The sequence below is a fragment of the Pukyongiella litopenaei genome, assembly GCF_003008555.2.
In the GTDB taxonomy this organism is placed as follows: domain Bacteria; phylum Pseudomonadota; class Alphaproteobacteria; order Rhodobacterales; family Rhodobacteraceae; genus Pukyongiella; species Pukyongiella litopenaei.
This window is the reverse complement of the sequence record NZ_CP027665.1, coordinates 3,706,182-3,762,502: the sequence shown is the minus strand read 5'-3', so window position 1 is coordinate 3,762,502 and position 56,321 is coordinate 3,706,182. Positions and strand designations below refer to the sequence as shown.

Genomic DNA, 56,321 nt, shown 5'->3' with positions numbered 1-56,321 from the left:
GGATCGACATCCAGCAGCTGCCTCGCGGTCGCCAGCCTGACCGAGCGCATCGGATCGCGGAGCAGCGGCATCAGCCGCGCGATCCGCTCGGACGGGTCCGCCGCCCGCTGCAGGGCCGTGGCAGAGGCCCGCACCAGCGGATCGGCGTCGGTCAACAGCGGCGCGGTCGCCGCGGCCTCGGCCGGTCCGGCGGACTGCTGCATCAGGAACAGCGCCGTGGCCCGCACGATCCCGGGCTGGTCCGGGTCCGTCGCAAGCGCCGCGAGATCCCCCGCCGCGGCCCCCGGATCGTCCCGTCCCAGCGCCAGCACCTCGCCGTAATGCGCCCCGCGATGGGCGCTGTCGGGGAACCGCGCCGCGATCTCGGCCGCGGCCCAGCCGGGTGTGCGGTCGGAATGGCAATCGGTGCAGGTATCCGGCGCGCCGGTGATGGCGGCCAGGTCCGGGCGCGGCACCCGGAACGAATGGTCGCTGCGCGCGTCGATCCCCATATAGACCCGTTCGGGCATGTGGCAGTTCCGGCATTGCGCCCCGTCGCTGCCGGGGTCGTGGAAATGATGTGACGGGTCGTCATAGGACGCCCGGCGCAGGCTCGGAAAATCGCTGTTGCCCGCAGGGGAATGGCATTGCGTGCACACCGCGTTGCCCTCGGCCTTCAGCGTCGCCGCATGGGCGTCGTGGCAGTTCGAACAGGACACGCCGCTTGCATACATTCTGGATTGCAGGAACGAGCCATATACATAGACCTCGTCCAGGATCTGCCCGTCGGCCTCATACAGCCCCGGCGTCAGCAACGAGAGTCGGTAGGCATCGTGGTATGGCGTGCCGGGCAGCGGGTTGCCGTCCTGCAACGGTTCGCGCCGGGAATGACAGCCCGCGCATTGCTGGATGGTCGCTTCCGCAGCTCCGAAATTTGCGGTGAACCCGTAGAGCGGCGGTGCCGGTTCGGTCGCGCCCGCCTCGGCCCAGGCCAGGTGGGCCGACCCCGGCCCGTGGCAGGCTTCGCAGCCGACACCGATCTCGGCCTGCTGCGGGGCGTAGCGGCGGGTGCGCAGGCCGAAATTCCGTTCATAGCCGGTGGCGTGACATTCGGCGCAGCGGGCGTTCCAGTTCTTGTAGGGACCGGTCCAGTGCAGCCCGTCATCGGGCGGCAGCGACTGGTCGGGATAGAGGTGATACCAGCGCCGCCTCTCCGCGTCCCAGGCCACGTCAAAGCTCTGCAGGCGTCCCGGTTCGATCTGCAAGAGCAGCTGCTGCAACGGCGCGATCCCGGCCAGCGAATGCACCTCATACCCGGTGGTGGTGCCGTCGGATTCGGTCACTTCGACATGATAGCGGCCGTCCTCCTCGCTGAAACGCGCGGTCATGCCGTCATGGGAAAACTCCGCGTCGCCGAAATCGCCCAACACCGTGTCCGGCCCCGGACGGGTCCAGGCCAGCGCGTGATGCGACCCGGCCCAGGCCTCGGCCTCGGATGCGTGACAGCCGGTGCAGCTCTCTGACCCGACATAGGCGGGCCGATCCTGCGCGGCGGCGTTTTCGGCGCAGATCAGCAGCGCGAACGCAACGCCCAATCGATGAAAACCCTTCATTTCCCGCCCCTTGCGCCACGTCGTTTGATCAGCGCGCCGTTGAATTCGGACCCGAATATCAGGATCGCCGCCATCAGGTAGAGAAAGATCAGCGCCGCGATCATCCCGGCGAGCCCGGCATAGGTGGCCGCGTAATTGGCAAACCGCGTCATGTAGATGGCCAGCGCCTGCGCCGCCAGCGCCCAGAGCAGAACGGTCAGCAGAACGCCCGGCCAGATCTGCGACAGCCGGTGAACGGTGCCCGGCAGCACCACATGGCATGCCCCGACCCCGATCAGCGCGATCAGCAGGGTCAGCACCCGGTTCAGGCGCGCATCGGTGAACCATCCCGCGATCCCGTCGGGCACCGCGTCCAGCACGAAATGGACATAGAGCGGCAGCGCCAGCCCCACCGTCAGCAGCGCGACCAGCAGCGCCCCGCCCGCGATGACAAAGCCCAGGCACAGCAGGCGCGTCTTCCAGAACGGGCGCGGATCGGTGTCGCGATAGGCATGGCTCATCGCCACCCGGACCGCATCCACCCCGTTGGACGCGAAATAGAGCGTCAGCAGCCCGCCCACGGTGATCAGCCCCGATTTCGGCGATGCCAGCACCCGGTTCAGTTCATTTTCGATCGGGCCGGCGATCTCGGCGGGCCAGGCGCCGAAGATCAGTTCGGTCATCTCGTTCAGGTCCAGGTCCTGCGACAGGAACCCGGCCAGCGCGACGACAAAGAGGATGAACGGGAACAGCGCCAGCATGATCGACATCGCCACATGGCTGGACATGATCCAGCCGCCCTTGTCGTTGAACCGCCGCACCGCGTCCCAGAGCGCGGCGGCAAACAGATTCAATGCACTGGTTCCCTGCCCTGTCATGGCGGCACCCTAGCCCGCGCCGAATGCCGAAACCAGCCCCGCCGGATGGCTTGCGCGTGGCTGCGGATGCGGGCTAGACCGGAACCGTCATGCCGCTTTCCGACCCGATTTCCGACCCGAATTCCGACCGGCCTTCCGACCCGCAGCCCGAACGCGCCGGCCTGACCCAGACGCTGGCACGGTGGCGCGATGTGCTGCTGGTGGTCACGCTGAGCATCTACGGCCTCTATGCCGGGGCGCGGTTTCTGGTCCCGCTGGCGGTGGCCTTCCTGGTATTCGTGCTGATCACCGCGATCAGCGACCGCCTGGTGCGGATCGACCTCGGGGGCTGGCACCCGCCGACCTGGCTGGGCAACCTGCTGGGCGTCACCGCGGTGCTGACCGGGTTGTTCGCGGTGATGTTCATCTTTGGCACGCAGGCGACCAGCTTCGCCCGCGCGATTCCCAGCTACGAAGCCCAGCTCGACCAGTTGATCAGCCGTCTCGCCAACATGATCGGCAATGACGCCGCCCGCGAGATCAACAGCAGTTTCGTCAATATCGACATGGGACAGGTCGCGCGCAGCGCCGTCGGCGGGGCGCAGTCCTTTCTCACCACCTTCCTGCTGATCTGCCTCTATGTCGGGTTCATGCTGGCCGAACGCAGGGTGCTGACCCGCAAGCTGGAACGGGCGCTCGACACCGAGGGGCTGGGCGGCGAACTGGGGCCGATGATGGCGACCATTTCCAGCGGCCTGCAGGGATATATCGGGGTCAAGAGCTTCATCAGCGCGATCACCGCACTGCTGTCCTACGCCGTGTTTCGCTGGCTGGGGCTGGAGTTCGCCGAAACCTGGGCCGTGCTGACCTTTGCGCTGAATTTCATCCCCTCGATCGGGTCCGTGTTCGCGGTGCTGTTCGCCACGCTGGCGGCGTTGATCCAGTTCGACACGCTGACGCCGGTGCTGATCATCCTGCTGGGATGCGGAACGCTGCAATTCCTGATCGGGAACATGCTCGACCCGGCGCTGACCGGGCGGCGGGTCAACCTGTCGACCTTCATGGTGATCATCGCGCTGACCTTCTGGACCACGATCTGGGGCATTCTGGGCGCGTTTCTCAGCGTGCCGCTGACGGTCTGCCTGCTGATCGTGTTCAGCCACATCCCCGCAACCCGGCCGCTGGCGGTGATGATGTCGAAGGACGGGCGGCTGTCGACCGATCCCGCCGGCGCCTGAGCCGGGCGCAAACACGGTTCCGTTCGCCATCATCGCCCCCTAGGATGCCTGTCGTGGGTCAAGGACCGTGGCCAGGCAGCGGAGCAGGCGGATATGTGGATCATTCTCAGTTCGGTGCTGGTCGCGGCCCTGCTCGCCGCCGCGGTCGCGTTTTCGCTGCGCGCCGCGCGCACCGCGCGCACGCCGCAGGGCGCGGTCGGCTGGGTGGTGTTCCTGTTGTCCGCCCCGCACCTGGCAGTGCCGCTCTACCTGTTTCTCGGCAACCACCGGTTTCGCGGATATGTCACCGCGCGGCGCCAGTCCGAACAGGTCATCGCTGGCATTCGCAACCAGGCGCTGGCCTACAGCCCGCCGCCCGGCGCCACGCCGATCGATCTGGGCCCGTTCGAATACTGCGCCGGACTGCCCGCATTGCGGGGAAACTCGGGCCGGCTGCTGGTGGACGGCGCAGCCGCGTTCGACGCCATGTTCGAGGCCATCGACGCCGCCAGGCATTATCTGCTGGTGCAGTTCTATATCTTTCGCGACGATGAACTGGGCCGGGCGCTGGCGGACCGGCTGATCGCCGCGGCCGGGCGCGGCGTCACCGTGCGGATGATCATGGACCCGGTGGGCAGTTTCCGCCTGCCGCGCGCCTATGTGCAGCGGCTCTATGACGCCGGAATCGAACTGGTCGAAGGCGATACATCGCCGCTGCCGACGATCCGGTTCCGCCTCAATTTCCGCAACCATCGCAAGACCGTGATCGCCGATGGCGAAACCGGGTTCACCGGCGGGCTGAATGTCGGCGACGAATACATGGGCCGCGATCCGCATTTCGGCGACTGGCGCGACACGATGATCGAACTGCGCGGGCCGATGGTCGCGCAGTTGCAGCTCATCTTTGCCGAGGACTGGCACTACGGCACCGGCGAGAACCTGCTGGAAAGCCTGAACTGGCATCCCACCCATGCCGAGGCGGATGCCACCGGGCTGATCGTCGCCACCGGCCCGGCCGACCAGAACGAGACCGGCAACCTGATGTTCTTTTCGGCGATCAACGCGGCCCGGGACCGTTGCTGGATCGCGTCCCCCTATTTCGTTCCCGATACCGACATTCTCAGCGCGCTGCGCAATGCCGCGCTGCGCGGGGTCGATGTGCGCCTGCTGGTGCCCGACGTGATCGACCACCGGATGCCCTGGCTCGCCGCCTTTTCCTATTTCGACGAGATCCGCGAGGCCGGCGCGCGGGTGTTTCGCTATACCAGCGGCTTCATGCACCAGAAGGTCATCCTGATCGACGACACGATCGGCGCGGTGGGCACCGCCAATCTCGACAACCGGTCCTTCCGGCTGAATTTCGAGGCCATGGCGATGTTCTTCAACGCCAGCGTCGCACGGGACGTGGCCACCATGCTCGACGCCGATTTCGACCGCGCCTACGAACTCGACCGCATGCTGGCGCAGCAACCCGCGCATATCCGCTGGGCCGCACCGCTGGCGCGGCTGTTTTCACCCCTGCTGTGAGCGAATTCAGCGGTTGCGCCCCAGCAGCCGGTTCAGCACCGCCATCAGGTAGGCGGTCGAGATGCCAAAGCCCAGCAGCCCGGTCACCGCGGCAAAGACGCCGAACACCCGCGACCCCGGCTCGAGCACCACATCGCCATATCCCAGCGAGGTATAGGTCACGAGCGAGAAATAGGTCGCCGTGTTCCAGTCGTCGAACACGCCAAAGGAGATCCAGGCGCTGGCCCAGATCCAGATCTGGATGGTGAGCGCGACAACGATGATGGTGACGGAGGCAATCAGGATCCCCGACAGCCTGATGATCAGACGACGATGCGCCAGCCACTGCGCCAGCCGCTCCAGCGGGCCGGCCCCGACCGCGAGGCAGATCACATGCACCAGCAGGCACAGCGCCAGAAATCCGCTGCCCCAGAGGATCTGGTCGGGCAAGGTCATGGGAACCCCCGTTGCTTTTCACCCTTGTCGCGGCACCGCACCGGACGATCAACCCCACAATTTTGCCGCATGCGGCCAACATTCGGGCCAGGGTGCCGCGCCGGGCCAGATGCGGCACCGGTGGACAGGGCCGCGGAATGCCGCTTTGCTGGGCGCGGATTGTCCGGGATGCCCAGATGCTGCTGACCATCGATACCGTCACCAAGACCTATCCCGGCCCGGGTCAGCGCCGGCCCGTGCTGCGCGGCGTGTCACTGGCGCTCGACGCGGGCGAAACCCTCGCGCTCACCGGCGAGAGCGGCAGCGGCAAGAGCACGCTGCTGCACCTGGCCGGCGCCCTCGACCGGTTCGATACAGGCGAGATTACGCTCGATGGGGTGCCGCTGTCGGGGCTGGGTGATGCGGGCCGGGCGCGGCTGCGGCGGGAAACCGTCGCGCTGGTATTCCAGCAGTACAACCTCGTGCCGTCGCTCACGGTCGCGCAGAACCTCGCCTTTCACGCCCGGCTGGCCGGGCGCGACGATCCGGCGCGGCAGGCCGATCTCGCCCGACGCCTGGGGCTGGACGGGTTGGGCGCGCGCTATCCCGAAGAGCTGTCCGGAGGCCAGCAGCAGCGCGTCGCGATCGGGCGGGCCCTGGCGCTGGGGCCAAAACTGCTGCTGGCGGACGAACCGACCGGCAATCTCGATGAAACCGCCAGTGCAGCGGTGCTGGATCTGATGCTGGATCTGGTCGCCGAGAGCGGCACCGCGCTGCTGCTGGTCACCCATTCGCGCGAGATCGCCGCCCGGCTCGGCCGCCATGCGCACCTGACCGGCGGGGTGATCGCATGATGCGTGCAGCGGCCATCGCGTTGCTGTCCCACTGGCGGCGGCGGCCCGGTCAGGGGCTTACCCTGGTTCTGGGGCTGGCGTTGGCAACCGCGCTGTGGGTCGCGGTGCAGGCGATCAACGCCGAAGCCCGCGCCGCCTATGCCCGTGCGGCCGACCAGATCGGCACCGGCCGCTATGAAAGCCTGACTGCCGAAACCGGCCGGATCCCGGTCGCCACCTATGTGCGCCTGCGCCGCGCGGGCTGGCCGGTGACGCCGCTGCTCGAAGGCCGGTTCCGGGTCGCCGATGGCACGGTTTCGCTGATCGGCGCCGACCTGCTGAGCTACCCGGCCCGCCCCGAACCGCAGCCCGGTATAGACGGGCCTGAACCGGCACAGCTATTCGGACGGCCCGGGATCGTGTTCGGGCGTCCCGACACGCTGGCGCGGCTTGGCGCGGCGGAGGGTCTGCCCGCGCCGCTGCCGACCGATGAGTTGCCCCCCGACCTGCTGCTCACGGATATCTCGACCGCGGCGCGGCTGCTCGACCGGCCGGATACCGTCACCCGGCTGCTGCTGATCGCGCCGCCGGGCGCCGATCTGCCGCCGCTCGCTGACATCGCCCCCGGCCTGCAGCGCCACCCGCCCCGGACAGGGCTGGACGCGGCGCAACTGACCGACAGTTTCCACCTCAACCTGACGGCCTTTGGCCTGCTCTGTTTCGCGGTCGGGCTGTTCATCGTCCACGGCGCGGCGGGGCTGGCGTTCGAACAGCGCCGGGCCATGTTCCGGACCCTGCGCGCGCTGGGCCTGCCGCTGCGGCGGCTGGCGTTGCTGCTGCTGGCGGAACTGGTGGCGCTGGGCCTACTGGCCGGTATCCTGGGGGTGATCCTGGGTTGGGTCGTCGCCGCGCTGTTGCTGCCCGACGTGGCCGCCACGCTGCGCGGCCTCTATGGCGCCCCCGCCGAGGGGGGGCTACACCTGCGCCCGGGCTGGATCATCTCGGGCCTTGCCATGGCTCTGGCCGGTGTCCTGCTGGCCGGGGCACAGGGATTGCTGAGGCTGCGCGCCCTGCCCCTGCTCGCCGCCGGCAGCCAATCCGCCTGGACCCTGGCCGAAACCCGCCGGCACCGCTGGATGGCGATCGCGGGCGGTGCGTTGATCCTCGCGGGCCTCGCCGCCGCCATGGTCGACGGTCTGTTGGCCGGGTTTGCCCTGCTGGCGGGGCTGATGCTGGGATCGGCGCTGCTGCTGCCGCCGCTGCTGGCGGCCGCGCTGCGCCGGATCGCGGCTCGAACCCGCGATCCGGTGATGCAATGGGTCTGGGCCGACCTGCGTGCGCAATTGCCCGGCCTGTCGCTGGCACTGATGGCATTGCTGCTGGCGATGGCCACCAATATCGGCGTCGGCACGATGGTGTCGGGCTTCCGCCTGACCTTCACCGGCTGGCTCGATCAACGGTTGCCGGCCGAGCTCTACCTCACCGCCCCGAGCGAAACCGAGGCAGCGGCGATTACCGAATGGCTGGCAACGCGCGCCGATGCGGTGCTGCCCACCGCGTCCGTCCGGACCGGCGCGGGCACCCAGGAGATCTGGGTGCATGGCATCACCCCTCATGCCACCTATCGCGACAACTGGCCGGTGCTGCGGGCGTTGCCCGATGGCTGGGACCGGCTGGCGGATGGGAGCGGCGCGATGATCAACGAACAATTCGCCCGGCGCGGCGGCATCGCGCTGGGCGACATGTTGATGCTCGATGGCAATGACGCCTTGCAAGTGGTTGGCATCTATAGCGATTACGGTAATCCGACCGGGCAAGCGATGGTGTCGCTTGAGACCCTGCAATCTATCATGGGGCCGCTGCCGGTCATGCAGGCGCTGGTCCGCGTGGCCCCCGGGAATGCCGCCACCCTGGCCGCCGAGCTGCGCGGGGCCTTTGCGCTGCGGCGCGAGGCGCTGCGCCCGCAGGCCGCGATCAAGTCCGCGGCACTGGCGGTGTTCGACAAGACCTTTGTCATCACCGCGGCGCTGAACCTGTTGACCCTGGGTGTCGCGGGGTTCGCGATCTTCACCAGCCTTCTGACCCTCTGGTTGATGCGCCTGCCGCAGGTCGCCCCGGTCTGGGCGCTGGGTCTGAGCCGGGCGCGGCTGGCGCGGCTGGAACTGATCCGCAGCCTCGCGCTGACCGCGATGACCGCCCTTCTGGCCCTGCCCCTGGGGATGGTGCTGGCCTGGGTGCTGATGGTCGTGATCAATGCCGAGGCATTCGGATGGCGTTTGCCGTTCGCGGTGTTTCCGATGGACTGGGTGCGGCTGGGCGCGCTGGCCCTGCTGGCCGGCGCATTGGCCGCCGCCCTGCCCGCGCGGCGCCTGCACCGGTTGCCGCCCGCCGAATTGCTGAAGGTCTTTGCCAGTGAACGCTAGGGTTTCGGCATTGGCGATCATCCTCGCCCGCGTGATCGTCCTGGGCCTGCTGGTGCCTGCGACCGCCGTCGCGCAGGGCTTTGCCGGTCTGGGCAGCGATGCCGGCGGCTTTGCCCTGCCCGACCCGGACCATGTCCTGAGCTTTCCCGCCGATCACGGCCCGCACCCGGATTTCCGCATCGAATGGTGGTATCTGACCGCCACGCTCGACGGGGCGGACGGGCGCGACTACGGGGTGCAATGGACCCTGTTCCGGGCCGCGCTGGCGCCGGGCGAGGCCGGGGGCTGGGACAGCCCGCAGATCTGGTTCGGCCATGCCGGGCTGACCACACCGACCCGCCATTTCCATGCCGAGAAACTTGCTCGCGGCGGGATCGGCCAGGCCGGGGTGCAGGCCGCGCCCTTTTCGGCCCATATCGACGACTGGGTGATGCAGAGCAATGGCGGGACCGGCATTTCGGCGCTGTCGCTGTCCGCGCATGGCGATGGGTTCGGCTATGACCTGATGCTGGATGCCGGGGATCGGCCGCTGGTCCTGCATGGCGATGGCGGGTATTCGGTCAAATCGCGCGACGGCCAGGCCAGCCATTACTATTCGCAGCCCTTCTATCGCATCAGCGGAACCCTGCAGCTTCCGGATGGCACGGTGAAGGTTACCGGGGACGGCTGGTTCGACCGCGAATGGTCGTCGCAGCCGCTGTCGGCGTCGCAAGAGGGCTGGGACTGGTTCTCGCTCTCCTTCGACAGCGGAGACAAGCTGATGGGGTTCCGCCTGCGCGGCAACGGCGATTTCACCTCGGCCACCTGGATCGCGCCGGATGGGCAGGCGACCGCCCTGCCCGACGGGGCGCTGATCGTAGCACCTCTGGAACGCAGCAAGGTCGCGGGGCGCGAGATCCCGACCGCGTGGACCCTGCGTCTGCCCGCGCGCGGCGTCGATGTCGAGGTCACGGCACTGAACCCGCACAGCTGGATGGACACCTCCTTTGCCTATTGGGAAGGCCCGGTTCGGGTCGCCGGTAGTCACAAGGGGCGCGGCTATCTCGAGATGACCGGGTATTGAGGCGCGGCCGGTTCGCAAGACTGGCATGTTTCCGCCGATATGCGGGCCCGGACCGGCCGTTTCATAAACAAACCGTTATCGCCGGCGGCCGGCATTAACCCCTCGGACGATCCCTTGTAGTAAAGTCGTAGACGCGGCAGATCCATGAAGGGCCCAGACAATGCCGGGGAACGCCAGGACAAATTCAGGGTCCGACATCGCCGAGGCGCTCGTGCGCGGCGATTTTGGCCCGGTCAATCGGCTGTTTGCCGATGCGGGTTCTCCGCCGCCTTACATCCAGTGGTCGCCCGATCTGCGCATGGTCGGCAGCAGCCTGGTGTCCAGGTTCGCCTATGCCTGCCGCCCGATGTGCCGCGAGGACGGGCTGCTGCAATCGCGGGATTTTTCGCTGCGGACCTTTGGCGCCATGCGCGACTGGCTGATGCATGTGCGCCGGTTGCCCGGCGAGACCGCGTTCACCTACCTGCATTACGGCAACGGCATCGCGCAGCATTACGGCAAGGACATGACCGGCGCGACGACACAGGATTTCCCGAGCCATGTCAGCGACTTCTTCCTCGCGATCTACCTGGCGGCCTGCGCCCGCGAGGAAACGGTGCTGACAGTTCACCAGCCGCCCCTTCAGATGTTCGTCTCGACCTGGCGGCGGGCGGTGATACCGGTGCGCGGCACCGATGGCGCCGTCGAGGAACTGCTGGTGCTGAACACCCCGGAAAACGCGTTGCAGCCGGGGCTGGAGATCCTGCCGGTGCCGGTGTTGATCGTCGATGACGCGTCACGGGTGCGCTATGCCAACAAACCCGCGCGGATCGCCTTCGACCAGGGCGGATACGGCCCCTGGGATCGCACGGTGTTCGACTATGCCGGGCTCGACCTGATGTTCGATGAAACCCCCGAGGACGCACTGCGCCACGGCATGCCCAGCATGACCCGGTGCCTGCACCTGCAACACCAGCGGCTGAGCAGTTTCAACGCCACGATCAGCCCGATCCAGCATTTTGAACAGGCCTTCTATGTGGTGTTGTTGACGCCGGTCGACGGCTAGCAGGCGGCCCGGTCAGCGCACCACATAAACCGAACAGGTCGAATGCCGGATCACCCGGGCCGCGTTCGGGCCCAGCAGGTAGTCCTTGAAATCGGGCTTGTGGGCGCCGATCACGATCAGATCGGTGCCCGCCTTCTTGGCCATTTTCAGGATCGCCTCATAGGCGGTTCCGGTGGCGACCACATGGCGGACCGAGGCATTGCGGTCATCGCCCAGCACCTTCACGCAAAGGTCGCGCAACTGCCGGTTGGCCTCTTTCACCACCCGGTCGTGGTGGTGGGTCTCGAAGAACGAGGCCACCAGCGATTGCCCCCAGTCGGGCACGACCGTGATCACGTCGAGCTGCGCCCCGTCCAGATCGGCCAGCTTGGCCGCCTGCCGGATGACCGGCGCGTCGATTTCGCCATTGCTGATATCGACCGCGCAAAGAACGGAGTTTGTCATGCTGGTTCTCCCTGTTTGCCGGCGCGGGCTTTCTGAAGGAAGGCGACCAGTCCCAGCAGGATCAGCGCCGGGATGAACACCAGTTCCTTCGGCAGCTGGCTGGCCGGTGCCTTGACCGATACGACCCTGACCGGGTCGTCGCCGTAGAAATCGAAGCTTTCGAGCTTGTCCGCCACCGGGGTGCCGAACATGGGTTCATCCAGTTTCATCACCCCGTCCTCCTCCAGCGGCATCAGCCCCAGCGCGTCGAGCCGTTCCTGGCCGGTCGCTTCGGGTCCGACATTCAGCACCAGCGTGGTGTCCTTGAGTTCACCGGTGTCGAAATCGGGGCCGGCGACGACCATCCGCAGCTCGCCGCCTTCGGGCGCGGTTTCCAGCGCCTGGACGAGTTCGGTGGGCTCGACCGCGGCATAGGGCGGCATGATCCGGTTCATGAAGAAATCGGGCCGGAACAGCGCAAAGGCGATCAGGATCAGCGCTACGCTTTCATAGATGCGCGACCGGGTGACGAACCACCCCATGGTTCCTGCGGTAAAGACGAGGATCGCGATCGAGGCGGTCACCGCCACCAGTATCCCCTGCATCCAGCCGACATCGATCAGCAGCAGATCGGTGTTGAAGATGAACACGAACGGCAGCGCCACGGTGCGCAGGGAATAGAAGAAGGCGGTAAAGCCGGTGCGGATCGCATCCCCGCCCGACACGGCGGCGGCGGCGAAACTGGCCAGCCCGACCGGCGGGGTCACGTCCGCCATGATGCCGAAGTAGAACACGAACAGGTGCACCGCGATCAGCGGCACGATCAGCCCCGACTGTGCCCCCAGTTCGACCACGACGCCGGCCATCAGCGACGACACGACGATGTAGTTTGCGGTGGTCGGCAGCCCCATGCCCAGCACGAGGCTGAGAAGCCCGACCATGATCAGCATCAGGATCAGGTTGCCACCCGACAGGAACTCGACCAGGTCGGCCATCACCTGCCCCACCCCGGTCAGCGTCACCGTGCCGACGATGACACCGGCGGTGGCGGTGGCCAGCGCGATGCCGATCATGTTTCGGGCGCCGTCGATCAGCCCCTGCCACAGGTCGGCCACGCCACCCATGAAGGCGTTGGCGGTGTCGTTTTCACCGCGAAAGATGGATTTCAGCGGCTTCTGCGTGAGCAGGATCACGAACAAGAGCGCGGTGGCCCAGAATGCCGACAGGCCGGGCGATTTCTGTTCGATCATCAGGAAATAGACCAGCACGATGATCGGCAGCAGGTAATACAGCCCCGCGCGGTAGATCTCGGACACCACCGGCAGTTCGACATGCTCGGCATTGGGGTCGTCGGGCTCCAGGTCGGGCGTGCCGGAGGCGAGCCAGAGCAGGACCAGGTAGACCAGCACGACGAGCGCCGACAGCGCCAGCCCCGAGGCATCCGGCATCAGCGCGATCACCCAGCGGACCGGGTATTGCACCCCGTAGCAGAGCGCCGCGAACCCGGCAAAGAAGATCGCCATGCCGCCGATGGTCCGGCCCAGCGACACCACGCGGTCGCCCAGCGTCGGCATGTTCCGCTTCACCGCTTCCAGATGCACGATATAGACCAGCGCCACATAGGAAATCGCCGCGGGCAGGAAGGCGTGGGTGATCACCTCGACATAGGAGATGCCCACATATTCCACCATCAGGAACGCCGCCGCCCCCATGACCGGGGGCATGATCTGACCGTTCACCGAACTGGCCACCTCGACCGAACCGGCCTGTTCGGAGGTGAAACCGACCCGTTTCATCAGCGGAATGGTGAAGGTGCCGGTGGTGACCACGTTGGCGATGGACGACCCCGAGATCAGCCCGGTGGCCGCGGAGCCCACCACGGCGGCCTTGGCCGGCCCGCCGCGCAGATGCCCCAGCGCCCCGAACGCCATCTTGATGAAGTAGTTTCCGGCTCCGGCCTTGTCGAGCAGCGCCCCGAACAGCACGAAGAGGAACACGAACTTGGTGGAGACGCCGAGCGCGATGCCGAAGACCCCCTCGGAGGTGATCCACATGTGGCTCATTGCCTTTTTCAGCGTCGCGCCCTTCCAGCGGATCACGTCGGGCACCCAGTCGGAGGCGCCGAAGAACACATAGGCCAGGAAGATCGTCGCGATGATCGCCATGGCGGGTCCGAGCGCACGCCGGGCGGCTTCGAAGAGCAGGATCAGCCCGACCAGCGCGACCCATTTGTCGGTGTCGTCGGCGAGCCCGCCGGACGCGACGATCTTGGTATAGAAGATATAGCCGTAAAGCGCGATGATCGCCCCGACAACGGCAAGGATCCAGTCCTGGAACGGGATCCGGTCGCGCGGGCTGCTCCGCAGCGCGGGATAGGCCATGAAGGCCAGGAAGATGGCAAAGGCCAGGTGAATCTGGCGCGCGTTGTTGATGACGCCGCCGGGCAGGACCATGTTCGAAACCGGTGAGGCCAGCACCACCTGGAACAGCGACCACACCACCGCGACGATGGCCAGGAACAGGCCGATGCCGCCGGCGGGATCGCGGGCGCCCGCATCGGAGGCGGCGACGAGTTCCTGTAGTTCTTCTTCGCTGAGCGGACGCCCGCCCTGTTGCTGGTCCGATGCCATCGTCATTCTCCCTGTTCCGCCGTCATTCGGCTGTTTTATCTGTCGGACGGGAAAACGGGGCGCTCGATGGCGCCCCGTTCATGGGTGGTCGATTATTCGAGCCAGCCCTGTTCCTTGTAGTATTTCTCAGCTCCCGGATGCAGCGGGGCCGACAGGCCGTCCTTGATCATCTCCTCGGGCTTGAGATGGGCAAAGGCGGGGTGCAGCTTCTTGAACGCGTCGAAATTGTCGAACACGGCCGACACCACGGTATAGACCGCATCGTCGGACACCTGGTCCGAGGTCACCAGCGTCGCGCCGACACCGAAGGTCGTCGTGTCGCCATCGGTGCCGCGATACATGCCGCCCGGAATCGTCGCGCTGCGGTAATAGGGGTTGTCGGCGATCAGCTTGTCGATCTCGGGGCCTTCGACATTGACCAGCACGCTGTCACAGGCGGTGGTTGCTTCCTGGATCGTGCCCGACGGGTGTCCGACGGTAAAGACGATCGCGTCCACCTGGTTGTCGCACAGGGCCGCCGACTGCTCGGCGGGCTTGAGTTCGGCCGCCAGCGCGAAATCGTCGGTCGTCCAGCCCTTTTCGTTCATCACGATCTCGAAGGTACCGCGCGCGCCCGAACCGGGATTGCCCAGGTTGACGCGCTTGCCCTTGAGATCGTCGAAGGTCTTGATGCCGCTGTCGGCCCGCGCCACCACGGTGAACGGTTCGGGATGCAGCGAGAACACCGCGCGCAGACCTTCGAACGGGCCGTCCGCCTCGAAATTGTCCGAGGAGCCGTTGAAGGCGTGGAACTGCCAGTCCGACTGGGCGACGCCGAATTCCAGCTCACCTTCGCGGATGGTCTTGATGTTGTAGACCGACCCGCCGGTCGATTCGACCGAACAGCGCACGCCATGTTCCTTGCGGCCCTTGTTCACCAGCCGGCAGATCGCGCCGCCGGTGGGATAATAGACGCCGGTGACGCCGCCGGTGCCGATGGTGATGAATTCCTCGGCCCAGGCCGCCGGCGCCATGAAGGCCGCCGTGACCAGCGCGCCGAGGCCCGCCTTGGCAAAATGTTTCATTTCAGAGTCTCCCCAGTTGCGTTTGCATCACGTTCGAAAGGGACGATTGACCAGCCTCGGTTTCCTGCCCGGCGGCGCGGTTTGGTCAACCGAAAACCGATGGGCTTGAAAAAGCGCGGAAAATCGTCCCCTATCAAGGTAACTCAGGGTTCCACCGGCATTTTCACTTGTCAACCCTGACGGTATGCCGTTGCGTTGCCGAAACGCTGCTTTCGTCGGATATGAACCATGAGCCATATTTTTCCCCGCCACACCCTGATCCAGCCCCCCCGCATCGCCGGCGGCGACGGGGTGTATCTGATCGACGCCGATGGCAAACGGTATCTCGACGGGTCGGGCGGCGCTGCGGTGTCCTGCCTGGGGCATTCGGACCGCAAGGTGCTCGATGCGATCAAGGCCCAGCTCGACCGGATCGCCTTTGCCCATACCGGTTTTTTCACCTCCGATCCGGCCGAGGAACTGGCCGACCGCCTGATCGCGCTGGCGCCCGAGGGGCTGGAGCGGGTCTATCTGGTGTCCGGCGGCTCCGAGGCGGTGGAGGCGGCGCTGAAACTGGCGCGGCAGTATTTCATCGAGACCGGCCAGCCGCAGCGCCGGCACGTCATCGCCCGCCAGCAGAGCTATCATGGCAACACGCTGGGGGCGCTGGCCACCGGCGGCAACCGATGGCGGCGCGCGCCCTTTGCGCCGCTGCTGATGGAAACCCACCATGTTTCGCCCTGCTACGCCTATCGCGGCCAGCAACCGGGCGAGACCGCCGACGCCTATGGCCTGCGTCTGGCGCGGGAATTCGAGAGCAAGCTGGAAGAGCTTGGCCCCGACACGGTGATGGCCTTTGTCGCCGAACCGGTTGTCGGCGCGACCCTTGGCGCGGTGCCCGCCGTGCCGGGCTATTTCAAGGCGATCCGCGAGGTGTGCGACCGCCATGGCGTGCTGCTGATCCTCGACGAGGTCATGTGCGGCATGGGCCGCACCGGGACGCTGTTTGCCTGCGAACAGGACGGCGTGCGCCCGGATATCTGCGCCATCGCCAAGGGGCTGGGGGCCGGATACCAGCCGATCGGCGCGATGCTGTGTTCCGGGACGATCTATGAGGCGATCGCGGCGGGCAGCGGTTTCTTCCAGCACGGGCATACCTATATGGGCCACCCCACCGCCTGCGCCGCCGCGCTGGCCGTGCTGGGCCGGCTGACCGACGACGGAATCGCCGCCGATGTTGCCCCGCGCGGCGACCGGCTGCGGGCGGCGCTCGAGGACCGGTTCGGCCAGCACCCGCATGTGGGCGACATCCGCGGGCGCGGGCTGTTTCTGGGGCTCGAACTGGTGGCCGATCGCGAAAACCGGACCCCGTTCGATCCCGCCCGCAAGGTAAACGCGCGGGTCAAGCGCGCGGCCTTCGAGGCCGGGCTGGTCTGCTATCCGATGGGCGGCACCATCGACGGCCAGCGCGGCGATCACGTCCTGCTGGCGCCGCCTTTCATCCTCGATGAGGACCAAACCGGCGAACTGGTCGACAAGCTCGGGGTGGCGATCCGCGAGGCCACCGGGGCCTGATCTGCGCCACCTGCCGCACGAGGGTCAGGAAATCCCGCATTTGCCTGACCCGCCGCAAGCCCGTAGAGTAAAGGCATTGTAGAAGATTGATGTGATCTCGGCAGTCCGATTCCATCCCACCGGCACATTGCGCCGGGGCGGCGGGGGCATGAAGCCCGTCGTGAGGCTGCCGCAGAGACAAGGACATGACGCGATGCCGTATCGACGCGCCGACCGGATGTACCCCCTGCCCCGTCACGGGCGGCACAGGATCGCGGCGCTGGGCGTTTCGGCAATGCTGGCCGCGGCCCCCGCACCGATGGCCGCCTCTCCCGAGCCACCCTTTGACGCCACCGCCGACACCGTGTTCGACATCATCGCGACCGGCGACGCGTCGGCGTTTCTCTGTCTCGAGGACCGTGGCCGCGAGGTCAGGCAGATGTGGGACAAACGCATCGACGGCGAACGCGACCTAAACGCGTTCCTGTTCGTCGCGCATTTCAGCGACAGCGCCCCCATCGACATCGTGCTGAACCCCGAGTTCGGCGATACCGGCAGCGCGCGCGCCGAGGCGGAACGCTATGCTAGGCCGCTGGGTCAGCTCCCGGCGCTGCTGCGGTCGGGCCTGCGCCAGTTCGGCATCCACAAGGGCGACAAAGGTTACCATGGCGGACCGGGCAAGGTGTTCGTCTATTCGGGCAAGACCGACCTGCGCCTGTCGCAGGACCATCTCGAGGAATCGCTGTTCCACGAGGCGGTGCATGCCTCGCTCGACCGCGACCATGCGCGGTCGGATGACTGGCGGGCGGCGCAGGCGGCGGATGATGCCTTTGTCACCCGCTATGCGCAGGAACACCCCGAAGGCGAGGACCTGGCCGAAACGGCGCTGTTTGCCTATGGCCTGATCTACCGCCCCGGCCGCATCCCCCCCGCCGACGCTGCCGCGATCCGCGCCCGGGTTCCGGCCCGGCTGGCGGTGCTGGCGACCATCCTGTCGCTTCCGCCGCCGGCCCATGACGGCACGCCCGCCTGCCCATGAGAGAATTCCAACCCATTTTTTCAACGATACGACCAAGGAGATTGAGATGACACGCACCGTTCGCACGATCGAGACCGAAGGCGGCAATGACGAGCTGCGCCGCGACGATTATTTTCCGACGCTCGTCTTTTCGTCCAAGCTGCATGACGCGGAAACGATGAACCGGGAAATCCTCGATGCGATCCTCGAAGAACGCAAGAAGGACACCAAGGGCATCGAACGGTCGAACTTCCGCAGCCTCGGCGGCTGGCACAGCCATAACCACCTGCAAAAAGACCCCAAGTTCAAGCGCTTGACCGACAGGCTTCACATGATGCTGGCGGGCGTGTCCGACAATCTGGGCTATGACAAGTCGCGCGAACTGAAGATCACCACCATGTGGTCGATCACCAACCCGCCGCTCAGTTCGAACCGCGCCCATGTTCACCCCGGCGCGCTGTGGAGCGGGGTCTATTATGTGCAGGCGCCCGAGGGCGCGGGCCAGATCGAGTTCACCGATCCGCGCACGGTCACGATCATGAATTCGGCCAGTTTCATCCCGAAACAGCGCCGCCAGGTGGAATGCTGGACCAAGGTGAAGGTCAAGCCGGTGGCCGGGAAAATGCTGTTCTTTCCCTCATGGCTCTATCACAGCGTCGAACCCAACCTGGCGCAGGGCGACGGGCTCGAAAGCGAACGCATCATCATCAGCTTCAACATCAACCAGGTGAAGAAACCCAAATAGGCGCGGCGGGCGGCTGGCCGGTCAGGGGCAGACGTTCAGCGCGGGCGAAACATCATTGCCCGCCTTCGGCACCACGATCGGCCGACCGTCATGGCGCAGCACGTCGAATGCGGCATCGTAGAGCCGTTCCAGCAGCGGCCGGTTCAGGATCCGGTCGGTTTCACCTTTGGCAAACACCCGTCCGGCTTTCATGGCGACGACCTGCGATGCCAGCCCGGCGGCGTGGTTGAGATCGTGCAGCACGACGACCACCGTCTTGCCCAGGGCCTGCGACATGTGATCGACCGCGCCCATGACCACCTGCACCTGGGCCGGGTCGAGATTGTTCATGGGTTCGTCCAGCAGGACCACCTCGGTGTCCTGGCACAGGACCATCGCGATCAGGACCCGCTGTTTCTGCCCACCCGACAGCGTGTCGAAATAGCGCCCGGCAAATTCGGTCAGCGACAGCCGTTCCAGCGCGGTGTCGACATGGGTGCGGTCCCGCGCCGTCACCCGGCCCCGGTGGTGCGGAAACCGGCCGAACCCGACCAGTTCGCGCACGGTCATGCGGCTGGGTTGCCCCTGTTCCTGCCGCAGGATCGCCAGCCGGCGGGCCAGGTCGCCGGTGGGCACCTGGTGCACGTCGGTGCCGTCCAGCGTCACGTTGCCGGTATCGGGCCGCAACAGCCGCGCCATCTGCGCCAGCAGCGTGGATTTTCCCGCGCCGTTCGGTCCGATCAGCGCGGTGATGCGGCCCGGCACGATATCGACCGTGACCTCGCTCAGGATCGGGGTGCCGCCGACGGCATAGGACAGGTTGCGCACTGAGATCACGACCGGCTCCTTCGGAAGATCAGGGTCAGGAAAACGAGCCCGCCGAAAAACTCGATGGCGATGCTCAGCGTGCTCTGCAGCGACAGCACCCGTTCGAACACGGTCTGCCCCAGAACCAGCAGCAGAACCGCGACCATGACCGCGCCGGGGATCAGGACCGCGTTGCGGTGGGTGGGCAGCGCGACCCGCGCCAGGCTGACGACCAGCAGACCGACAAAGACCATCGGCCCGGCGAGCGCGGTGGACACCGAAACCAGCGCCGCCACCACCAGCAGCGCGCGCCGGACCATCCGGTCATACTCGACGCCGAGGCCGATTGCCGTCTCGCGGCCAAGCTCCATCGCGTCCAGCACCCGGTGCCAGCGCCAGATCGCCGCCGCCGAGATCGCGACGGTGACGGCGGCGATCAGCAGCCCGTCCTGTTCGATACGGTTGAACCGCGCAAAACTGGTGGCCTGGATCACGGCAAAGGCGTTGGGGTCGATCATGCGCTGCAGGAACGCCGTCAGGCTGCGCAGGCCGATCCCCAGCACGACGCCCGACAGCACCAGCCGGTTCAGATCGCGCTGTCCGCCGCGCAGCATCACCCCGAAGAGCAGCAGTGCCGCCGCCATCATGATCGCGGCCTGCGCGAGAAAGAACAGGCCGGGATCCAGCGCCGCGTAGGCGGTGGCGCCCAGGGCCCAGACCAGGGTCGTCCGGATCAGCAGGAACAGCGCGTCGAACCCCATGATCGACGGCGTCAGGATGCGGTTGCCGGTGACGGTCTGGAACAGCAGCGTGGACAAGGCCACGGCGATGGCCACGGTCACCAGCGCGGCCAGCTTGCCGGTCCGGAACCCGATCACAAAGCCGAGGTCGCCGCCGCGCGCGCCCCATGTCAGGTAGAGCACGCAGGCCGCCGCCATGAGAGCACCGAGGATCGCCAGTCGCCTAGCGGGCATCGGACCGCCGCGCGTTCAGGAGCCACAGAAAGGTCACGGCGCCGACGATGCCCATCACCGTGCCGACCGGCACCTCATGCGGATGGCGCACGATCCGTCCCAGGATGTCGCAGCCCAGCACCAGCCCGGCCCCGGTCAGCGCCACCAGCGGCAGCGACCGGCGCAGGTTGTCGCCGCATATCCGGCTGACGATATTGGGCACGACCAGCCCCACGAAAGGAACCAGACCCACCGTCACCACCGTCACCGCCGTCACCACCGATACCGCCAGCAGCCCCAGCGCCATGACCTGCCGGTAGCCCAGCCCGAGGTTGATCGCCGTGTCCCGGCCCAGCCCGACGATGGTCAGCTGATCGGCCGCCGCATAGGTCAGCGCGGCCGCCCCGGCGGCCACCCACAGCATCTCGTAGCGGCCGCGCACGACAGCCGAGAATTCACCGTTGGTCCAGATATCGACATATTGCAGCAGGTCCGCTTCGTAGGCGGTGAACGACACCGCCGCGCCGATCACGCCGCCATAGACCAGCCCGGTCAGCGGCACGAGCAGCGGTTGGTGAACCGGCAGGCGCGACACCAGCGCGAGAAACCCGGCAGTGCCCGCCAGCGCGGCCAGGATCGCCGCCATCATCTTGGCCGGCAGGCCCCATCCGGGGGCGAGCAGCGTGACGAGGACGATCCCCAGCGCCGCGCTTTGCGCGGTGCCGGCGGTTGCCGGTTCGACGAACCGGTTGCGGCTGAGGATCTGCATGATCAGTCCGGCCGCCGCCAGCGCGGCACCGGTCAGGATCGCCGCGATCGTGCGCGGCAGGCGGCCCGCCACGATCAGCAGGCGGGCCTGGGGGTCATGCAGCAGGTCGGCCAGTGCGATGGTATCGGCGCCGATCATCAGCGACGCCAGCGCCAGAACCGGCACCCCGAGCGCAAGCAGCGGAATTGTCGGGTTGCGCCTCATTCAAACGCGTCGATGATCTGCCCGAGCACGCGCATGGTCGCCTGGTGGCCGCCCGCGGCGATATACATCGCGGCCGGGTCGAGATAGACCACCTGCCCCGCGCTCCAGGCCCGGGTGCCGCGCACCAGATCGTTGTCCAGCACGTCCCGCGCCCCCTGCCCGGTCTGGCCGATGGCCGCCGTCCGGTCGAGAACGATCAGCCAGTCCGGATCGGCACGGGCGATGTATTCAAACGAGATCGCTTCGCCATGGGAAGCGTCGGCAATGTCCGTCACGGCCGGGTCCAGCCCCAGTTCGCCATGCAGCCAGCCAAAGCGCGATCCGGGGCCGAAGGTCGAGATTTTCGGCCCGTTGGTCATCACGATCAGGGCGCTGCCCGCGCCGGTCACCGCCGCGCGTGCCGCGTCGATCCTCGCGGCCAGGGTGTCCTTCAGGCTTGCCGCCTCGGGCGCGCGGTCGAACAACTCCGCGTATCGGTCAAACGAGGCCAGCACCTGCGCCAGATGCGCGTCGGGGGCAAAGGATGCGTCCATGACCGGGCCGATCCGGGTGAGATCCCCGGCAAGCCCTGTGCTGCGCTGCCCCACGATGATCAGGTCCGGGCCATAGGCGTGCAGCGCCTCGTAGTCGGGTTCGAACAGCGTGCCGACCATCTCGGCGGACGCGCGGGACGGCTCGAGGTAATCGACATAGACCTGCCGCACGGTCGCGCCCACCGGCACCCCCAGCGCCTGCAACGTGTCCAGCGCGGGAATGTCATAGACCGCCACCCGGTCCGGCGGGGCTTGCACGGTTGCCTCACCCGCTGCCGAATGCACGGTGACCTGCGCGGCCGAGACCGGCACCGCGGCAGCCAGCGCGGCGGCGAGAAGAGCGGCAAATTTCATGTCCTGTCCTTTCCGGGGCGCGGAATCGCGTTGCGATCCCGATACGCCATCTTTATTCTGAGTAAAACCATAGGATTTTCAGACCATGCTCACGAACACAGCCATCATGCCCACCGCACATGCCCGCAAATACCTGCAGCAGATGTGCAAACATTTCGCCCACAAGATCGAGGTCGCGTATTCCGAAACCGATGCCAGCTGCGCGTTTCCGTTTGGAAAGGCTCAGATGTTTGCCGATGACGCCGCGTTGCGGTTCGAGGTTGCCGCCGAGGACGCGGAAAACCTGGACCGGGCGCGGCAGGTGATCGAAAGCCACATCCTGCGCTTTGCCTTTCGCGAAAAGATCGAGGCGCTGGACTGGCAGGGCTGACCGGCAGGGCTGGCTGGCCGGGATGACTGGCAACGGAACGGGCGGCGGGCTGGGCGTTCATTCTAGCGCCCGAAATTGATCGGCAGCGAAAAGCCGTAGACCGGCTTTGTCAGCTGTTTGGGCGCCGCCGGGAACCGCCCGGCGCGCTTGACCGCCGCCACGGCGGCGGCATCGAGCGCGGGCTGCCCCGAGGACCGGCGCACGGATACAGATTGCAGCTGGCCGCTGCGCGCCACCGAGATCTTCAGCACAACCCGGCCCTTGGCGCGCCCGCCGGGATGGCGTTTGCGCCGTTCGACCTGCGACCGGATCCGGGCGCCCCATGTGGCAACCAGGCTCGCCTCCTTGCCGGGCGACAGTGTTTTCGTGGCGGCCTTGCCGCTGTTTCCGGCCTGTGCCGACCCGCCCGACCCCGCCGCCTTCTGAGCCGCCGATCCCGCCGAGGCACGCTGAGCGCGCTCGGCGGGTTTTGCCTTCTTCTTGGGCTTCTGCTCGGGCTTCTTGACGGGTGTGCGCTCGGGACGTGTCCGGGGGCGCTGATCGGCAGTCACCTGCGGCGGGTCGGGTTCGACCTCTGGCGGTGGCGGTGGCGCGGTATCGATTTCCGGCTTGTCCGGTGTCTCGGGGCGCGGCTCGATCATGGCCGCCAGCCTGAGCCGGGAATTCGGCGCCTCGTCCAGCCGCACCGAGGACATCGGCAGCAGCGGCCGTTCAATCTCGGGCAGGGTCTGGACCGGATCGACAACCGGTTGCGCGGGCGGCGGGCGCATCCATGTCTCGACCATGGTTTCGATCTGCGGTGTCGCGCCCACCAGCGTCAGCAACGCGTCCCCGCCCGCGCCTCCGGCCTCGGCGCCCTGTTCGGGGTAATCCGCCATCAGCACCACATGCAGCCCGATCGCGAGCGCACCGAACACACCGAATTCGACCGTTTTTCTCATTCCGGGCTCACCACGAGTTCGACCCGCGCCGCCCCCAGCGCGGTCAGCCGGCGCAGCATCTCCGCGAGCCGGGCCGCCTCGAGTTTGCGATCGACGACCAGCAGGAGCGGGTCGGCCTCCGGGCCGCGCCCGGCGAGCGCGGCATAGACCGCATCGCCGCTGGTTTCGCCCAGATGCGGGACCCCGTCGGCATTCACGAACAGCTTGTCCTCGCCGGGCGCTTCGGGTTCGCCGCCCGATTGCGACCTGGGCGCGGTCACCTCGACCGGGTCCGGCGGCGCGATCTGCGAGGTCATCAGGAAGAAGATCAGCAGCAGGAACACCACGTTGATCATCGGCACGATGCTTTCCTGTCCCGGCCGTCTGGAGGGTGCGTCGATCTGCATCGGCTCACTCCACCAGAACGATCGACCGGAACCCGGCGGCCGTCAGGATGTCGGCGACGGAAACGATCCGCTGCACGTCGGCCCCGTCGCGCCCGCGCAGGATCAACACGTCGGACGGTGTCGTCATCAGCGGCGCCAGTGCATCCGGCAGCGCCGCCTCCGCGATTTCGCTGCCGTTGAGACGCAGCCCCTGCGGCGCGATGTCGATCAGCCGGGGCGGGCCGTCATAGGTGCCGCCGCCCCCGGCCAGCGGCAGCGGCAGCACCTGATCCATCCCGAAACGCGACGCGAGCATGAAAAACACGAGCAGAAGGAACACCACGTCGATCATCGGCGTCAGGCTGGGCCGGCGGGATTTGCGGGGCTGCGCAAGCGAGATCATCGGTCACTCGGCGGCCAGAGGCGCGGCGGGATCGGCCCCGTAATCAGCCCCGTCGTCATCGGGCGTGGTTCGGGTGTCCGACACGAAAATCCGCGTCACCGCATCCTCGATATCCCGGCGCATGCGGTCGATCACCGATTCGAACCAGGTCAGCCCCGCGCTGGCCGGGATCGCCACCGCCATGCCCGCCGCCGTTGTCAGCAGCGCCTCCCAGATACCGCCGGCCAGCATCGAGGGATCGGCGCGGCTGCCGCTTTCCTGCAGCGCCTGGAAGGCGGCGATCATGCCCAGCACGGTGCCCAGCAGGCCCAGCAGCGGCGCGATCGTGGCGATCAGTTCGAGCGCCCGCAGGCCGGTCGCGGCCTCGGCCAGTTCATGCCTCGCGACACGGGCGGTTTCCTCGCGGGCCAGTTCGGCGGGCTTGTCGGCGCGTGCGGCAATCGCGGCGCGCACCACGCGGGACCGCACGCCCCGGCGCCCCTCGACGATATCAGCCGCCGCTGCGGGTTGCCCTGCCGCGTAGATATCGACGGCCTTGCGCGCGCGCCCCTTGGACCAGGCCCCGACCAGCGCCAGGCGCCAGATCTTCCACAGGATGATGGCGACGGTGATCACCGAAAGGGCCGCGATCGCCCAGATGGTCGGGCCGCCATCGCGGAGGAACCGCCCCGATTTGTCGGCGGCGCTCTGCGCCCAGTCGGCCTCGTCATGGAAGCGCTCGGGCAGGCGGTCACGAACCATGTCGAAATAGGGCTCTGTCAAGGAAATCTCGGGCGGCGGCGCCTCCCCGGCGCCCGCATCAACGGGGTCGGCGCCTGCCCCGGCCGGGGTGGCGTCAGGCGCGGCATCGGGTGCGGGCGTGTCACTCAAACCGGCGCCGCCTGCGGTTTCGGTATCAGGCAGCGCGGGCGCCGCCGGGGCCTGCGCGTCGAGCGACGGCACGGCGGATTGCTGCGCCGGCGCGGGTGCCGGGATCACCGCCAGCAGCGCGGCGGCACTCCAGCCGATCAGAACGTGGCGGAACGTGGTTGGCGTCGTCATGTCTGGCTCCGACTGTTGGTGTCATGCGGCCCGGCGCGGGACCGGGCCGCACGAAGGATCAGAAGAGGAAGGTCGCGCTCAGCACGAAGGTCCGGCCCGGTTCGTTGAGCGGAACGATCAGATCGTTCTGCCCAGCCCCGTTCGCGGTCCGCTTCTGGTAGGTCTGGTCGAACAGGTTGCGGATCTCGCCCCGGATCGACAGGTTGCTGACCGATTTCGGCTCGTAGACGGCAAACAGGTTGACCGCCTCATAGCCCGGCAGTTCGTACATCTTTGTGCCGCGCCCGCCGATGAGTCCGACGGTATCGTCGTTCTCCAGCGCGATCTCGGCGGTGCCGCCCACGCGCCATTCGTCGCTGAGCTGATGCACGGCCTGCAGCCCGAACAGATGCCCGACCGGGGTGCTGAGATAGTCGTTGGTGGTGCCCGGCGTGCTGCCGTCCTGGGTCACATCGGCATAGGTATAGTTCAGCCGGATCGCCCCCCGGCCGTAGGTATAGCCGATGGTGGCATCGACGCCCCGGGATTCGATATCCACCGCCATGCTGCGGTCAGAGCTGTTCAGCACCTGCGCGCCGTCGATCTCGGTATAGAACAGCGCCGCGCCGACATCGAAGCCGCCCGAGACATAGCTCATGCCCACGCGGGCGTTGTTCGACCGCGAGGTTTCCATGCCGCCATAGGTCCAGGTGGTGCCATGGGCATTGATCACGGCCGCCTCACCCAGCGCATAGCCGCCGAACACGCTGGACAGACCCGCCGTCAGCGTCAGCCCGCTGGCCAGCGCGTAATCCAGCGACACATTTCCGCTGAGCCCGCCCGCGTCGAATTTCGATCCGTCCGAGCCGGTGAACCACTGGTAGTCGTAGCGCCCGCCGTAAGAGAGCGTCAGCGCGTCGGTCAGCGACTGGTCGGCCTGGGCAAACAGGCCGATATTGCGCAGCTTCTCGGCGTGCTGGTTGCCGAAATCGCCGCCTTCGGCCTTGTCGTCAAAGAAATCGATCCCGGCGACCAGGGCGCCGTTGCCCAGCAGGAACCGGTTCTGGAACTTGCCGTTGAACGTGGTCATCGTGCCCGAGCGTTCGAAGTTCTCGAACCCCTGTTCACCCCAGGCCAGCGTGACTTCGGGGGTCAGCCAGCCTTCGGGGCTTTCATCCACATAGGACAGCACATAGCCGGTCCGGTCGATCTTGACCGTGTCCAGCACCGTGGGCGTTCCGACGATACCGCCGAAATTGGGGCGGTACTGGCGCAGGCCTTCGTCAACCGTGTAATCGGCCGAAAACTCGAACCGTTTGCCGGTGGCCGTGGTATAGGCGGCCTTGGCGACATAGGAATCGAGCGCCGCCGCGCTGCCCTGCACGACACTGCCGTCGCCGTCCTCGTAATCATCGCCCTGGGCGCCCGAATAGCTCAGCAGGTATTCGAACCCGCCGCTGCGCCCGTAGAAGGTGCTGCTGCCATAGAAGGTGTCGCCATTGTCGGCATAGTTCAGGCGGAACCGCGCCCCGAAATCCTGGCCGGTGGCCAGCAGGTCGCGCGCATCCAGCGTCTCGTAGCGGATCGCCCCGGCCAGCGCCTGCGGCCCCGCATCGGCGGTTGCGACACCCGGCGTCACCGTGACCGAGCGCAGCAGGAACGGATCGATCAGCACGTTGCCGGCATGGTGGAACGCGCCCTTGTTCGTCCGGGCGCCGTCAATGGTGACGTTCAGCTGGGATTCCTCGATCCCGTGCACGAACACCTTCTGCGCCGATGGCAGCGCATTGGAGCCCGTGACAGCGGTCTGGCCGTCGAACACCTGACCCAGCGTGGCCGGTTGCAGTTCTTCGAGCTGCCGTTCGCCGATCTCCACATCGCCGGGTTTATCTTTTTCAGCTTCGACGTTGATCGGGTCCAGAACCGATTCGTCGTCGGCCAGTGCCGGATATGCCGCGATCGCGGCGACGGATGCCAACAGGTATCCCGTTGCAGTTTTCCTCATGTGCCCCTCGGAAATTATCGTTCATGTCAGTCCGGTCCGAGTTGGCTGAAGCACTGGCTGGCTCTTGTCCGTCGGGGGGCTGATATTAATCCAAAGAAATTTTGTCAACTAATCGGCCGCGGCGCTGCTGCGACCATTCGGCGGTCGCCGCAGGCCTCACCGGGGCGGTTCTCCGACAAAGAACAGCGCGCGCCGTTCGGGCACGCGCTGTCGGGATCTTGCCGGTGCGGCCGGACAGATCAGAACCGCGTGGTCAGGAACACGCTCAGATACCGGCCCGGCCCTTCGATCTGGTCGATCGGCCGATAGGATTTGTCGAACAGGTTGCCCAGTTCGAATGTCAGGCCGGCATAGTCGGTCAGATCCACGCTGCCGCGCAGGTTCAGCGTGCCCCAGCCGCCGGTCTCTTCGACCACGACCCCGGCATCGTTGCGCTCGGTCGCCCGGCTCTCCGAGCGCACGAACAGATCCCAGGTGCCGCCGACGCCACCGGCGGTCCAGTCGGCGCGCAGCCCCGCGACCCCGGTCCAGTCCGGCGTGCCGCTGTCGCGGGTCGTGAACCCGTTGGCATAGGTGAATTCACGGTTCACATTGGCCACCGACAGGTAGGGCCGGATGCCGTTCTGCCAGCCGGGATCGAACTCGGCGGCCAGTTCCATCCCCCAGCTGTCGACGCTGTTGACGTTCTGGTAGATGGATTGCCGCGGAATGCCAGTGCCGATGGCGGTGATGTAATCCTTGGACCGGGTGTAGAACAGCGCCGCATCGAGAACGATGCTGCCGCGGTCGATCCGCGCGCCCAGTTCGTAATTGGTCGCCGTTTCCGGTTTCAGGTTCGGGTTGCCGATCAGGGTGCCGCCCCCGCCGGTCGAGGTCAGGAAAAGCTGGCTGAGCGACGGATAGGTATAGCCCTGCGAGATATTCGCGCGCAGCACGGCGTCGTCGGTCAGACGATAGACCAGCCCGGCCGAGCCCAGCCAGCGGTCGTCGCTGTTGCTCTGCCCCGGCTGGGCGACCCCGTTCTGGCTGTAGCTGCCGAGATTGCTGGAAACGTTGTAATAGCGGACACCCACGGTCCCGGTCAGCCGCCCGAAGGTTGCCTCGTGCTGGGCAAAGAGGCTGCTGGTCTCGATCGAAGCGTCCGCAAAGCTCGTCGACACCGACTGCGGACCAAAGGCGGGCATCATCGAAGTGGTCGTGTTCTTGCGGGTCTGCAGGTTGTCGTCTTCGTATTCCAGACCCACGACCGTGCGGTGACCGGCGGCAAACTCCAGGTTGGCCACCGCCTTGATCCCGCGCGTCGTCTGTTCGTCATCCGACATGGACAGCACGTTCATGCTGAACGGCCCGGCAGGAAAGGTGATGTCGTTGCGGAATTGTCGGTCGATGGTCTGGGTATAGGCGTCGAGCTTGAGCAGCGACATCCACGGCGTCAGGTTCTCGCCTTCGTAGAACAGGCTGTATTTGCGCAGATCGCGTTTCGGCAGCGAGATATCAAAGGCCGGGTCGCCGGTATAGACATCGGCGGAGAGATCGTAGTCCTGCGCCCGCGCGCCGATATAGTGGTTGCCGAAGCGGTAGCCGAGAAAGGCATTGATGTCCCGGTCCTCGCTGCCCGAGGGCACCAGCGGCCCGTTCGGGGTTTCCCGGTCGCCGAGATCCGATTGCGAATAGGACAGGCGGTAATCGAAGTTCTCGACCGTCCCGGCGATGCTGGCAGAGGCGCGATAGCCGTCATTGGCGCCCAGGTATCCGGCGCTGGCGGTGACCTCGACCGGCGTGTCGGCGCCGCGCTTGGTGATGATGTTCACCACCCCGCCGATGGCCCGGTTCCCCGATACCACCGAAGACGGGCCGCGCACGACCTCGATCCGCTCGATCTCGGTGGGGGAAATCAGGATCGGGGTGCCATAGGTGGTGTGATCCGATATGCGCTGACCGTCGATCATGATGGCGACACGCTGCGAGCTTTCGCCCCGGATGCGCAGCCGTTCGATGCCGGATTCTGTCACGCGCACGCCGGGCACATCGCGCAGCAGCTGCGCCACCGAACTGGGCGGAACGCGGCTGATTTCCTCGTTGTTGACCACGGTCACCGATGACGGGCTGTTCAGCACCTCGGTCGGCAGGCCCGAGCCGGTCACGTTGATCTCGTTCAGCGGAACGATCGAGGTATCGCTGGCCTGCGCGGCCAGCGGCGACGCGCCCAGCACGGCTTGCAGCAGGGCGGCCGATGCCGGCGCCAGAAGTGTTGATCGGGAATTCATCTTTTTTCCTGTCCGAGTTGGGGCGTCCTGGCCCTGTCGTGGTGGCGTCCCTCGCCCGTTGGCGGTGAACCTGTTCGGAACCTGGCGGAAAGCTGGGTGTATTGGCTGGGATCCCGGCGGCGGCGATGCGACCGGAATCGTGGCAGGCCGTCCCTATTGCAAATCTGACTTGTTTACTAGGAATATTGCGCGGCTCTGCGTCCGGTTGCCCGAAACCGTGCAGAAACGACACGGTTTTGGTCGTCGAAATCATCGTCTCAGCAAGACAAGCGGCACCCGGTAATTCTGCCCCCGCCGCAAAGAAATCTTGTAGCTGAGTATTTTTGTCGGTAATTCCGATTCGGAAATCAGGCCACAGGAACCGCGTCGCGCCGTCAGGGTGCGCCCAACCGTTCCGCCCTCAAGCTGAAGGAGAATCCCTTGCCCATCAAGGATATACCGTCCCCCGCTGACATCCGCGCCGCCCGTGTTGCCGATCCCGATCTGCGCGAACGCGACCTGGCCGACAGGATCGGCATCACCGAAGCCCAGCTCCTGGCCGCCCATATCGGGCATGGCGTGACCCCGATCTCGGCCGATCCCGACCGGGTGATGCCCGCGATCAACCGCCTTGGCGAAGTGATGGCGCTGACGCGCAACGACAGCTGCGTGATCGAAAAGATCGGCGTCTATGACGATTACCGGGGCGGCCCCCATGCCGCGCTGATCGTGAACGGTGAAATTGACCTGCGGCTGTTTCCGCGCCATTTCGCCTATGGCTTTGCCGTGGAAAAACCGCTCAAGGATGGTGGGGTCCGCCAGTCGCTGCAGTTCTTCGACGCGGCCGGAGACGCGGTTCACAAAGTGTTCCTGCGCGACAGTTCGGTGGTCGAGGAATGGGATGGCCTGATCGAGGAACTGGCCGTCTGCGACCGCGCCGAAACGCTGTCCGTGTCCGACCGGCGGCCGGTCGAGCCGGCCAGAGCCGACCCGGACAAGGCGGACCGCCTGCGCGCCGAATGGGACAACATCACCGATACGCACCAGTTCCTCCAGATGGTGCGCAAGCTCAAGATGAACCGGCTGGGGGCCTACCGGATCGCGGGCGCGCCCTATGTCCGGCCGCTGGCGACGACCTCTGTCGCCACCCTGCTGGAACGGGCGGCGGCAACCGCGCTGCCGATCATGGCGTTCGTGGGCAACATGGGATGTATCGAGATCCACACCGGTCCGATCTCGACGCTCAAGCCGATGGGGCCATGGCTCAACGTGCTGGATCCGGGGTTCAACCTCCACCTGCGCGCGGATCACATCGCCGAGGTCTGGCAGGTGACCAAGGCGACCCGGCGCGGCGATGCGATATCGGTCGAGGCATTTGACAAGGACGGCATGCTGATCGTGCAGCTCTTTGGCGTCTTGGCCGATCAGGACGCGGCGGCGCGCTGGAACGAAACCGTGTTCGCGCTCGACGGGCTGGCGCAGGAGGAAACCGTATGATCCGCCGCCACGGCCTGGCCCGGATCACCGCCGCGGCGGTTGCCGCGCTGATGGCGGCGGCCCCCCTGCCCGCCGATCCCGCGCAGCGGATCGTGTCGGTCGGCGGTTCGGTCACCGAAATCGTCTATGCGCTGGGACAGCAGGACCGGCTCGTGGCGCGCGACACGACATCCAACCACCCGCCCGAGGCGCTGGCCCTGCCCGATATCGGCTATGTCCGCCGCCTGTCCGCCGAAGGCGTGCTGTCGGTCAATCCCGATCTCATTCTGGCCGAGGACGGCGCCGGACCGCCCGAAGTGCTCGAATTGCTGAACGAGACCCAGATACCGGTTGCGACCGTCCCCATGGGCTTTGACCGCGCCGCGGTGCTGGCCAAGATCACCGCCGTGGCCGATGCGCTCGGCGTGCCCGAGGACGGCGCGAAACTGGCCGGCGAGGTCGCCGCCGCGATCGACACCGCCGTGGCCGAAACCGATCTGGGCGGCAAGAAGGTGCTGTTCGTGCTGGCCCTTCAGGGCGGGCGCGTCCTGGCCGGTGGCGAAAACACCGCGGCGGATGGCATCCTGACCCTGACCGGTGCCGAGAACGCGGTCGACGGTTTCGCGGGCTACAAGCTGCTGACCGACGAAGCGATCCTGACCGCCGCGCCCGACGTGATCCTGATGATGGATGCCAGTGGCACGCGCCATATCTCCGACAAGGATCTGTTCGCCATTCCCGCCATCGCCGCGACACCGGCGGCGCGATCCGGCGCGATCCTGCGCATGGACGGGATGCTGTTGCTGGGGTTCTCGGTGCGCACCGGGCAGGCGATCACCGAACTGTCCGAGAAACTGGACCGGATCGGAAGCTGACCGGTGGCCGATCTCGCCGCATCCGACTGCCCCGCCGTTCCGGGCGACCGCAGCCACCGGGCACGGGTGCTGATGGCGGGCCTGCTGGTGTCGTTGCTGGCGGTGGCGCTGCTGGGGCTGTCGGTCGGGGCGACCGGAACCTCGCTGCAGGATGCGCTGCTGACGATTGCGGCCGGCAACGAGGTGGCCATGCGCGACCGCGTGGTCCTGTGGGACATCCGCCTGCCCCGCGTTCTGCTGGGCATCCTCGTCGGCGCGGCGCTCGCCGTGTCGGGGGCGGTGTTGCAGGGGCTGTTCCGCAATCCGCTGGCCGATCCCGGCATCGTCGGGGTCAGCGCGGGCGCCAGCCTGGGCGCGGTCAGTGCCATCGTGCTGGGCGGCGCCCTGCCCGTCGCGGCGCTGCTGGGGGTGTGGCTGGTGCCGGCGGCGGCCTTTGCCGGCGCCTGGGGCGCCACGCTGCTGCTGTTCCGCATCGCGACGCGGCAGGGGCGCACCTCGGTCGCCACGATGCTGCTGGCGGGCATCGCGCTGACGGCACTGGCGATGGCGCTGACCGGACTGCTGGTCTACATGGCCGACGATGCGCAACTGCGCGATTTCACCTTCTGGAACCTCGGATCGCTCGCCGGGGCCACCTGGGGCAGGCTTTCGCTTGCCGCGCCGATGATCCTGCTGCCGCTTCTGGCCGCGCCGCTGCTGGGGCACGGGCTGAACGGCCTGTCGCTCGGAGAGGCCGCGGCGGGGCATATGGGCATCCCGGTGCAACGGCTGAAACAGGCCGCCGTGCTGGTCGTCGCCGCCGCCACCGGCGCCGCCGTGGCCGTCAGCGGCGGGATCGGGTTCATCGGCATCGTGGTGCCGCACCTGATCCGGCTGATCTCGGGTCCGGACCACCGGATGCTGCTGCCCAACGCGGCGCTTCTCGGTGCGGTTCTGCTGCTGCTGGCGGACCTGTTCAGCCGCACCGTCATTGCCCCCGCCGAACTGCCGATCGGGATCGTCACCGCCGTCATCGGCGGGCCGTTCTTCCTGTTCATCCTGCTGCGCCAGCGCGGCATCGTGGATCTGTGACCAGATGCTGAGCGCCAACGCCATCGCCTATCACAACCGTGGCAAGACCGTGTTGCAGGGCGTGGATTTCACCGCCCGGCCCGGCGAGGTCACCGCCGTAGTCGGCCCGTCGGGGGCAGGCAAGACGACATTGCTGAAGATGCTGTCGGGCGACCTCAGCGGCACCGGGCGGATCACGCTCAATGGCCGGGACATCGCCACCACGCCGCTTTCGGATCTGGCCCGGATGCGGGCGGTGCTGCCGCAGGCGACCCCGCTGGCCTTTCCCTTTACGGTGATCGAAGTCGTCCGCCTCGGCGCGGCGCAGGCGACCGACGCCAACCGGATCGCGCGCCTTGCCCTGCGCCATGTCGGCCTGGCCGGGTTCGAGGCCCGCTATTACCAGGAATTGTCGGGCGGCGAACAGCAGCGTGTTCAACTGGCCCGCGTGCTGTCGCAGGTCTGGGATCCGGTCGGCAACGGCACTCCGCGCTGGTTGTTGCTGGACGAACCGGTGTCGAGCCTCGACATCGGGCACCAGTTGCAGGTGATGGAAATCCTGCGCGATTTCGCCCGCCGTGGCGGCGGCGTGGTCGCCGTCATGCACGACCTGAACCTCACGGCGATGGTCGCCGACAGCGTTGCGTTGTTCCGCGGCGGACGGCTGGTGTTGCAGGCCCCGCCCGCCGAGGTCTTTACCGACGACCGGCTCAGCCATGCCTACGGGTGCGAATTGCGGGTCAGCCGCGCGCCGCGGGATTGCGCCTATGTCCTGCCGCAGGTTGCGACCGCCGCAATTGCCTGAGGGCGGGGGTCCGGTTCAGTCGCGCAGCACCGCCATCGCGTCGGCGGACCAGCCCGCCCAGATCTGCCCGTCCCCCAGCGCATGACCCAGCGCGGTGTCCACATAGGCCCGCAGCGGGGTTTCGTCACCGCCATCGACGCGGACGCCGACCTCGGTCCGGCTGCCCTTGAACACTTTCGAGACGATCCGCACCGGGACCACGTTGGGCAGGTCCGGCCTGGTTTCGGACAGCATCAGCTTCTCCAGTCTGACCGATGCGGCGACGGTCCCGCCCTCGACCGGGGCACCGTCGCGCGGCGCGCAGCCGATCAGCCGCTGGCCGTTCCAGTCCAGCGCCACCTCGTCACCGCGCACGGAAGCGACCCGGCCTACGATCAGGTTGGTTTCGCCGATGAAATCGGCCACGAACCGCGATGCCGGATGGAAATAGAGATCCTCGGGCGTGCCCACCTGCTCCACCCGGCCCTTGCTCATCACCACGATCCGGTCGGACATAGTCAGCGCCTCGTCCTGGTCGTGGGTGACAAAGAAGAAGGTCTTCGAGGTGCGGCGCTGTATAGATTTCAGTTCGGCCTGCACCTGGCCGCGCAGCTTGGCATCGAGCGCGCCCAGCGGTTCGTCGAGCAGCAGCAGATCGGGATCCGGGGCCAGCGCCCGCGCCAGCGCCACCCGCTGCCGCTGCCCGCCGGAGAGCTGGTCGGGCAGCCGGTCGGCCAGCGGTGCAAGTTCCAGGAACCCCATCAGGTCGTCCGACCGCGCGGCGATCTGCGGCCGCGTCAGGCCCTTGAGTTCCAGACCGAAGGCGATGTTGCGGCGCACGGTCATGTGCGGAAACAGCGCGTAATCCTGAAACACCATGTTGACCCGGCGCCTGTTCGGCGGCTCGGCGGTCACGTCGCGGCCGTTCAGGATCACCCGGCCGGTGGTCGGCGTTTCGAACCCGCCCAGGATACGCAGCGTCGTCGACTTGCCGCAGCCCGACGGACCCAGGAAGGTGACGAATTCGCCCGCCCGGATCGACATGTCCAGCCTGTGCAGGGCAACCGTGTCGCCGAACCGTTTGGACACGCCGTCGATCTTCACGATCTCGTCGGTCATTGCGTCGCTCATCTGCGTCATGTCCTTCATTGTCATGAGCCCTTGTTCAACCTGCGCATCGACCGTTCGGCCCATATGCCCAGCACGGCGGTGATCAGCAGCACCACGCTCGAGATCGCGTTGATCTCGGGCGACATGCCCGACCGCAGCTTGGCAAAGATCAGCACCGGCAGCGTCGGTTCATACCCGCCGAGAAAGAACGACCGGACGAAATCGTCGAAGCTGATCAGCAGGCAGAATACCCCTGCCCCGATCATGGCCGGCCGCAGATAGGGGATGGTCACGCGGAAGAAGGCGACGACCGGGTCCGCGCCGAGGTCGCGCGCGGCGTCGATATGGCTCTGCGGCAGGGTGCCGAGCCGGGCCGACACCACCAGCATCACGAACGGCACGTTATGCACGGCATGGGCCCAGATGATGGCGCCCATGCCCGGCTCGACGCCCCAGAGCTGCGCATAGATACGGAACGCGATCGCCGAGATGATGCCCGGGATCAGCGCCGGCAGGATTGCCAGCCCGAAGATCAGCCCCCGCCCCGGAAAGCTGCGCCCCACCAGCAGCACCGCGATCCAGGTGCCCACGAAGAGCGAGATCGCGGTCGACCCGAAGGCGATGGCCAGCGAATAGAAGAACGCGTTGATGGTCTCGGCATCCCTGAACACCGACAGATACCAGTCCAGCGTCCAGGACTTGATCGGAAAGCCGATGAACTTCGAATCCTTGAACCCCATCATCACCATGAGGATCAGCGGCACGAAGACATAGACGACGAACGCCCAGTAGATGAGCGACAGGATCAGGCGGCTGCTGCGGCTCATTTTCGCCCCCATTTCTGCAGATGTCCCATCACCCGGTTGAACACCGCGGTAATCGCCAGCGCCGCGACGAACATCAGGCAGGCAAAGGCCGCGCCGGTCGGCCATTCATCGCCCGCCGCGTGAAAGAACCCGGCGATGGTTTCCGCGAACACGGTCGAGCTGGGCCCGCCCAGCAGCACCGGCACCGCGTAGACCCCGGTCGAGATCAGGAACACCAGCGTGCAGCCCGAGGTGATGCCTTCCAGCGTCAGCGGCAGGGTGACCCGCCGGAACCGCGTCCAGGCGCCCGCGCCCAGATCCGCCGCCGCCTCGGTATAGCTGGCCGGCAGTTTTTCCAGCGCCGAATAGAGCGGCAACAGCATGTAGAGCGCGGTCAGGTAGATGATCCCGACCGACACCGAGAACCCGGTATACATGAACGGCACCGGGCGATCGATCAGCCCCAGCGTCTTCAGCACCAGGTTGATCGCGCCGTTGTTGCCCAGCAGGATCATGATCGCAAAGGTGCGCACGATCTCGCCGACCCAGAACGGGATCAGCAGTAGCAGCAGGAACACCAGCTGGTTGTCCCGTTTCACATGGCGGGCCAGGAAATAGGCGACCGGATAGGTCAGCACCAGGGTCACCAGGGTCAGCACCGCCGAGAACACCAGCGTTCGCATGAACGGCATCACGAAAATCGCTTCGCGAAAGAAGCGGCCGTAATTGTCCAGCGTCAGGTGCGGTTCGCGCCCCGCCGTCGCCGGATAGGCGTCGAGCACGCTGACATAGAGCATTTGCAGCATCGGCCCCAGATGCAGCAGCAGCACCCAGACCAGCGGCAGCATCAGCAGCATGACGAACTGGCGGCGCGGGGACGCGATCAGCACATCGACCATCGTATCATAGGCCGGCGACGCGGTCACCGCGCCCCAGAAGCTGCGGCGCCCGCCATCCGCGACGGTGGCCGCCGCGACCTTGCCGGTCCCTGTCCCCATGGTGCCAGACATCCAGAATTCTCCACAACGGCGGGCCGCCCCGGCCCCGACCGGAACCGGGACAGCCCGCTGGCGCCGGCCGGTCAGGCCGCCTTGATTTCCTCGACCGCCGGATCGACGAGCTTGTATTTCATCTCGTTGGCCTCGGCGCGGAAGAACTGCATGTTCGCAAGCTCTTCCTCGGGGAAGCTGGTGGCGGCGCGCTCGGCATCGGTGAGATGCTGCGCCGCGTCCTTGTAGGTCGAGATGAAGCCCGACGCGCGCGACATCTCGGCTCCGATCTCACCCGAGCCCAGGATCGCGTCCAGGAACGTATAGGCATTGTCCGCATTGGGAGCGTTGTTGACGATGTTGTAGGTATAGACAAAGCCATAGCTGCCTTCCTGCGGGATCGACATGCCGACCGGGAAGCCATCGCTCATCAGCGCCGCGATCGGGCCGTTCCAGGCGCAGGCCAGCGCGATGTCCTGGTTCACGAACATCTGCTGCACCTCGGCGCCGCCGTCATAATACTTGCGCACCTTGGATTTGTTCGAGATCAGGAAATCGCGGGCCTCGCCCACGATGCGGGCGGCTTCGTCGGGGTTGTCGAGATAGGCGACCATGTTGCCGTCATACCCCATCTTGAGCATCACGATCGACAGCATGTCCTGCAGCACATAGGCGGTCTGACCAGCATATTTGTCCGAGAACAGGGTGTCCCAGGTCCGTGCCTCGTCCGGCGACACCAGGTCGGTGTTGTAGGCCAGCACCTCCATGCCCGACAGGATCGGCGCGCCCCATTTGCTGTCCTTGATCGTGGACCAGTCGCTTTCCGAGAAGACCGGGTTGATGTTGCCCCAGTTGGCCAGCCGCCCGGTATCCAGCGGCGCCAGCAATTCGCTGTCGATGAATTGCAGGAACCGGTGCCCCGCGACGGTGACGATATCGACGGTCGGGTTCGTGGCCTCGGCCACCAGCAGGTTGAACTGCTTGCCCTGGTCGTCGACCAGGCGGATGTTGACCTTGATCCCGGTTTCGTCCTCGAACTGTTTCTTGAAATCCTCGGGCACGAAATTGTTGTAGGTCCAGATGTTCACCTCGCCGCCCGCGGCGTGGGCGCGGCGCAGATAGGCGGGCGATGCCAGCGCCGCCCCGGTCATGGCCGCGGTTCCCAGGAACTTGCGGCGATTGTAGATGAGCTTGGTCATTTCGGTATCTCCCGTTGGGTTCTGGTTATCATTGCACCGCGTTCGTCGCGGCGGTCCGGTTCTCCGCGCCCGCATCCGGCAGGGACGGCAGCCGTCCCGCGCGCAGCGCATCACGCAGGTCTTCTAGGCTCATGCGGTCGAGCCCGATCGCGGGCAGCAGGTCGTTTTCGGCGGCGAAGTCGCGCCCGTACATGGCCGAAAAGATCTGCACGCCAGCCTCGTGCAGCAGCGCCGGCCGGCCGACCAGCCGGCCGAGCGCCGCGGTCACGGCCAACCCGAAGGGCACGTCTTCGGTCACATAGCGGCTGTCGGCGCTTGCCGGGCCGGTGCCGCCGCGCCCCTCGCGGTGTATCTGCCGGTTCATGTCGCTGATCGAGGCCACCGGAACATGGAACGACAGGTGAAAATGTTCGAATATGGTGCGGACCGTCAGGCCCAGTTCGGCGGCGATGGCCAGCCGCTCGGCGTCCAGCGCCTCGAGCAGCCGCCCGACATTGGGGGTCACGTTCGCCCCCTGCCCCCAGGTTTCGCCATGTTCCATCCGGGTCATGTTCGCCAGCGCGATACCCATGTGGTTCTGCGGGTTCAGGTTGGACAACGTGATCGCCAGCAGCCCGTCGCGCATCACGAACCGGTCGCCGAACAGGGCCGTGCACAGCGCCAGCCCGGCCGCGGTGTCCGCCTCGGGCAAGGTGCACAGATCGACCTGCGCGCGCACCGTGTTGACCTGCACCCGGTCCGGGCCGGTGCGCCGGCCGGTCACGGCGGTGGTGCCCCATGCGGTGATCGGTGCGACGATCCCCCGCGCGGCAAGCCGTTCGGCCAGGTAGAGCGCCCCGAACGAGGCATGGGAGGACATGATCACCGGCTGGCCCGCCCGCAGATGCGGCACCAGCGCATCCATCACCGCCCTGTGCCCGTAGCCCGGCACCGCGATCAGGATCACGTCATTGTCTTCGGCCAGCGCCCGGGCCGATGCCGCCACCGCCGGCGCAAAGGCGATCCCGACGGCACCGTCGGCGGTCAGCACGCGCCCCTCGCCCAACCCGGCGGTGCCCGCGCCCGAAGGCGACCACAGCATCGGGTCGTGGCCGTTCTGTTTCAGCAGCGCCGCACTGCCAAAGGCGACCGACCCGGCCCCGGCGATGCCCACGCGGATCGGCGCGCCGGTATCGGTGCCCATGGTCATGCCGACCCCTTTCTGACCGGATCGCCGAGGATATGCATCAGCCGGTTGGCCCAGCCGAACAGCGCCGAGGACAGGATCAGATCGAAGATCTCGGCATCGTCCAGCCCCGCGTCGCGCAGCGCCTGCATCTGCTCCGGTGTTGCCTCGGACGGGGTTTTCGCCAGCGCAAAGGCGAGATCGAAAATCGCCCGGTCGCGCGGCGACAGGTCGGCGTCCTCCCCCTTGGCGAACAGTTCGTCGGTGACGGTGGTGTCCTTTGCCAGCTGCGCGTGGCGCGCGGCATGGACGGCGGCGCAATAGATGCAGCGGTTGACCATCGAGGCCGCCAGCGCGCTCAGTTCGCGCTCGGCGCGGCTCATGCCGCCGCTGTCATACATGATCGCGTTGAAGAGCGGCGACCGCACCTTCAGCGTTTCGACATCATGGGCCAGCGTCAGGACATAGTCCGACACTTTCGTGTTCGACGGCGTGACCTGCAACGCGTCGAGCTGCGCCGGGGTCGCCTCGTCCAGCCTGACCGGCGCAACCCGAGGCCGCCAGTCGGGCACGTTGCGGGTGAACTTGCCGATCACATCGCTCATGCCACCGTCTCCTGCATCAGCTTCAGCCCGGCGATGACCCGGGCCTGGTAGGCCATGAAGGCGCTGATTTCGCAGAGCCGGACGATATCGGCATCCGATATGCCTGCCGCCTGCAACCCCGCCAGATCGGCGGCGGTCACGTCGCGCGGACAGACCGAAACACCGTCCATGAAGGCGCAGACCGCCCCCAACCCCTGCGCGGCACCGTCCTTGCCGGGGTCGGCCAGATCGGCAATGGCGGCATCGCCGATCATCGCCGAATACCGCGTCCCGAGATCGCTCAACCCGTTCTGCCGCGCGATCCGGGCGGCCAGCGCCGCGCGCAGGTCATGCGACCAGCCGCCGGTTTCCCGCGGGCACAACACCGCGTCCTCAGCGGCGCGGGTCATCTCGATCACGTTGGCGCGGCCCGCCATCACCGCCGCCAGACGATCACCGGGCGCGACACAGGACATCTCGGTCAGCGTAGTCCTCGCGATCCCGTCCCGGCTCATGCGACCGCCCCCTTGCCAGCGGCTGCCGCCACCGGTTCGGGCACCGCCGACGCGGTCCATTCGTCGCCCAGCAATTCAGGCGTTGCATAGTCCTGCAGCCCCTGCCAGTGGGCCGCGATATCTTCCTCGTAGAGCTTGGCCGACAGCGCGGTCGCCAGCCATTGCGCCCCATCGGACACGCCGGGAATATCGCCCGACACCTTTCCCAAACTCGCCGTCGCCCCGAAATTGAAGCAATAGACGTTTTCCAGCCAGGGGGCGGTTCCGGGCACCTTCTCGCGGAAACTGAAATCGCCGTTGAGATAGGGAAACAGGGCCAGTTCGCGGTTTTCTTCGCCCTCGGGCGGGGCATAGACATCCTGCCACAGCGCGATATCGCCGGCCGCCGCGCCGAACTCGGTCCGCGCCATCGGATCGGTGGCAAAGCCGGTGCCGAGGATCAGGAAATCGGTGTCCAGCACCTTGTCCTTGCCCAGTGACAGCCGCAGGCCGTCGCCGCTCTCCTCGACCCGCGTCACCGGGCAGTCGAAATGGAAATGGGCATTGTCATGTTGCGAGACCCGCAGCGTCGAGCCGCGCGGCGACGGGGTCTGGGTCACGAAGGAATAGTTCATGAACCGCCAGCGCCATTCGTCGGAGAGATCGCAATAGCCGGCGACGAAACCGAAACTGCCGATCCCCATCATCTTGTTGATCGTCGGCATTTCCGCCCGGCGGATCAGGTGGCGCACCTCGGCGGCGCCACGCTCCAGCGCCTCGGCGGCGTTGTCCACGGCCGATGCGCCCACGCCCACCACCGCGACCCGCCGCCCCCTCAGCGCGTCGAAATCGATGTCATCGGAGCTGTGCGCCCAGAACCGCCGCGACACCCCGTCCATGAAGCCGGGAATGTTCGGCACGCCGGTGCCGTCGCGCCCGGTCGCCATGATCAGCTTGCGGGTCAGGACCGAGGCCTCGGGCGCGCCGCTCAGGTGCAGCCGCAGCAGGTCGCCCTCGGGGTCGACCCGGTCGAGCGATACGCCGTTTTCAACCGGCACGCCCAGGGCCTTGCGATACCAGCGCAGGTAATCCATCCACATCGGCCGCGGGATCTTGTCCAGTTCCTCCCATGCCGCGGTGCCGAACTGTGCCCGGAACCACGCCTGAAAGGTCAGCGCGCCATGGCCATATGCCGGCCCGGTCAGCTGTTTCGGAGACCGCAGCGTGCGCATCCGGGCATAGGTCACCCACGGCCCTTCCCGGCCCTCGGGGCTGCGGTCGATCACGCGGATGCGCTCGATCCCGGCGGTCCGCAGCGCCAGCCACGTCACCAGACCGCACATGCCGCCGCCGACGATCACCACATCCGCGACCGGCTCGTCACCCTTGCGGCGTTCGGGAACCCAGGGCTTTCCCGGCCAGCACAGATAGTCCAGATCCTCGCGAAGGCGGGCCTCCAGCGCGGGCAGGCCGGCCCCGTCGATCGGCATGGCGGACGTCTCGTCTGGCATCTCAGGCTTTCCTTCGCGATGTTCCATCTGCGTCGAGGGGTTCCATGTCCCAAGACGGATGCAATTCGTCAACATGAAACTCATGTTTATGCACGGACCCGCCGGTCGGGGCATGATCCCCCGCCAGATCCCCCGCCAGATGCGGGTGATCGGACGGCAGGTCCGGATGGGCGTGCACGCGCTCGGCCGGGTCGTCGGCGGGCCAGGCCCGCAGCCCGGCGATCACCACGACCGCGCAGCCCGCGCCCAGCACCACCAGGGCGATGGCCGGATCCAGCGCGGCGCCCAGCCACCCGGCCAGCGGATAGGCCAGCAGCCAGCCGGCATGGGATAGTGAAAACTGCGCCGCGAACACCGCCGGCCGGTCGGCCTCGGCCGCCGATCGTGTCAGGACCAGCCCGCCGGGCGTCAGCACCAGCGTCGAGGCGGCGCCGAACCCGGCCCAGAGCAGCACCAGCCCGCCCACGGGCGGCGCCAGCAGGATCACCGGCGTCAGCAGCGCGAACCCCAGCCCGCCGGCCGCGATGAGGCTGCGTTCACTGAACCGCCGCAGCAACAGCGGCACCAGCGGGGCCATCAGCGCGGACCCGACGCCCAGCCCGCCCATCAGCCATGGGAAATAGGCCTCGGCATCGCCAAGCCGGGCACCGGCATAGACAACGCTGTTGACCAGGATCCAGGCCATCGCCAGCGACAGGCCCGCATTCATCAGGAACAGCCCGCGCAGGCGCGGCGTCCGGGCGTAGATATGCAGACCGCGCGTGGCGCGCGCCCAGAACCGGCCACGCGATCCGGTCTGCACCTGATCGGCGATGCGCGCCCGGACCAGCGCGGCCACCGAGCCGATGAAACAGAGCGCCGCCAGCGTGAACAGGAATTGCGAGGAAATCAGCACCAGCGCCACACCGACCAGAACCGGCGACAGCAGCGTTTCCAGCGTATAGGCCAGCCGCGACAGCGCCAGCGCCTGCGCATAGTCGGATTTCTCCGGCAGTATCGCCGGGATCAGGGCCTGAAACATCGGCGTGAACGCGGCCGAGGCGGCAAAGAAAACGAAGGTCAGCGCCGCGATCACCCCCCAACCCTCGACAAGGGCCATCGGCAGCAGCAGCAGCAGCCGGGCCAGATCGAGCCCGATCAGCGCCCGGCGCCGCGGCACCCGCGCCAGCGCGGCCTCGGCCAGCGGCGCGAGCCCCACATAGGCGATCATCTTGAGCGCAAAGATCAGCCCCAGCATCGGTCCCGCCGTTTCGGCCCCGCCGATCCGCCAGGCGCCTAGCGAAAGCGCCGCCGTCATCAGCCCGACACCCAGCAGCGACAGAACCTGCGCTGCAAAGAGCCAGCGGAAGGTGATGTTGCGTAGCGGCTGAATCATGCCGGGATCATCCTTGCAGGACCGGGCGCGGCAGCAGGCCGGGCATCGTCGAGGCCCGCAGGCTGGACGCTTTTTTCCGCGATTTCACCACTGATTTCATGCACCAAACGGTCATCATTCGATCACAGGATAGGGCGTGCCGGAACCTGTCGGCAAGACCGGCGGCCAGATGGTGGCTTGGAACCGGTCTGCTACGCGCCGATGATGCGAGCTTCCGATGCGATGTCGAACATTTCTCTTGAAGCTATAGTCGCTAGAGGGCGTAGCCTGCATTCGAATCAGGAAACCATTGGTGCCAGAATGTCCCAAACCGCCAAACACCCCGCCAACCTGACCTTTCGGGTCGAAGGCATGGATTGCGCAAGCTGCGCGGCCACGATCAAGACCGCTCTTTCGGGCATGACCGGCGTGGGCGATGTCGAGGTTTCGGTCGCGCGCGAACGCATGACACTGACCGCCAGTGACGACTTGGCCGGACAAAGAACCATCGAGAACACATTGAAAACCCTTGGCTATACCGCGACGCGCCTGCCGGATGCCGCCAATGATCCGGGGCCGCGCGGGCCCGATCACGCGGAACGGCCCCGGCGCCGCATCGCCGAACCGGGCCAGCACACCCAGATGTTCCGCATCGACGGCATGGATTGCGCGAGCTGCGCGTCCACCATCACCTCGGCACTGGCACCGCTGCCCGGCGTGGCCAATCCGGACGTGTCCATTGCCCGCGAGATTCTGACCATGGATCTGGATCAGGACCGCACCCCCATTGACGAGATCGAACGGATCGTCGGCCAGCTCGGCTTTACCGCGACGCATGTTTCCGATGAAACGCCGGGCGCCCGGACACCCGGCGCGCAAGACAATCCGTGGTGGCGCAAGCCGCGCGGCCTGCACCTGCTGGCCAGCCTCGCCCTATGTGCCGCCGGTCTTGCGCTGACGAGGATCGCACCGGCGTTCGAGGCCCATGTCTTTACCGCCATCGCCCTGTTCGCGATCTTCCCGATTGCCCGGCGCGCCCTTGCCGCGGCCCGGCTCGGCGCGGTTTTCACCATCCAGATGCTGATGACCATCGCCGCGATCGGCGCCATCCTGATCGGCGAACAGCTCGAGGCGCTGGCGGTCGTCGTCCTGTTCATGATCGGTGAACTGCTCGAGGGTCTGGCAGCCGAAAAGGCGCGGTCGGGCATCAAGGCGCTGGGCCGGCTGCTGCCGCGCGATGCGCGCGTCGACGATGACGGGACGATCCGGCAGATCCCGGCCGACAGCCTGCGGATCGGCCAGGTCGTCGTCGCGCGTCCCGGCGACCGGATCGCGGCGGATGGCGAGATCGTCGACGGGATCTCCAGCGTCGATGAATCCCCAGTGACCGGCGAAAGCGTGCCGGTGACGAAATCCGCGGGCGACGCCGTGTTCGCGGGAACGGTCAACCATGACGCCACGCTACGCATACGCGTCAGCCGCGCCCCCGAAGACAACACCATCGCCCGCATCATCGCCCTGGTCGAGAACGCGCAGGATGCCCGCGCGCCCACCGAACGGTTCATCGAGCGGTTTTCCCGGATCTACATGCCGGTCGTCCTGCTGATCGCGCTCGCCGTGGTGATCGTGCCACCGCTGACCGGCCTCGGCACATGGGAGACATGGATCTATCGCGGGCTGGCTCTGCTGCTGATCGGCTGCCCCTGTGCGCTGGTGATCTCGGTGCCTGCGGCCATTGCCTCCAGCCTGTCGGCGGGTGCGCGGCACGGCATCCTGATCAAGGGCGGCGCGGTGGTCGAGAACATCGCCCGGACCGGCCGGGTGGTGTTCGACAAGACCGGCACGCTGACCGAAGGCCGACCGGTCGTGACCGACATCGTCGCCGTGGACGGGGACGACGCCGCGCTGCTGGCGCTCGCGACCGCTATCGAACGCGAATCCTCGCACCCTCTGGCCAATGCGATCACCGCCGCCGCCGAGACGCGCGGGATCGCCGCCCCTGCCGGTGACAGCGTGCATATCGTGCCCGGCAAGGGCATGGCGGGGCGGGTCGCGGGGCGTGCCGTGTTCATCGGCGCGCCGCGCTTTGCCGCCGATCACGCGCCGCTGGCGGACGACCTGTCAGGCCGGATCGGGGCGCTCGAGCGTGAGGGCAAGACAGTTGCGGTCGTTGTCGCCGACGGCGCGGTTGCGGGCCTGATCGCCCTGCGCGACGAGCCCCGCCAGGATGCCCGCGCGGGTCTCGCCGATCTCAAGGCCGCCGGTGTCTCGGCGCTGATGATGACCGGTGACAATGCCCGCACCGCCAGCGCCATAGCCGGTGACCTGGGCATCGAAGCGGTCGCGGAAATGCTGCCCGAGGAAAAGGCGGGGCGCGTCCGCGAACTGGCCCGCGCGGAAACGGTCATCATGGTCGGCGATGGCGTGAACGACGCCCCTGCCCTGGCCGAGGCCACCGTCGGCGTTGCCATCGGCTCCGGGACCGATGTCGCGATGGAGGCCGCCGATGCCGCGCTGATGCGCAACGTGATCGGCGATGTCGCCCGCATGATCGGCCTGTCCCGCGCTACGATGAGAAACGTGCGCCAGAACGTGGTCATCGCGCTGGGTCTGAAGGCGGTGTTCCTCGTCACCACGGTGACCGGCCTGTCGGGCCTGTGGATGGCGGTGCTGGCCGATACCGGCGCGACGGTGCTGGTGACCCTGAACGCGATGCGGCTTCTCGGTTTCCTGGGCCGGCGCGGCGACTGAACCACGCTGCCCCGCCGCGCGATCAGCCGGCGGGGCCGTCACCGGGCCGGGCCGGGGCCACACGGCCATGATCGGTCGTGCATTCCGCGTGATTGGCCAGCACCTCGATCACCCGGCAATCGCAGACGCGACCCTGCCGGCATTCGGAGACCATGCGTTCCAGCTCGTGCTGCAACAGCGTCAGCTGGTGGATCCTGGCCCGGATCGCCTCGAGATGGGTCCGGGCGATACTGTCGGCGGCGTGACAGGATTGCAGTGGCCGCTCCGACATCTCCAGCAGGTCGCGAATGCTGTCGAGATCGAAGCCCAGATCGCGGGCATGGCGGATGAATTTCAGGCGGTCCAGATCGACGGCTCCGTATCGGCGCTGGTTGCCCGCATTGCGCGGCACTTCGGGGATCAGCCCGATCTTTTCGTAATACCGGATCGTCGGCACCTTGATCTCGGATCGCCGGGACAACTCCCCGATGGACAGGTTCATGGCACATACTCCCGCTGCGGCAGGGTCTACCTAGGTATCGCGCCGCCCCGTCTCAACCGGTGATCGACGCGCACCGACGCGCCCCGACGACACCGACCCCAAATCAGGCCTTGATGTCATGGACACGGCCCCGGCCCGCCGGCGCGTCCGCTCATGCAGCGGCGGCGTGATGCCGGAGGGTTGCCGGTCGGGTAGCCGAAGCGCGATCGGCAAAGAAAAAGGCCGCGCTGGGCGCGGCCTTCTGATCTCTGGGATCCGGGGCCCAGATCACTTGATCTTGCCTTCCTTGTATTCGACATGCTTGCGGACAACGGGATCGTATTTCCGCACGACCATCTTTTCGGTCATGGTGCGCGCGTTTTTCTTGGTCACATAGAAGTGGCCGGTGCCCGCGGTCGAATTCAGGCGGATCTTGATGGTGGTCGGCTTCGCCATTCGTCTTCTCCGTCGCGCGGGCGGCATACGCCACCCGTGAAATCACTGAAGCCCGCCTTTTACCCGTGCGTTGGCCCGAGTCAACAGCAATTCTAGAGCCGGATCGCCTCGAGCACCTGCGGTTCGATCACATCGACCCCCGGCAGGCCGTCCGCCAGCACCTGCGCCGATTGTTCGAGGATCGGGAAGGTTCGGTAGTGACCGGGGATCACGGTCGAGAAGTTGAAATACTTCTTCGCCGCCCAGGCCGCGGCCTTCATGTCCATGGTGAAATGGCCGCCCGCCGACAGGATACCCACGTCCGGCGCGTAATATTCGCCCATCCATGCCATGTCCGCCATGATGTCGGTATCCCCCGACGCATAGACCGTGCGCCCCTCGGCACGCAGCATGTAGCCCACCTCGGACCCGCCGGTGCGCAGCCCCTCGGGCGTCGAGAAGGTCGAACTGTGCGAGGCTGGCACCATGCTCACCGCCACGCCGCCCAGATCGATGGTGCCGCCCTTGTTGAAGCCGACGGTTTCGATGCCTTCGGTTTCCGACCAGAGCCCCATCAGGTCATATTGCCCCGCCACCGGCACGCCCAGTTTCCGCGCCAGCGGCAGCACGTCGATCACATGGTCGAAATGCGCATGGGTCAGCAGGATATGGGTCGCCCCCTCGACGGCCTCGGCGTGCCGGTCCTCGGGCAGCAGCGGGTTGCCGGTCAGCCAGGGGTCGATCAGCAGCACCTGCCCCGCGGTTTCGATGCGGAAACTGCCGTGACCCAGCCAGACGATGTTCATGGTCATCTCCTCTTCTGTCCATGCCCGACGACCCTAGCACCGGGGGGGCGAATTGCCACCTCGAACGGGGCGGTTTTCCAGCTCAGGCTTGCGGGGCGACCGGCGCGGAGGTAAATGCCCGTGACAGCCGTCAGAGACACCGACGAGAGGTTTTCATGTCGATCGACACTAGCACCGCCGCCAAGGTGGCGAAACTGGCCCGGATCCGGGTCGAGCAGGACGCGCTGCCGGCACTGGCGGAGGAATTCAACACCATCCTCGGCTTTATCGAACAGCTCAACGAGGTCGATATCGACGGCGTCGAGCCGATGACCAGCGTGACCCCGCAGCGGCTCAAGCGCCGCGCCGACGTTGTGAATGACGGCAACCAGCCGGAGAAGGTGCTGTCCAACGCGCCGGATGCCCGCGAAGGGTTCTTCGCCGTCCCCAAGGTGGTCGAGTGACCCGCCGCCCCGCCCAGGAAAGACGACTGACATGACCGAACTGAACCGACTGGGGCTGGCCGAGGCCCGCGACGCGCTCCGCAAGGGTGAAACCACATCGCGCGAACTGACCGAGGCCTGCCTGGCCGCCATCGAGACCGCCGGCGCGCTGAACGCGTTTGCGCACAAGACGCCCGAGATCGCGCTGGAACGCGCCGCCGCCGCCGATGCGCGCCTGAAAGGGTCCGGTGAGACCCCCGCCATGTGCGGCCTGCCGATCGGCATCAAAGACCTGTTCTGCACGCGCGGCGTGCCGTCCCAGGCCGCCAGCCGCATTCTCGAAGGGTTCCGGCCGGAATACGAATCGACCGTGTCGCAGAACCTCGCCGACGCGGGGGCCGTGATGCTCGGCAAGCTGAACATGGACGAGTTCGCGATGGGATCGTCGAACGAGACCTCGGCCTATGGCAACGCGGTGAACCCGTGGCGGCGCGGCAATGACGACACGCCGCTGACGCCGGGCGGCTCGTCGGGCGGCTCGGCTTCGGCGGTCGCCGCCGATCTGTGTCTGGCCGCGACCGGCACCGATACCGGCGGCTCGATCCGCCAGCCCGCGGCCTTTACCGGCACGGTGGGGATCAAGCCGACCTACGGGCGGTGTTCGCGCTGGGGGATCGTGGCCTTTGCATCCTCGCTGGACCAGGCCGGGCCGATGACGAAATCCGTGCGCGACGCGGCAATCATGCTGGGCGCGATGGCCGGGCACGACCCTCGGGATTCGACCAGCGCCGACCTACCCGTGCCCGATTTCGAGGCGGCGCTGACCGGCGATATCCGCGGCAGAAAAATCGGCATCCCGCGCGAATACCGCATGGACGGCATGCCCGACGAGATCGAGGCGCTGTGGGCGCGCGGCCGCGAGATGATGCAGGATGCCGGCGCCGAGATCGTCGATATCTCGCTGCCGCACACGAAATACGCGCTGCCGGCCTATTATGTGATCGCCCCGGCCGAGGCCTCGTCGAACCTCGCGCGCTATGACGGGGTGCGCTATGGCCACCGGGCCCGGCTGGCACAGGGCGACGGCATCACCGAGATGTACGAGAAGACCCGCGCCGAGGGGTTCGGCCACGAGGTGCAGCGCCGGGTGATGATCGGCACCTATGTGCTGTCGGCGGGGTTCTACGACGCCTATTACAACCGCGCCCGCCGAGTCCGCACGCTGATCAAGCGCGATTTCGAGGAGGTGTTCGCGCAGGGTGTGGACGCGATCCTGACCCCGGCCACGCCGTCGGCGGCTTTCGGGCTGGGCGAGATGACCGATGCCGACCCGGTGGCGATGTATCTCAACGACGTGTTCACCGTGACCGTGAACCTCGCCGGGCTTCCCGGCGTGGCGGTGCCCGCGGGGCTGGACCGGCAGGGGTTGCCGCTGGGCCTGCAGCTGATCGGCAAACCGTGGGAGGAAGGCGACCTGCTCAACGCCGCCTTTGCACTGGAACACGCCGCCGGGTTCGACGCCCGGCCGGGCAACTGGTGGCAGGGCTGACGCGATGCGCCCTGCCCTTTCTGCCCTTCCTGCCCTGACCGCCCTTGCCGCGCTGACCGCCCTGTCGGCCTGTGCGCCGCAGATACCGGGTGGCCAGCCCGAAAATTATTTCGGCTCGCCCAAGGTGCTGGACGCGCAGCTGGCCGGAGGCACGGACGGGCAGCCCCTGCCCCTGCCCGCCGCGATCGCCACGCAACCGCTGCCCGCCGGGACCGCCGCGCCCGAAGACGACATCGCGGCCGCCACCGCCGCCGCGCTGGCATCGACCGAGACCACCGCGACGGCGACCTCGGCCCCGGTGTCGACTGCGGGGATCTCGGACGAGAACAGCTTTTCCGCGGTCAGGACACGCGAATCGATCGAAAGCGATGCCGAACGGCTGGCCCGATACCGCGCGCAATACGAGGCCGTCGAACCCACCGCCGTGCCCGTGCGCCCCGCCGGTGTCGGGCCCAACATCGTCGCCTATGCGCTGTCGCAGACCAACCCGCGCGGCACGCGGATCTACAGCCGGTCCGGCCTCAGCCTCGCCGGCGGCTCGCAGCGCAACTGCAACCGCTTCTCATCGCCCGACCAGGCGCAGATCGCGTTCCTCGAGGCGGGCGGCCCGCAGCGGGACCGCCAGAACCTCGACCCCGATGGCGACGGCTATGCCTGCAGCTGGGATCCCGCGCCGTTTCGCCAGGCGGTGCAGAACTGACCCCGATCCGGCATCCGTCCCCCAGTTTCGGCGACCGCCGGGACGGGCTGAAACCGTCGCTCATCGTGCTGCACTACACGGCGATGGACAGCGCGAGCGCCGCGCTCGACCGGCTCTGCGATCCCGCCATCGAGGTGTCGGCGCATTACCTGATCGGCGGCGATGGCACGATCTGGCAGATGGTGGACGAGGCCAAGCGCGCCTGGCACGCGGGCGCCGGTGAATGGCGCGGGCTGGAGGACATCAACTCGCGCTCGATCGGGATCGAACTGGACAATCGCGGCGACCATCCGTTTTCGGAACCGCAGATGGCCGCCCTCGAAGACCTGTTGCGCGACGTGATGCAGCGGCATCGTATCGGCCCCGCAGGCGTGATCGGCCATTCGGACATGGCGCCGGGGCGCAAACACGATCCCGGCCCCCGATTCGACTGGACCCGGCTGGCCCGGCAGGGGCTGGCGCTGAGGCCCGCTCCGGCCCGGGACCATGCCCAAAACCCGGCCCATACCCCCGATCCCGCCCCGTTCCGCGCCCTGGCCCGCGCCGCCGGTTACACTGCCCCCTGTTCGGATGCCGATTTGCTGGCGGCGGTGCGCCTGCGCCTGCGCCCCCATGCGTGCGGCCCGCTCGATGACGCGGACATGGCGGCCCTGGCCGGGTTCGGCCAGGCCGGTCGCCGTTGACGCGGCGGCCCGCAGCGCCTAAGCCGATGCCGCGCGGAGGGCCGGACGGCCGCTTGGCCGGTTCGCCGGCCGGGAGGAAAGTCCGGACTCCCTGAAGCAGCGGTGCCGGGTAACGCCCGGGCGGGGCAACCCGACGGAGAGCGCCACAGAGAACAGACCGCCCCGGCATGGCGGAGGTTCGCCTCCGGCAGGTCCGGGGCAAGGGTGAAACGGTGGAGTAAGAGCCCACCGCGCCCCCGGCAACGGGGGCGGCATGGCAAGCCCCACCGGGAGCAATGCCGAATAGGACCCCCGCGCGGGACCGGTCCCTTCGGGGAAACCGCCGCTAGGCTCGCTTCAGCCGAGAGGGGTCGGGTTGGCAGCACGAGCCGCACAGCGATGCGCGGCCCAGATGAATGGTCGTCGCCGGGGGCAACCCCGGAACAGAATCCGGCTTACAGGCCCTCCGCGCATGACATCCACGGCCCGTCCCGCCGTGCCGGGTCACCTGCGCGTGGCAAAGAACGCCCTGAGCAGGGCCGCGGCCTCGTCGCCCGCGATCCCGTCGTAGATCTCGGGCCGGTGATGCGCCTGCGGATGCGTGAACACCCGCGCGCCATGGGCAACGCCGCCCGATTTGGGATCAGCCGCGCCATAATAGAGCCGGCCGATCCGGGCCGCGGCAATGGCGGCGGCGCACATCGCGCAGGGTTCCAGCGTCACATAGAGGGCATGCCCCGCCAGCCGTTCCGACCCGGCTGCGGCACAGGCCGCGCGAATCGCCAGCAATTCCGCATGGGCGGTCGGATCGTTCAACTCGCGGGTGCGGTTCCCGGCAGCGGCCACGACACCGCCGTCCGGGGCCACGATCACCGCGCCCACCGGCACCTCGCCGCGTTCGGCGGCGGCCCGCGCCTCGGCCAGCGCCTGATCCATATGCGATCGGAACATCGCCTCACCCTGCCGCCCCGCCCGCCCTTTCGCAAGCCCGCGCGATGGTCTATGGGCGGGGCATGACCACGACCGACAATCCCGGCGACCGGATCGCCAAGGTGCTGGCACGGGCTGGCGTCGCCTCGCGCCGCGAGGCGGAACGCATGATCGCGGCCGGCCGGGTCACGGTCAATGGCCGCACCATCGAAAGCCCGGCCCTGAACGTCACCGCGTCGGACCGGATCACGGTGGACGGCGCCCCGCTGGCCGAGGCCGAGCCGCCGCGGCTCTGGCTCTATCACAAACCCGCCGGTCTGGTGACGACGGCCCGCGACGAACATGGCCGCGACACCGTTTTCGACGCGCTGCCCGCCGACATGCCGCGGGTGATGAGCGTGGGCCGGCTCGACCTCAACTCCGAAGGGTTGCTGCTGCTGACCAATGACGGCGGCATCAAGCGGCAGCTGGAACTGCCGTCGACCGGATGGCTGCGCCGCTACCGGGTGCGGCTGCACGGCCGCCCGACCGACACCGATTTCGACCCGCTGCGGCGCGGCATCGAGGTCGAAGGCATCCGGTTCCAGCCGATGCAGGTGACGCTCGACCGCCAGCAGGGCGCCAATGCCTGGGTGACCGTGGCGCTGCGCGAAGGCCGTAACCGCGAAGTGCGCCGCGCGATGGAGGCGCTGGGGTTCACGGTGAACCGGCTGATCCGGGTCAGCTACGGGCCGTTCCAGCTCGGCCAGCTGAAACCGGGCGAGGTCGAGGAACTGCGCCGCAAGGTGGTTCGGGACCAGCTGGGTCTGGACGATGCCGACACGACCGGGACGGCGAAACCTGCCCCCAAACGGCGCCCACGCCGCCGCCCGCCGGGGAAACATTGATCGCAGCCTCGCCTTTTTCCCTAGCCAGACCCCTGCCCTTGGCCTAGTCTGGCCGGGCGAACGTATCACGGCAATCGGTGACCGGAAGAAACACGGCATGGCGCGCTCGGGGCTTCAGAAAGTAGCGTATATCGCTTTGATTCTGCTGCTGTTCGGCATCACATCCGGCTGGCTGGGGGGGCTTTGACGCTATGGCGCAACGCTATGGCGGCAAATACAGCCCGGACGGCGCCGGCACCCGATCGGACTCTCCTGCCGCACGACCGCCCGCCCGCGGACAGTTCGATGGCGCGCGGGCCGACCCGGCCGGGCTGCGGGTCAACCTGCTGTTCCTGCCGCCGATCCTGCTGCTGTTCCTGTCGCTGAACGATGGCGCGACCGGGCTGGCGCTGGGGGGTATCGGTGCCGCGATGCTGGCAGGCGGCGCGTTTCTCACCCGCGAAGGCCTGCGCGCCGAGGCGGCCTGGGCCGCGCGCAAGGTCGCCCGCCGCCCCGCCTTTCCGCGCAAGATCGCCGGCAGCCTGCTGACCGGCGCCGGGGCCGCGCTAGCCGCCTGGCTGACCGAACCGGGGATCCTGGCGCCCGCGCTCTACGGCGCGGCGGCAACCGTGCTGCATCTGCTGTCCTTCGGCATCGACCCGATGCGCGACAAGGGCATGGAAGGCATCGACACCTTCCAGCAGGACCGCGTGGCCCGTGTCGTGGACGAGGCCGAGGAAAAGCTGACCGAGATGCGGGATGCGGCGAAACGCGCCGCCGACCGCGAGGTGATGGCGCGGGTCGAACGGTTCCAGGTCGCCGCCCGTGACCTGTTCCGCACCGTCGAAGAGGATCCGCGCGATCTGACGGCGGCCCGGAAATACATGACCGTCTATCTGCTGGGCGCCCGCGACGCGACGGTGAAATTCGCCGATATCTACAGCCGCAGCCGCGACGCGCAGGCCAAGACCGACTACCTGTCGCTGCTCGATGATCTGGAACAGAATTTTGCCGCCCGCACGCGCAAGCTGCTGCTCGACGACCGCAGCGACCTGACGGTGGAAATCGATGTGCTGCGCGACCGGTTGCAGCGCGAAGGCGTGCGGCTGGACCCGTCCGCCGAAACAACAGAAAGGTAACAGCCCATGTCCGACGACGTTCGCAAGAAGGCCGAGGAAAGCACGCAGCTGGTGGAACAGGTGAGCGCGATCTCGCTGCCCGAGCCGAAATCCGAAGTGGTGCCGCTGGCGCAGGCGGACGCGGCCGTCAGCGCCGAGATCCGCCGCCGCATGGACGAGATCGACATGGGCAATACCGGCTCGATCGTCGGGTTCGGCTCCTCCGCGCAGACCGAGCTGCAGGAAATCAGCCAGGCGATGCTGGCGGATGTGCGCAACAAGGATGTCGGCCCCGCCGGTGACAGCCTGCGCGATATCGTCACCACGATCCGCGGTTTCTCGGTCAGCGAACTGGACGTGAGGCGCGAACGCAGCTGGTGGGAACGGCTGCTGGGCCGCGCGGCACCCTTTGCCAAGTTCACGGCCCGTTTCGAAGAGGTGCAGGGCCAGATCGACCGCATCACCGACCAGTTGCTGGGCCACGAACACACGCTGCTCAAGGACATCAAGTCGCTCGACCTGCTCTATGACAAGACGCTGGGCTTCTACGACGAACTGGCGCTCTACATCGCGGCGGGCGAAGCCAAGCTGGCCGAGCTGGACGGCAATGACATTCCGGCCAAGGAGGCCGAGGTGCAGGCCGCACCAGAGGGCGAGCAGGTGATGAAGGCGCAGGAACTGCGCGACCTGCGGGCCGCGCGCGACGACCTGGAACGCCGCGTGCACGACCTCAAGCTGACCCGCCAGGTCACCATGCAGTCGCTGCCGTCGATCCGGCTCGTCCAGGAAAACGACAAGTCGCTGGTGACCAAGATCAACTCGACGCTGGTGAACACCGTGCCGCTCTGGGAAACCCAGCTGGCGCAGGCGGTCACGATCCAGCGCAGCAGCGAGGCCGCCGCCGCCGTGCGCGACGCCAATGACCTGACCAACGAGTTGCTGACCTCGAACGCCGCCAATCTGCGCGAAAGCAACAAGATGATCCGCCAGGAAATGGAACGCGGCGTGTTCGACATCGAAGCGGTGAAACAGGCCAATGCCGACCTGATCGGCACGATCCAGGAATCGTTGCAGATCGCCGACGAAGGCAAGGCCAAGCGGGCGGCCGCCGAGGAGGAACTGAAGAAGATGGAAGCTGAACTGCGCGACACCCTGGCCGCCGCCAAGGCCCGCCGCGACGGTGTCGGGGACAATTCCGGCACCGCGGTCCCCGGCTGAGACATGGCGCGGCAGGATCAGATCCTGCGTCGCGTCCTGCGGCCCGCGCCTGCCCTGGCGCTGTTGCTGCTGGCCGGCTGCGATCTTTTCATGCCGCAAACATCGCCCCATCCCCGCGCCCGGCCGTCGGGGCTGGGGCCGCCGCCGGTCGTCACGGCCCCGCCCCGCTCGGTCGAAAGCGCCGAACTGGTCGTCTATTATGGGCTGGTGGCCGAAAACCTGCAGGCCGAGGGCAAGCTGCGCACCGATGATGGCGCCGACATTCCCGTCGATGCGGCAACGCTGGCGCAGAACTTCGAGCGTATCGCCTTTTATGAGGAACACACGCGCGGCCGGCCCGGCGGCCCCAGCCCGCTGAGCCGGTGGGCGGGCCCGGTGCGGATCGGAACCGAGTTCGGCCCCAGCGTACAGGCCCGCGCCCGCGAACATGACCAGCGCGAGGTCGAAACCTTCACGCGGCGGCTGGCCGGGCTCACCGGCCATTCGATCACCAACGTGTCGCGCAATGCCAATCTCATCGTTTTCTTCGCCAGCCTCGACGATGCCGATTTCCTGCAGTCACGGCTGACCCGGCTGGTGCCCGGCATCACCGATGCCGAACGCGCCGTGTTCCGCGACCTGCCCCGGTCCTATTATTGCCTCGTGCTGGCGATGTCCGCGGCCACCGATCCCTATGTCTATGACCGCGCCGTGGTGCTGGTGCGGGCCGAGCACCCGCGGCTGGTGCGGTCGGCCTGTATCCACGAGGAAATCGCGCAGGGGCTCGGGCTGCCAAATGACAGCCCCCAGGCGCGGCCGTCGATCTTCAATGACGACGATGAATTCGCGCTGCTGACACATCATGATGAAATGCTGTTGCAGATGCTCTATGACGACCGCCTGCAGCCGGGCATGACCGCGGACGATGCGCGCCACATCGTGCGCAGGATGGCGGATGAACTGGTCGGCCCCCGCGGCTGAGACCCAATCGACAATACCGAGGAAGACCACATGGGCATATTCGATTTTCTGAGCGGCGAGTTCATCGACGTGATCCACTGGGTGGACGACACCCGCGACACCATGGTCTGGCGGTTCGAACGCGAGGGGCATGAAATCAAATATGGCGCCAAGCTGACCGTGCGCGAAGGCCAGGCGGCGGTGTTCGTGCATGAGGGCCAGATCGCCGACGTGTTCACGCCGGGTCTCTACATGCTGGAAACCAACAACATGCCGGTGCTGACCACGCTTCAGCACTGGGATCACGGGTTCCGGTCGCCGTTCAAATCCGAGATCTATTTCGTCAACACGACCCGGTTCAACGATCTCAAATGGGGCACCAAGAACCCGGTCATCTGCCGCGATCCCGAATTCGGACCGGTCCGCATCCGCGCCTTTGGCACCTATACGATCCGGATCAGCGATCCGGCGCGGTTCCTGGTCGAGATCGTCGGCACCGACGGCGAATTCACGATGGACGAGATCAGTTTCCAGATCCGCAACATCATCGTGCAGGAGTTTTCCCGCGTGATCGCGTCGTCCGGCATTCCCGTGCTCGACATGGCCGCCAACACCGCCGATCTGGGCAAGCTGATCGTGGCGCAGGTGTCGCCCGTGCTCGACAGTTACGGGCTGGCGATGCCGGAATTCTACATCGAGAACATTTCGATGCCGCCGGCGGTCGAGGCCGCGCTGGACAAACGCACCTCGATGGGG

Annotated in this window: 53 protein-coding genes and 1 other RNA gene (2 of these 54 cut by a window edge); 25 read left to right on the top strand and 29 right to left on the bottom strand. The window is 67.2% G+C overall.

Features of this window, described 5'->3' with window-relative positions:
- Together C6Y53_RS18310 and C6Y53_RS18305 are read right to left on the bottom strand one after the other, a co-directional pair.
- On the bottom strand, positions 1-1,592 hold the 5' portion of the coding sequence (locus tag C6Y53_RS18310) for a cytochrome c3 family protein (RefSeq protein ID WP_106473733.1). Its footprint begins 328 nt before the window's first position; 1,592 of the gene's 1,920 nt are visible here — the first part of the coding sequence; its start codon is at positions 1,590-1,592; its stop codon lies beyond the left edge, outside the window.
- Positions 1,589-2,425, bottom strand: coding sequence for a YihY/virulence factor BrkB family protein (locus C6Y53_RS18305; RefSeq protein WP_244614888.1), 837 nt, complete (start codon positions 2,423-2,425; stop codon positions 1,589-1,591). Before C6Y53_RS18305 ends, C6Y53_RS18310 begins: the two co-directional genes overlap by 4 nt.
- 113 nt (positions 2,426-2,538) lie before the next feature.
- On the opposite strand from C6Y53_RS18305, the gene C6Y53_RS18300 reads away from it, so the two are divergent.
- Positions 2,539-3,666, top strand: coding sequence for an AI-2E family transporter (locus C6Y53_RS18300; protein ID WP_106473731.1), 1,128 nt, complete (start codon positions 2,539-2,541; stop codon positions 3,664-3,666).
- A 93-nt stretch (positions 3,667-3,759) separates the two neighbouring features.
- A complete protein-coding gene (gene cls, locus C6Y53_RS18295; RefSeq protein ID WP_106473730.1) occupies positions 3,760-5,172 on the top strand; it encodes a cardiolipin synthase in 1,413 nt (470 codons plus the stop codon).
- Positions 5,173-5,178: 6 nt separating this feature from the next.
- Here cls and C6Y53_RS18290 read toward each other — a convergent pair whose 3' ends face one another.
- Complete coding sequence (locus C6Y53_RS18290) at positions 5,179-5,607, bottom strand: potassium channel family protein (RefSeq protein WP_106473729.1); 429 nt, start codon at positions 5,605-5,607, stop codon at positions 5,179-5,181.
- A gap of 176 nt (positions 5,608-5,783) precedes the next feature.
- Between C6Y53_RS18290 and C6Y53_RS18285 the strand changes: the two genes are divergently transcribed.
- The 4 genes from C6Y53_RS18285 to C6Y53_RS18270 all read left to right on the top strand — a co-directional run bounded on the left by C6Y53_RS18285 (position 5,784) and on the right by C6Y53_RS18270 (position 10,950).
- Complete coding sequence (locus tag C6Y53_RS18285) at positions 5,784-6,440, top strand: ABC transporter ATP-binding protein (protein WP_106474196.1); 657 nt, start codon at positions 5,784-5,786, stop codon at positions 6,438-6,440.
- Positions 6,440-8,842: an FtsX-like permease family protein gene (locus C6Y53_RS18280; protein ID WP_425300366.1), complete on the top strand. Its 2,403-nt coding sequence runs from the start codon at positions 6,440-6,442 to the stop codon at positions 8,840-8,842. The genes C6Y53_RS18285 and C6Y53_RS18280 overlap by 1 nt, the downstream gene beginning before the upstream one ends.
- Complete coding sequence (locus C6Y53_RS18275) at positions 8,832-9,905, top strand: lipocalin-like domain-containing protein (protein WP_106473727.1); 1,074 nt, start codon at positions 8,832-8,834, stop codon at positions 9,903-9,905. The genes C6Y53_RS18280 and C6Y53_RS18275 overlap by 11 nt, the downstream gene beginning before the upstream one ends.
- A 160-nt stretch (positions 9,906-10,065) precedes the next feature.
- Positions 10,066-10,950 (top strand): nitrogen regulation protein NR(II), encoded by an 885-nt coding sequence (locus tag C6Y53_RS18270; RefSeq protein WP_106473726.1) that lies wholly within the window; start codon positions 10,066-10,068, stop codon positions 10,948-10,950.
- Positions 10,951-10,962: 12 nt separating this feature from the next.
- On the opposite strand, the gene C6Y53_RS18265 is transcribed toward C6Y53_RS18270, so the two are convergent.
- The 3 genes from C6Y53_RS18265 to C6Y53_RS18255 all read right to left on the bottom strand — a co-directional run bounded on the left by C6Y53_RS18265 (position 10,963) and on the right by C6Y53_RS18255 (position 15,067).
- Positions 10,963-11,394, bottom strand: coding sequence for a universal stress protein (locus C6Y53_RS18265; RefSeq protein ID WP_106473725.1), 432 nt, complete (start codon positions 11,392-11,394; stop codon positions 10,963-10,965).
- Positions 11,391-14,003 carry a TRAP transporter permease gene (locus C6Y53_RS18260; RefSeq protein WP_106474195.1) on the bottom strand — a complete coding sequence of 871 codons (2,613 nt, stop codon included), beginning with the start codon at positions 14,001-14,003 and terminating at the stop codon, positions 11,391-11,393. Before C6Y53_RS18260 ends, C6Y53_RS18265 begins: the two co-directional genes overlap by 4 nt.
- A 92-nt stretch (positions 14,004-14,095) precedes the next feature.
- The gene (locus C6Y53_RS18255) at positions 14,096-15,067 is read right to left on the bottom strand and encodes a TAXI family TRAP transporter solute-binding subunit (RefSeq protein ID WP_106473724.1); all 972 of its coding nucleotides are present in this window, start codon (positions 15,065-15,067) and stop codon (positions 14,096-14,098) included.
- Positions 15,068-15,295: 228 nt separating this feature from the next.
- Between C6Y53_RS18255 and C6Y53_RS18250 the strand changes: the two genes are divergently transcribed.
- The 3 genes from C6Y53_RS18250 to C6Y53_RS18240 all read left to right on the top strand — a co-directional run bounded on the left by C6Y53_RS18250 (position 15,296) and on the right by C6Y53_RS18240 (position 18,363).
- Entirely contained in the window at positions 15,296-16,621 is a 1,326-nt protein-coding gene (locus C6Y53_RS18250) for an aspartate aminotransferase family protein (RefSeq protein ID WP_106473723.1), read from the top strand.
- A 193-nt stretch (positions 16,622-16,814) separates the two neighbouring features.
- Entirely contained in the window at positions 16,815-17,639 is an 825-nt protein-coding gene (locus tag C6Y53_RS18245; RefSeq protein WP_149615558.1) for a hypothetical protein, read from the top strand.
- A gap of 46 nt (positions 17,640-17,685) precedes the next feature.
- Positions 17,686-18,363 carry a TIGR02466 family protein gene (locus tag C6Y53_RS18240; RefSeq protein WP_106473721.1) on the top strand — a complete coding sequence of 226 codons (678 nt, stop codon included), beginning with the start codon at positions 17,686-17,688 and terminating at the stop codon, positions 18,361-18,363.
- Positions 18,364-18,384: 21 nt separating this feature from the next.
- On the opposite strand, the gene C6Y53_RS18235 is transcribed toward C6Y53_RS18240, so the two are convergent.
- From C6Y53_RS18235 to C6Y53_RS18220, 4 genes are read right to left on the bottom strand one after another with little or no spacing between them, the layout of a single operon-like run.
- Positions 18,385-19,179: an iron ABC transporter ATP-binding protein gene (locus tag C6Y53_RS18235; RefSeq protein ID WP_106473720.1), complete on the bottom strand. Its 795-nt coding sequence runs from the start codon at positions 19,177-19,179 to the stop codon at positions 18,385-18,387.
- Positions 19,176-20,123, bottom strand: a complete 948-nt coding sequence (locus tag C6Y53_RS18230; protein WP_106473719.1) for an iron chelate uptake ABC transporter family permease subunit — start codon at positions 20,121-20,123, stop codon at positions 19,176-19,178. Before C6Y53_RS18230 ends, C6Y53_RS18235 begins: the two co-directional genes overlap by 4 nt.
- Complete coding sequence (locus C6Y53_RS18225; RefSeq protein ID WP_106473718.1) at positions 20,113-21,075, bottom strand: ABC transporter permease; 963 nt, start codon at positions 21,073-21,075, stop codon at positions 20,113-20,115. The genes C6Y53_RS18230 and C6Y53_RS18225 overlap by 11 nt, the downstream gene beginning before the upstream one ends.
- Positions 21,072-21,962, bottom strand: a complete 891-nt coding sequence (locus C6Y53_RS18220) for a siderophore ABC transporter substrate-binding protein (RefSeq protein ID WP_106473717.1) — start codon at positions 21,960-21,962, stop codon at positions 21,072-21,074. The genes C6Y53_RS18225 and C6Y53_RS18220 overlap by 4 nt, the downstream gene beginning before the upstream one ends.
- Before the next feature lie 85 nt (positions 21,963-22,047).
- Between C6Y53_RS18220 and C6Y53_RS18215 the strand changes: the two genes are divergently transcribed.
- The gene (locus C6Y53_RS18215) at positions 22,048-22,332 is read left to right on the top strand and encodes a DUF2218 domain-containing protein (RefSeq protein ID WP_106473716.1); all 285 of its coding nucleotides are present in this window, start codon (positions 22,048-22,050) and stop codon (positions 22,330-22,332) included.
- A 62-nt stretch (positions 22,333-22,394) separates the two neighbouring features.
- On the opposite strand, the gene tolA is transcribed toward C6Y53_RS18215, so the two are convergent.
- The 6 genes from tolA to C6Y53_RS18185 form a co-directional block, all read right to left on the bottom strand.
- Positions 22,395-23,273 (bottom strand): cell envelope integrity protein TolA, encoded by an 879-nt coding sequence (tolA, locus tag C6Y53_RS18210; RefSeq protein WP_106473715.1) that lies wholly within the window; start codon positions 23,271-23,273, stop codon positions 22,395-22,397.
- Complete coding sequence (locus C6Y53_RS18205) at positions 23,270-23,659, bottom strand: ExbD/TolR family protein (RefSeq protein ID WP_106473714.1); 390 nt, start codon at positions 23,657-23,659, stop codon at positions 23,270-23,272. The genes tolA and C6Y53_RS18205 overlap by 4 nt, the downstream gene beginning before the upstream one ends.
- 4 nt (positions 23,660-23,663) lie before the next feature.
- Positions 23,664-24,041: an ExbD/TolR family protein gene (locus C6Y53_RS18200; RefSeq protein ID WP_106473713.1), complete on the bottom strand. Its 378-nt coding sequence runs from the start codon at positions 24,039-24,041 to the stop codon at positions 23,664-23,666.
- 3 nt (positions 24,042-24,044) lie between these two features.
- Positions 24,045-25,082: a MotA/TolQ/ExbB proton channel family protein gene (locus C6Y53_RS18195; RefSeq protein WP_106473712.1), complete on the bottom strand. Its 1,038-nt coding sequence runs from the start codon at positions 25,080-25,082 to the stop codon at positions 24,045-24,047.
- Positions 25,083-25,140: 58 nt separating this feature from the next.
- Positions 25,141-27,066 (bottom strand): TonB-dependent receptor domain-containing protein, encoded by a 1,926-nt coding sequence (locus tag C6Y53_RS18190; RefSeq protein ID WP_106473711.1) that lies wholly within the window; start codon positions 27,064-27,066, stop codon positions 25,141-25,143.
- Positions 27,067-27,305: 239 nt separating this feature from the next.
- The gene (locus C6Y53_RS18185) at positions 27,306-29,333 is read right to left on the bottom strand and encodes a TonB-dependent receptor (protein WP_106473710.1); all 2,028 of its coding nucleotides are present in this window, start codon (positions 29,331-29,333) and stop codon (positions 27,306-27,308) included.
- A gap of 420 nt (positions 29,334-29,753) precedes the next feature.
- Here C6Y53_RS18185 and C6Y53_RS18180 point away from each other — a divergent pair, with 420 nt between their 5' ends.
- Genes C6Y53_RS18180 through C6Y53_RS18165 form a run of 4 tightly spaced genes read left to right on the top strand, consistent with a single transcriptional unit; the run spans position 29,754 to position 33,518 of the window.
- Positions 29,754-30,809 carry a hemin-degrading factor gene (locus C6Y53_RS18180; RefSeq protein ID WP_106473709.1) on the top strand — a complete coding sequence of 352 codons (1,056 nt, stop codon included), beginning with the start codon at positions 29,754-29,756 and terminating at the stop codon, positions 30,807-30,809.
- Positions 30,806-31,663 (top strand): heme/hemin ABC transporter substrate-binding protein, encoded by an 858-nt coding sequence (locus C6Y53_RS18175; RefSeq protein ID WP_106473708.1) that lies wholly within the window; start codon positions 30,806-30,808, stop codon positions 31,661-31,663. The genes C6Y53_RS18180 and C6Y53_RS18175 overlap by 4 nt, the downstream gene beginning before the upstream one ends.
- A 3-nt stretch (positions 31,664-31,666) precedes the next feature.
- Positions 31,667-32,734, top strand: coding sequence for a FecCD family ABC transporter permease (locus tag C6Y53_RS18170; RefSeq protein ID WP_244614887.1), 1,068 nt, complete (start codon positions 31,667-31,669; stop codon positions 32,732-32,734).
- 4 nt (positions 32,735-32,738) lie between these two features.
- Positions 32,739-33,518: a heme ABC transporter ATP-binding protein gene (locus C6Y53_RS18165; protein ID WP_106473707.1), complete on the top strand. Its 780-nt coding sequence runs from the start codon at positions 32,739-32,741 to the stop codon at positions 33,516-33,518.
- A gap of 15 nt (positions 33,519-33,533) precedes the next feature.
- On the opposite strand, the gene C6Y53_RS18160 is transcribed toward C6Y53_RS18165, so the two are convergent.
- From C6Y53_RS18160 to C6Y53_RS18120, 9 genes are all read right to left on the bottom strand, one after another.
- Complete coding sequence (locus C6Y53_RS18160; RefSeq protein WP_244614886.1) at positions 33,534-34,628, bottom strand: ABC transporter ATP-binding protein; 1,095 nt, start codon at positions 34,626-34,628, stop codon at positions 33,534-33,536.
- Positions 34,629-34,648: 20 nt separating this feature from the next.
- The gene (locus tag C6Y53_RS18155; RefSeq protein WP_106474192.1) at positions 34,649-35,434 is read right to left on the bottom strand and encodes an ABC transporter permease; all 786 of its coding nucleotides are present in this window, start codon (positions 35,432-35,434) and stop codon (positions 34,649-34,651) included.
- Complete coding sequence (locus C6Y53_RS18150; RefSeq protein ID WP_244614885.1) at positions 35,431-36,423, bottom strand: ABC transporter permease; 993 nt, start codon at positions 36,421-36,423, stop codon at positions 35,431-35,433. The genes C6Y53_RS18155 and C6Y53_RS18150 overlap by 4 nt, the downstream gene beginning before the upstream one ends.
- Positions 36,424-36,494: 71 nt before the next feature.
- Complete coding sequence (locus tag C6Y53_RS18145; protein ID WP_106473705.1) at positions 36,495-37,601, bottom strand: ABC transporter substrate-binding protein; 1,107 nt, start codon at positions 37,599-37,601, stop codon at positions 36,495-36,497.
- A gap of 28 nt (positions 37,602-37,629) precedes the next feature.
- Entirely contained in the window at positions 37,630-38,790 is a 1,161-nt protein-coding gene (locus tag C6Y53_RS18140; RefSeq protein WP_244614884.1) for an NAD/NADP-dependent octopine/nopaline dehydrogenase family protein, read from the bottom strand.
- Entirely contained in the window at positions 38,787-39,371 is a 585-nt protein-coding gene (locus C6Y53_RS18135) for a peroxidase-related enzyme (protein WP_106473703.1), read from the bottom strand. Before C6Y53_RS18135 ends, C6Y53_RS18140 begins: the two co-directional genes overlap by 4 nt.
- A complete protein-coding gene (locus tag C6Y53_RS18130) occupies positions 39,368-39,865 on the bottom strand; it encodes a hypothetical protein (RefSeq protein WP_244614883.1) in 498 nt (165 codons plus the stop codon). Before C6Y53_RS18130 ends, C6Y53_RS18135 begins: the two co-directional genes overlap by 4 nt.
- Positions 39,862-41,355, bottom strand: a complete 1,494-nt coding sequence (locus C6Y53_RS18125) for an NAD(P)-binding domain-containing protein (protein ID WP_106473701.1) — start codon at positions 41,353-41,355, stop codon at positions 39,862-39,864. The genes C6Y53_RS18130 and C6Y53_RS18125 overlap by 4 nt, the downstream gene beginning before the upstream one ends.
- A 1-nt stretch (position 41,356) precedes the next feature.
- Positions 41,357-42,730, bottom strand: coding sequence for an MFS transporter (locus tag C6Y53_RS18120; protein ID WP_106473700.1), 1,374 nt, complete (start codon positions 42,728-42,730; stop codon positions 41,357-41,359).
- A gap of 300 nt (positions 42,731-43,030) precedes the next feature.
- Here C6Y53_RS18120 and C6Y53_RS18115 point away from each other — a divergent pair, with 300 nt between their 5' ends.
- Positions 43,031-45,460, top strand: a complete 2,430-nt coding sequence (locus C6Y53_RS18115; RefSeq protein WP_106473699.1) for a heavy metal translocating P-type ATPase — start codon at positions 43,031-43,033, stop codon at positions 45,458-45,460.
- 22 nt (positions 45,461-45,482) lie between these two features.
- Here C6Y53_RS18115 and C6Y53_RS18110 read toward each other — a convergent pair whose 3' ends face one another.
- The 3 genes from C6Y53_RS18110 to C6Y53_RS18100 all read right to left on the bottom strand — a co-directional run bounded on the left by C6Y53_RS18110 (position 45,483) and on the right by C6Y53_RS18100 (position 47,161).
- A complete protein-coding gene (locus C6Y53_RS18110; RefSeq protein ID WP_106473698.1) occupies positions 45,483-45,941 on the bottom strand; it encodes a MerR family transcriptional regulator in 459 nt (152 codons plus the stop codon).
- Positions 45,942-46,208: 267 nt separating this feature from the next.
- Positions 46,209-46,376, bottom strand: a complete 168-nt coding sequence (rpmG, locus tag C6Y53_RS18105; RefSeq protein ID WP_007814563.1) for a 50S ribosomal protein L33 — start codon at positions 46,374-46,376, stop codon at positions 46,209-46,211.
- 92 nt (positions 46,377-46,468) lie between these two features.
- Positions 46,469-47,161, bottom strand: coding sequence for a metal-dependent hydrolase (locus tag C6Y53_RS18100; RefSeq protein WP_106474191.1), 693 nt, complete (start codon positions 47,159-47,161; stop codon positions 46,469-46,471).
- Positions 47,162-47,316: 155 nt separating this feature from the next.
- Between C6Y53_RS18100 and gatC the strand changes: the two genes are divergently transcribed.
- The 5 genes from gatC to rnpB all read left to right on the top strand — a co-directional run bounded on the left by gatC (position 47,317) and on the right by rnpB (position 50,968).
- Positions 47,317-47,604, top strand: a complete 288-nt coding sequence (gene gatC / locus C6Y53_RS18095) for an Asp-tRNA(Asn)/Glu-tRNA(Gln) amidotransferase subunit GatC (protein ID WP_106473697.1) — start codon at positions 47,317-47,319, stop codon at positions 47,602-47,604.
- 31 nt (positions 47,605-47,635) lie between these two features.
- Positions 47,636-49,132 (top strand): Asp-tRNA(Asn)/Glu-tRNA(Gln) amidotransferase subunit GatA, encoded by a 1,497-nt coding sequence (gene gatA, locus C6Y53_RS18090; protein WP_106473696.1) that lies wholly within the window; start codon positions 47,636-47,638, stop codon positions 49,130-49,132.
- Positions 49,133-49,136: 4 nt separating this feature from the next.
- Positions 49,137-49,832, top strand: a complete 696-nt coding sequence (locus tag C6Y53_RS18085; RefSeq protein ID WP_106473695.1) for a hypothetical protein — start codon at positions 49,137-49,139, stop codon at positions 49,830-49,832.
- Between the two features lie 65 nt (positions 49,833-49,897).
- Positions 49,898-50,515, top strand: coding sequence for an N-acetylmuramoyl-L-alanine amidase (locus C6Y53_RS18080; RefSeq protein ID WP_244614882.1), 618 nt, complete (start codon positions 49,898-49,900; stop codon positions 50,513-50,515).
- A 33-nt stretch (positions 50,516-50,548) separates the two neighbouring features.
- Positions 50,549-50,968: RNase P RNA component class A (rnpB, locus tag C6Y53_RS18075), an RNA gene on the top strand.
- Positions 50,969-50,998: 30 nt separating this feature from the next.
- Here the strand turns inward: rnpB and C6Y53_RS18070 are convergent.
- Positions 50,999-51,445, bottom strand: coding sequence for a nucleoside deaminase (locus C6Y53_RS18070; RefSeq protein WP_106473693.1), 447 nt, complete (start codon positions 51,443-51,445; stop codon positions 50,999-51,001).
- 44 nt (positions 51,446-51,489) lie between these two features.
- Between C6Y53_RS18070 and C6Y53_RS18065 the strand changes: the two genes are divergently transcribed.
- The 5 genes from C6Y53_RS18065 to C6Y53_RS18045 form a co-directional block, all read left to right on the top strand.
- The gene (locus tag C6Y53_RS18065) at positions 51,490-52,311 is read left to right on the top strand and encodes a pseudouridine synthase (protein WP_244614881.1); all 822 of its coding nucleotides are present in this window, start codon (positions 51,490-51,492) and stop codon (positions 52,309-52,311) included.
- A gap of 191 nt (positions 52,312-52,502) precedes the next feature.
- A complete protein-coding gene (locus C6Y53_RS18060; protein WP_106473692.1) occupies positions 52,503-53,429 on the top strand; it encodes a 5-bromo-4-chloroindolyl phosphate hydrolysis family protein in 927 nt (308 codons plus the stop codon).
- Positions 53,430-53,435: 6 nt separating this feature from the next.
- On the top strand, positions 53,436-54,626 hold the full coding sequence (locus C6Y53_RS18055) for a toxic anion resistance protein (RefSeq protein WP_106473691.1): 1,191 nt from the start codon (positions 53,436-53,438) through the stop codon (positions 54,624-54,626).
- 3 nt (positions 54,627-54,629) lie between these two features.
- On the top strand, positions 54,630-55,586 hold the full coding sequence (locus C6Y53_RS18050; protein ID WP_211299423.1) for a DUF2927 domain-containing protein: 957 nt from the start codon (positions 54,630-54,632) through the stop codon (positions 55,584-55,586).
- 30 nt (positions 55,587-55,616) lie between these two features.
- Positions 55,617-56,321: the 5' portion of an SPFH domain-containing protein gene (locus tag C6Y53_RS18045; protein ID WP_106473690.1), read on the top strand. It continues 408 nt past the right edge of the window; only the first 705 of its 1,113 coding nucleotides appear in the window; its start codon is at positions 55,617-55,619; the stop codon falls past the right edge of the window.

Bases quoted from the DNA above. Each gene is read 5' to 3' on its own strand.
- C6Y53_RS18300 (WP_106473731.1), top strand. From the start codon at position 2,539: ATGCCGCTTTCCGACCCGATTTCCGACCCGAATTCCGACCGGCCTTCC.
- cls (WP_106473730.1), top strand. From the start codon at position 3,760: ATGTGGATCATTCTCAGTTCGGTGCTGGTCGCGGCCCTGCTCGCCGCC.
- C6Y53_RS18290 (WP_106473729.1), bottom strand. From the start codon at position 5,607: ATGACCTTGCCCGACCAGATCCTCTGGGGCAGCGGATTTCTGGCGCTG.
- C6Y53_RS18285 (WP_106474196.1), top strand. From the start codon at position 5,784: ATGCTGCTGACCATCGATACCGTCACCAAGACCTATCCCGGCCCGGGT.
- C6Y53_RS18280 (WP_425300366.1), top strand. From the start codon at position 6,440: ATGCGTGCAGCGGCCATCGCGTTGCTGTCCCACTGGCGGCGGCGGCCC.
- C6Y53_RS18270 (WP_106473726.1), top strand. From the start codon at position 10,066: ATGCCGGGGAACGCCAGGACAAATTCAGGGTCCGACATCGCCGAGGCG.
- C6Y53_RS18265 (WP_106473725.1), bottom strand. From the start codon at position 11,394: ATGACAAACTCCGTTCTTTGCGCGGTCGATATCAGCAATGGCGAAATC.
- C6Y53_RS18260 (WP_106474195.1), bottom strand. From the start codon at position 14,003: ATGGCATCGGACCAGCAACAGGGCGGGCGTCCGCTCAGCGAAGAAGAA.
- C6Y53_RS18255 (WP_106473724.1), bottom strand. From the start codon at position 15,067: ATGAAACATTTTGCCAAGGCGGGCCTCGGCGCGCTGGTCACGGCGGCC.
- C6Y53_RS18250 (WP_106473723.1), top strand. From the start codon at position 15,296: ATGAGCCATATTTTTCCCCGCCACACCCTGATCCAGCCCCCCCGCATC.
- C6Y53_RS18245 (WP_149615558.1), top strand. From the start codon at position 16,815: ATGCCGTATCGACGCGCCGACCGGATGTACCCCCTGCCCCGTCACGGG.
- C6Y53_RS18240 (WP_106473721.1), top strand. From the start codon at position 17,686: ATGACACGCACCGTTCGCACGATCGAGACCGAAGGCGGCAATGACGAG.
- C6Y53_RS18230 (WP_106473719.1), bottom strand. From the start codon at position 20,123: ATGCCCGCTAGGCGACTGGCGATCCTCGGTGCTCTCATGGCGGCGGCC.
- C6Y53_RS18225 (WP_106473718.1), bottom strand. From the start codon at position 21,075: ATGAGGCGCAACCCGACAATTCCGCTGCTTGCGCTCGGGGTGCCGGTT.
- C6Y53_RS18220 (WP_106473717.1), bottom strand. From the start codon at position 21,962: ATGAAATTTGCCGCTCTTCTCGCCGCCGCGCTGGCTGCCGCGGTGCCG.
- C6Y53_RS18215 (WP_106473716.1), top strand. From the start codon at position 22,048: ATGCTCACGAACACAGCCATCATGCCCACCGCACATGCCCGCAAATAC.
- tolA (WP_106473715.1), bottom strand. From the start codon at position 23,273: ATGAGAAAAACGGTCGAATTCGGTGTGTTCGGTGCGCTCGCGATCGGG.
- C6Y53_RS18205 (WP_106473714.1), bottom strand. From the start codon at position 23,659: ATGCAGATCGACGCACCCTCCAGACGGCCGGGACAGGAAAGCATCGTG.
- C6Y53_RS18200 (WP_106473713.1), bottom strand. From the start codon at position 24,041: ATGATCTCGCTTGCGCAGCCCCGCAAATCCCGCCGGCCCAGCCTGACG.
- C6Y53_RS18195 (WP_106473712.1), bottom strand. From the start codon at position 25,082: ATGACGACGCCAACCACGTTCCGCCACGTTCTGATCGGCTGGAGTGCC.
- C6Y53_RS18190 (WP_106473711.1), bottom strand. From the start codon at position 27,066: ATGAGGAAAACTGCAACGGGATACCTGTTGGCATCCGTCGCCGCGATC.
- C6Y53_RS18185 (WP_106473710.1), bottom strand. From the start codon at position 29,333: ATGAATTCCCGATCAACACTTCTGGCGCCGGCATCGGCCGCCCTGCTG.
- C6Y53_RS18175 (WP_106473708.1), top strand. From the start codon at position 30,806: ATGATCCGCCGCCACGGCCTGGCCCGGATCACCGCCGCGGCGGTTGCC.
- C6Y53_RS18165 (WP_106473707.1), top strand. From the start codon at position 32,739: ATGCTGAGCGCCAACGCCATCGCCTATCACAACCGTGGCAAGACCGTG.
- C6Y53_RS18160 (WP_244614886.1), bottom strand. From the start codon at position 34,628: ATGAGCGACGCAATGACCGACGAGATCGTGAAGATCGACGGCGTGTCC.
- C6Y53_RS18155 (WP_106474192.1), bottom strand. From the start codon at position 35,434: ATGAGCCGCAGCAGCCGCCTGATCCTGTCGCTCATCTACTGGGCGTTC.
- C6Y53_RS18150 (WP_244614885.1), bottom strand. From the start codon at position 36,423: ATGTCTGGCACCATGGGGACAGGGACCGGCAAGGTCGCGGCGGCCACC.
- C6Y53_RS18145 (WP_106473705.1), bottom strand. From the start codon at position 37,601: ATGACCAAGCTCATCTACAATCGCCGCAAGTTCCTGGGAACCGCGGCC.
- C6Y53_RS18140 (WP_244614884.1), bottom strand. From the start codon at position 38,790: ATGACCATGGGCACCGATACCGGCGCGCCGATCCGCGTGGGCATCGCC.
- C6Y53_RS18135 (WP_106473703.1), bottom strand. From the start codon at position 39,371: ATGAGCGATGTGATCGGCAAGTTCACCCGCAACGTGCCCGACTGGCGG.
- C6Y53_RS18130 (WP_244614883.1), bottom strand. From the start codon at position 39,865: ATGAGCCGGGACGGGATCGCGAGGACTACGCTGACCGAGATGTCCTGT.
- C6Y53_RS18125 (WP_106473701.1), bottom strand. From the start codon at position 41,355: ATGCCAGACGAGACGTCCGCCATGCCGATCGACGGGGCCGGCCTGCCC.
- C6Y53_RS18120 (WP_106473700.1), bottom strand. From the start codon at position 42,730: ATGATTCAGCCGCTACGCAACATCACCTTCCGCTGGCTCTTTGCAGCG.
- C6Y53_RS18115 (WP_106473699.1), top strand. From the start codon at position 43,031: ATGTCCCAAACCGCCAAACACCCCGCCAACCTGACCTTTCGGGTCGAA.
- C6Y53_RS18110 (WP_106473698.1), bottom strand. From the start codon at position 45,941: ATGAACCTGTCCATCGGGGAGTTGTCCCGGCGATCCGAGATCAAGGTG.
- rpmG (WP_007814563.1), bottom strand. From the start codon at position 46,376: ATGGCGAAGCCGACCACCATCAAGATCCGCCTGAATTCGACCGCGGGC.
- C6Y53_RS18100 (WP_106474191.1), bottom strand. From the start codon at position 47,161: ATGAACATCGTCTGGCTGGGTCACGGCAGTTTCCGCATCGAAACCGCG.
- gatC (WP_106473697.1), top strand. From the start codon at position 47,317: ATGTCGATCGACACTAGCACCGCCGCCAAGGTGGCGAAACTGGCCCGG.
- gatA (WP_106473696.1), top strand. From the start codon at position 47,636: ATGACCGAACTGAACCGACTGGGGCTGGCCGAGGCCCGCGACGCGCTC.
- C6Y53_RS18085 (WP_106473695.1), top strand. From the start codon at position 49,137: ATGCGCCCTGCCCTTTCTGCCCTTCCTGCCCTGACCGCCCTTGCCGCG.
- C6Y53_RS18070 (WP_106473693.1), bottom strand. From the start codon at position 51,445: ATGTTCCGATCGCATATGGATCAGGCGCTGGCCGAGGCGCGGGCCGCC.
- C6Y53_RS18065 (WP_244614881.1), top strand. From the start codon at position 51,490: ATGGTCTATGGGCGGGGCATGACCACGACCGACAATCCCGGCGACCGG.
- C6Y53_RS18060 (WP_106473692.1), top strand. From the start codon at position 52,503: ATGGCGCAACGCTATGGCGGCAAATACAGCCCGGACGGCGCCGGCACC.
- C6Y53_RS18055 (WP_106473691.1), top strand. From the start codon at position 53,436: ATGTCCGACGACGTTCGCAAGAAGGCCGAGGAAAGCACGCAGCTGGTG.
- C6Y53_RS18050 (WP_211299423.1), top strand. From the start codon at position 54,630: ATGGCGCGGCAGGATCAGATCCTGCGTCGCGTCCTGCGGCCCGCGCCT.